We start from the raw sequence: 44,424 nt of genomic DNA, 5'->3' as shown, positions 1-44,424 counted from the left end.
GCCGTGGTGCCGGCAGCTCAGAGGACTCGGCCCGGCGTTCGAGGCGGCGAGCGGTTCTGACGGAGAGGCCGGCCTTGGCGGCGGCGACCTCCTGGGTCTGGCCTTGTTGGCGTTGCGACATATAGAGCGTGACCTGTTGGCTGGTGACCGCCATACCGGCTCCCTGGTGGGTCGGGACAAGCGGTCAAGCTTAGGGCAACCGGCCACAATAGTTGTCGTCGGCCGGCCAGAGTAATTGTCGCTCTATACTCTAGCCGTCTCGGCCCTACCTGCATGGCGCTGTGCATCTCGGCGTAGGGTAATCGGGTTGATGCCTGTCGTCGCCAACTCACTCGCATGCCCTAAAAGCCAATGCTCGAAGCGCGCGCTCAGAATTTCCGCATGAAACTGAAGCCCGAGCATGTTCGGTCCACGCGAGAAGGCCTGATTTCGATATAGTGCCGTCGACGCGAGAAGGCGACAGCCGTCCGGCAGGTCGAACGTATCGCCGTGCCAGTGCAGCACGGAAATGCCGCGCAAGGCAGCAAGAGGGTTGAGTTCATCAGAGTTTGCAAGCTTCAGTGCCGACCAGCCGATCTCCTTGGCCGGTCCTGGATAGACACGGGCGCCGAGGGCGGCTGCCATTAGTTGCGCGCCAAGGCAAATACCGAGCGTCGGCAAGCCGGCCTCGAGACGTGTCCGCAGAAGCCGGGTCTCTTCTAAGATGAACGGATAGGCCTCGTGCTCGTAGACACCTATCGGGCCGCCCAAAACTACGAGAAGATCCGGGCCGAGCGGATCTTGGTCCTCAAGGTTGCACTCCGCCACATCGACATACTCGATCTCGTAGCCGGCCTCCCGCAAAGGGGCTTCAAAGCTGCCGAGATCCTCGAAACCGATATGGCGAAGGGCCTTTACCGTGCGCTGGGTCATGATGCTTTCTCGGGAGGTGTCGGCCTGCCGCAGCGAGCCATGAGAATATGCTCGAAATCCTTTAGCGCGGCGGCGGCGGTGGCGAGCGGCTCCCTGCCGGCCCCGATAGCAACAGTCTCGCCCATCGCATCGGTGGTGATGCGTATCGCCTTGTCCTTTCCGCGCACATTCGCCAGCGGGTCGGCGAGGGGGTAGGTCCGGATGCCGACACTTGCGCGAATTTCACCATTCGAGTTCGTGAGATGGCCGACGAGTTTGGGGACAAGGCCTTGAACATGCCACGCCTCGATGCGCTCGCGGGTGACGGACTGGATGCCTTCCACGGCAAGGTCGTCCATCGTCAGCTCGGCTCCGAGGCCGAAATTGGCGATGATAAGCAGCTTGCTGGCTGTGTCCCAGCCCTCGGTGTCGTTGCGCGGGTCGGCCTCCGCGAAACCGCCCGTCTGCGCCTGACGCAGCGCCTCGTCGAAACCGAGCCCTTGCGCTGTCATGGCGTCGAGCAGGAAATTGGTGGTGGCGTTGAGGATGCCCTCGATCTCGAGTACCTCGCTGCCCTTCAGGCTGTGCTCAAGAAGATCGACCGTCGGCAAAGCGGCTGCCGCCGCGCCGCTGATCTTCAGCATCGCCCCCGAAGCCTGCGCGAGCGCCTGTAACTCTCTACCGCTGTGGACCAACGCACCCTTGGATATGACGATCGTGTCGCGCCCGGCCGACAGCGCCGAGCGAATGTAGGCAAGGCCTGGACCGCCGGTGCGAAAATCACTCGGCCCTGCTTCGACCAATATGTCGGCGTCGCTCGCTTCGATGAAATCCGGCCCCGACAGGCCAGGTTCTAGTGAATCGAACCGGTCAGCTTCAATTCCCCCCACATCCATCATGCCGGACCGCGAACCGCAGATCGCCACCAGTCGTACATCCGCCCGATAGACCTGCCGATAGGCTTCGCGACGGGAAAGGAGCAGATTGGCCGTAGCGCGGCCGACGCCGCCGAAACCTGCAATCGCAATCCTGATGACATTCATGCGTTGATCCTTTCACATCGAGCGAGGAGGGTAGTTTGCCAGTAACGCGATGCAATGGTGTTCGATGCTACCGCGGCTTTGGCATACTGCCGTGAACGGCGGGTCGCCACGACAGTATGCCTGTCTCGTCAGGCGCGAACGAACGCCAGCAGATCGGCGTTCACAACCTCGGGATGGGTAGCGAACAGACCGTGCGAAAGGCCCGGGTAGGTCTTCAGCGTTCCGTCACGCACCAGCTTGACCGCCTTGTGTGCCGAGTTCTCGATCGGGACGATCTGATCGTCTTCGCCGTGAAGGAAAAGGACCGGAACGGTGATCGCTTCCAGATCCGCGGTAAAGTCGGTCTCGGAAAATGCCTTGATGCAGTCGTAATGCGCCTTTGCGCCACCGGCCATGCCCTGCCGCCACCAGTTGTCGATCAGGCCCTGGCTTACCTCTGCACCCTCGCGGTTGAAGCCGTAGAACGGACCACTCGGGATACCTTTGTAGAATTGCGCACGGTTCTGGGCCAGTGCCTCGCGAAATCCGTCGAAAACCTCCATCGGGATGCCGTCCGGGTTTTTGTCGGACCTGACCATCACGGGAGGAACCGCGCCGATCAGCACGGCCTTGGCGACGCGGCCGGGCTTAGCCTGGGCGGCATAACGGGCGACCTCGCCACCGCCGGTCGAATGGCCGATATGAATGACATCACGGAGGTCCAGCGCCTTCACGATGGCCGCAACATCCGCGGCGTACGTGTTCATTTCGTTACCTGTATCGGTCTGGTCTGAACGGCCATGGCCGCGCCTGTCATGTGCAATGACCCGGTAGCCTTGAGACAAAAAGAACAGCATTTGTGTGTCCCAGTCGTCGCCGCTCAGCGGCCAGCCGTGGTGAAACATCACTGGCTGCGCGTCTTTCAGGCCCCAGTCCTTGTAAAAGATGTTGGTACCATCGGATGTAGTGATCATAGCCATGACAGTTCTCCTTCAGGTTGAGCTTAAGCAATTCCTGGAAGCGGATGGCACCATGGTGAGTGGCATCGACGCTTGCGCCGTGCCGTTCTGATAGGTTCCATTTCGAACGGAAGTGCTCGGTGGTTCCAGTCTGATGACTCTAGCAAGCGCTTTCACGCAGCGTGGTGCGATACCTGCGATGTAGTTGCCGATCTTGCTGTCAATCGCGATGCGATCCGTCCTGCGGTTTTTCGCCTATGAAGTTGCCGAGCAGACCGACCGAACCGATGCTGGGCGTGGGCACGGCGCATGTTGTTGACGTCGAGGGCTCCGAAACGCTCGGTCATAGTGGTCTGTAGTGCGCCTTCGTCGATCAGGGCGGCAACGCGCTCCAGCAGGTCGTGCTGGCGGATCATGTCGGTGGTCTGGAAAATGGCGCTGGTGAACATCAGCTCCCAGTGCAATGCCAGGCTCTTGCGCTTCAAGGGTAGAGCGTCGAGCCGCTTCGGTGAATGCACGTCTGAACTGCTCAATATGCTCATTGCGAACGGGTAGTAGCGCGATTTCATAAACTTTGGTGGCAGCCCCTCGTGTCGAGTCCAACGGTTAAAAATTCACACTGACGAGATGAGCTTGTGGCTCGACGGCAATCGCAATTTTTCCCTGGAGACCATTTTTTCGCCTCTCCAGCAGAGCATGGGCGACTGGAATGTCGGCTAGGGAGTACACCGCGCCTACATGTGGCCGCAGCTGACCGCGTGCTACCAAGGCACTCAATTCATCCAGTTTGCCGCGGTTCTGTCGGGTGAAAACGAAGTGAAAACTAGCATTCTTGCCCCAGGCCTCAATGACATTTTGCGGCTGTGCAATGTCCACAATCGAGACCACTCGGCCAAGTTGTGCGAGCACGTCGGAGCTACGCGACAAGGTGTTGCCGCCAATAGTATCGAACACTACATCGACGCCGTGCCCATTGGTTTCCCGCAGGATGACGTCGACGTAATCCTCCTCTTCGTAGTCGATGACCACGTCGGCACCTATATTTCGTACGAAATCAACGTTTGTGTCGCGCACGGTGGTGAACACCATGGCGCCCATGGCTTTTGCCACCTGGATCGCCACATGGCCGACGCCGCCAGCACCACCGTGCACCAGGATGCTCTCTCCCACCCTAAGCGCCGCACGCACGACCAGGGCTTCCCACACCGTCCCGCCAACCAGGGTCAAGCTGGCCGCCTCGAGATGACTCAGCGAAGGCGGCTTCTTGCCGATGATGTTTTCGGCTGCAACATGGTACTCGGCATAACTTCCAGGGCCGTCAAAAATCTGCGGGGTGTACCAGACTTCGTCGCCTGGCACGAAGCTCGTCACCCCCGGCCCGACGGCTTCGACAACGCCGGACACGTCATGCCCGGTAATGGCCGGTAGCGGCACCAGGTCGGAATAATCCCCACGTCGCACCTGGTAATCCAGCGGATTGATGGAGGTTGCGTGTACCCGCACCAGCACTTGTCCCGCGTGCGGCACTGGCTTGGGTACCTCACTAAGCTCGAACGATTCCGGGCCGCCAAATGCGTTAAGTATCAGCGCTTTCATAATAAATCCTCGTTATGGCAAAGAAGGGATATCGAAAAGTTCAGCAATCAGGACACTCTTCATTCGCGCATCATTGCGATGCGCTCCTTAGCGCCTGTATAGCAGCGGAATGGCCGGACGGAGGCGGTGCTTATAGCCATGTCAGTTCTCCTTCGGGGGCAAGCATGGACAATTCCTGGAAACGGCAGGGGCAAGAGGGCGTCATGGCTGCTGTGGCGAGCGGTGTCGACGGAAGGGCCATGCCCCCTTCAAGATGGGGGACAATCCGAACGAAAGTGCTCAGTGGTGCCAGTTTGTTGACCCTAGCAAGCGTTTAGATGAAGCGCGGTGCGTTATCTGCGTTGTGGTTGCCAATCTTGCGGTCAATTGCGGTACGGTAGCGTCCTTAGCCCTCAAGGACATATAGCTGCTCGTTAAGCGACCGCTTGCTCAATGGCAAAACTCCTGGGGCAGCTATGAAAACGCTAACGTCTACTTGAAGTGAGGTTAGGTGCTATGCCATGTGGACTTGACTTGGAACGGTAGCTTCGCTGCGATTGATCGCAAGATTGGCAACTAAACCGCAGTTTTTGCGCCGTAACTTGTCGAAGTGGTTGCTAAGGTAGTTCAGACCCCCTGTTGATCGCTTGCCACGCCCAGCAGACCGATTTCGTTCACGTTCTCTTTTTTAGTTAGCGGCGATGCACTCTTTCCTTGATATGGATCCATTCTTCAGGCTCCAGGAGAATTCCATCATGACCAAAGCATCCGATCTATTCATCCAGTGCCTTGAGGAAGAAGGGGTAGAGTATATTTTCGGGGTTCCTGGCGAGGAGAATCTCGATATGCTCGACAGTCTCAGCCGCTCGACCTCGATTCAGCTGATCCTTACCCGGCACGAACAGGGGGCAGGCTTCATGGCTGCCACCTATGGCCGACATACCGGCAAGACCGGGGTGTGCATGGCGACGCTAGGGCCGGGCGCGACGAATCTAGTCACCGCCGCCGCCTATGCGCAGCTTGGTGGTATGCCGATCCTGATGGTCACCGGTCAAAAACCAATCAAAAAGTCGAAGCAAGGCCGCTTCCAGATCCTCGATGTGGTTGACATGATGAAGCCGCTGACCAAGTTCACCCATCAGCTCGCCAGTGCCGACAACATCCCCAGCCGGGTGCGTGAGGCGTTCCGGCTCGCCGAAGAGGAGAAACCCGGCGCGACGCATATCGAGTTTCCCGAGGACATCGCCGACGAGAAGACCGAGTCGATGCCGCTCAAACGCAGCCACACGCGACGGCCCAGTGCCGACGGGAAGTCGATCCGCGCTGCGGTGCATGCCCTTGAAAACGCCAAATCGCCGATTCTGGTGATCGGCGCAGGTGCCAACCGCACTATGACCTGCCGGATGCTGAACCAATTCATTGAGAAGACTGGCATTCCGTTCATTACCACTCAGCTCGGCAAGGGCGTGATCGACGAACGTCACCCCAAGTTTGTCGGCTGTGCGGCTCTGTCATCGGGCGACTTTGTCCACCGCGCGGTCGAGGCCGCCGACCTGATCGTTAATATCGGTCATGACGTGATCGAGAAACCGCCATTCTTCATGCTGCCGGGCGGTACGCAGGTGATCCATATTTCGTCCAAGACAGCTGAGGTGGATCCGGTCTATTTTCCGCAGATCGAGGTTGTTGGCGACATCGCCAATGCTATCTGGCAGATCAAGCAGGACATCGTTCCCAATGGCGGCTGGACGTTCGACGCGATACTGGAGGCGCGCAAGCGCCAGGTCGTGCACACCGCGTCGATCTCGGGCGATGCACGCTTCCCTATCTTCCCTCCACATCTGGTCGAACAGGTCCGCGCGGCGATGCCCGAAAACGGCATCATCTGCCTCGACAACGGGGTGTATAAAATCTGGTTTGCACGCGACTATCCGGCTTACCGTCCCAATACCGTGTTGCTCGACAACGCGCTCGCCACGATGGGTGCGGGCCTGCCCTCGGCCATGGCCTCGGCGATGGTCTATCCCGAGCGCAAGGTGATGGCGATCTGCGGAGATGGCGGCTTCATGATGAACAGCCAGGAAATGGAGACCGCCATTCGCTTGAAGCTCAACCTCACCGTGCTGATCCTCAACGACAACAGCTATGGCATGATCCGCTGGAAGCAGTCGAACATGGGCCTCAAGGACTGGGGGCTGACTTATGGCAATCCCGATTTCGTTAAGTACGCAGAAAGCTATGGCGCGTTCGGGCATCGCGTGGAAAGTGCTGAGCACCTCCAGCAATTGCTCGCACATACCCGCGACACACCGGGCGTTCATCTGATCGACTGCCCGGTCGACTATTCAGAGAATGACCAGATCCTCAACATCGACATCAAGATGCTGTCGAAAGAATTGCACTCCTTTTCCTCAGCTTCGGTGGAAAGCGGGATGCGCCCCGGGAGTTTCGAATGACTAATCTCAAGTCCATCTATCCGCTCTATCTCAACAACGTGGCGCAACAGCCGAACACCGATCTTGCCGTGACCGACAAGTTCACCGGCGCGGTTGCGTTCCACGTTGCCCAGGCCGATGCCGCGACGATCGATGCGGCGATTGCCGGCGCAGTCGAGGCAGCAGACCCAATGGCGCGGATGGCGAGCTACGAGCGTCAGGCGGTGCTCACCCATTGCGTAACCCGCTTCACCGAACGGTTCGATGAACTCGCGTACGCGCTGTGCGTCGAGGCGGGCAAGCCGATCAAGGACAGCGAGGGGGAGGTCGGTCGACTGATCGATACCTTTCGTATCGCCGCCGAGGAGTCGGTGCGGATGACCGGAGAGGTCCAGCCGCTCGATATTTCGGCGCGAGCCAAGGGCTATCAGGGCATCTGGAAGCGCGTGCCCATCGGGCCCTGTTCGTTCATCTCACCGTTCAACTTCCCGCTCAACCTGGCCGCTCACAAGATAGCCCCGGCACTAGCGGTGGGCTGCCCGTTCGTGATGAAACCGGCTAGCCGCACCCCCTTGGGCGCGATCATCATCGGCGAAGTGCTGGCCGAGACCGACCTGCCCAAAGGCGCATTCTCGATCCTGCCCGCCAGCCGCGACGGTGCCGACCTGTTCACCACCGATGAACGACTCAAGCTACTTTCGTTCACTGGATCTCCCGATGTCGGTTGGGATCTCAAGGCGCGCTGCGGCAAGAAAAAAGTGGTGCTCGAGCTCGGCGGTAATGCCGCAGTGATCGTCGATGCGGATGCCGATCTCGATGATGCGCTGGAGCGTGTCATTTTCGGGGCTTTCTACCAGTCGGGGCAGAGCTGTATCGGGGTGCAGCGCATCATCATCCATGCCGATATCTACGACCGTTTCCGCGACATGCTGGTCGCCAGGACAAAGACGCTGGTGGCGGGCGACCCCAAACAGCACGACACCTTCATCGGCCCGATGATTCATGTCAAGGAAGCGACGCGGCTCGAAACCTGGATCAACGAGGCAGTCGCCGCTGGTGGTACTCTGCTCTGCGGCGGCAACCGCGAGGGTGCGATGCTCGCTGCCACCCTACTCGAAGCCGTGTCTGCCGACACCAGCATCGTCACTGAAGAGGCATTCGGCCCGGTCGCTGTGCTGTCACGCTTCACTGATTTCAATGCTGCTCTCACCGAGGTCAACGCCTCTAAATTCGGGCTGCAGGCGGGCATCTTTACCCGCGACTTGTTCAAGATGTTCGATGCCTGGGATCACCTCGATGTCGGTGGCGTGGTGATCAACGATGTGCCCAGCTATCGCGTCGACAACATGCCCTATGGCGGGGTCAAGGACTCGGGCCTGGGCCGCGAAGGCGTACGTTTCGCGATGGAGGACATGACCGAAATCCGTAACTTGGTAATTCGCCGATCCTAAGACGCGTCTTTAGGGGACGAAGCCGAAGACGTTAGGAAGAAATTCCTCCTACGCAAGAAACTTCTATAGATATATTCAGCCCTTCAGTGATTGCTTTATATTTTCAGATATAGAGGCAAGAATTTCTATATGGTGGCGCTGTAAATTTGAGTGTTGGAATAGAGGAATGTAGCTCATGATTGGTGTCGCCATTGGGTAAAAATAATAGAGTCGAAAGAGATTTTCCATTTAAGGCATGGCCTATTGTTTGTTGTGTGGTTGTGGTCATCCACAACTTTTTCACCAAACCGCAAGATCGGCACCGTCTCAGCAGGATCGGCGACGTAGGGGCCGACAGGGGTTACTAAAATTCTCTTCAGTACATGACGAAGTACCGCAACCGCTGCCAATCAGCGGGATCATAGGCCAGCATGAATCCAAGGTGAGAGAGTTACTCATGTTCAAGCATCCTGAGGATTTTGAATAAATGCGGGTGAATGCAGCCACCTTGTCTTTAAACGTGGAGTAGTAAGAGATAGCGGCAATCCTTGCGTTATTACGCTACCTGTCGCTGATTATGTACCAAGCAGTCGTAATGCACTCCCCATCCTTCGAAGGAGAAAGATAATGTCAAAAGAATTACTCGAAGTTTTGACCCCCCAGAACAGCCAGATCATCTTCATCGATCAACAGCCGCAAATGGCATTCGGTGTGCAGTCCATAGATCGGCAAGCCTTGAAAAATAATGTTGTAGGCTTGGCCAAGGCAGCGAAGGTCTTTGACATCCCAACGACCATTACGACCGTTGAAACTGAAAGTTTCTCGGGGCACACGTATCCAGAGTTACTGGCTGTCTTTCCTGACCATGAGATTCTTGAGCGTACCTCGATGAACTCCTGGGATGATCAGAACGTGCGCGACTCTCTGGCCTCAAACAGCCGTAAGAAGGTAATTGTCTCGGGGTTATGGACCGAAGTGTGCAACACTACTTTCGCACTTTCCGCCATGCACGATGCTGGATACGAAATCTATATGGTCGCGGACGCTTCCGGCGGTACCTCGCAAGATGCTCACGACTATGCCATGCAGCGCATGATCCAGGCCGGCGTGGTACCAGTGACCTGGCAGCAGGTACTGTTGGAGTGGCAACGCGACTGGGCCCACCGGGATACCTACGATGCCGTGATGGCTATCGCAAAGGAGCATTCCGGCGCCTACGGTATGGGCATCGACTATGCTTACACCATGGTTCACAAGGCGCCTGAGCGTGTGAAGCATGGTGACCGTAAAGGGCCTAACCCCGCTAAAAAATAAGCACGGAGCAAGTCTGGGAGAACGATACAGGGATGCCTGTTCTCCCAGGCTAAAGTTGGGAAAGAGGCGCTCAAGCCCACGAGAGAACGGTTTCGGGTAAAGTGAAACGCGCGTATGTCAACCATCGAGGTGGACTATGAAAATCTATGTCTTGTCATTGGGAGCTGGCCTGCTAGTTGGCGTCATCTATAGCCTCCTGAGCGTGCGTTCACCGGCACCCCCCTTGGTAGCGCTAGTCGGCTTGCTCGGTATTCTGCTCGGTGAGCAGGTCGTTCCAGTTGGTAAACATTTATTGACTGGCTCCGCCTTCAGTACTGCGTGTACTAAGTCGCAAACGCTTGACCATGTGCTTGGACAATTACCTGGTCGACATGTGTCGAAACAGGCGCGGGAAGATAAACCGTCTTAAGCAGCGTATTGGGAAGCTGCTACACCCCTTGTGAAGGACGTACTCTCATGTCTGACTCTACTCCCGACATTATCTTCCATAATGGCCAGATAACAACGCTCGATCGCGCCAACCCCACTGCTACTGCGGTTGCGATCAAGGATGGCAAGTTCTTGGCCGTTGGCTCAGATCAGGATGTCATGCCCCTGGCTGGCGCCAGCACCCGGGTCGTAGACCTCAAGCGCCGCAACGCATTGCCTGGTCTATACGATAACCATACCCACGTGGTGCGCGGCGGCTTGAACTACAACCTCGAGCTACGTTGGGACGGTGTACGCTCGCTGGCTGACGCGATGGATATGCTCAGACGTCAGGTCGCTGTTACCCCGGCGCCACAATGGGTACGTGTGGTAGGCGGCTTCACCGAGCACCAGTTCGTTGAGAAAAGATTACCAACAGTCGATGAAATAAATGCGATTGCGCCGGACACACCGGTTTTTCTGCTACATCTTTATGATCGTGCGCTACTTAATGGTGCTGCCTTACGGGCCGTGGGCTATACAAAGACCACGCCCGAACCTCCTGGCGGCCAGATCACCCGCGATGCCAACGGCAACCCCACCGGCCTGCTGCTGGCCAAACCCAACGCGATGATTCTTTATTCCACTTTAGCTAAGGGCCCCACGCTGCCGTTCGACTACCAAGTCAACTCGACGCGCCACTTCATGCGCGAGCTTAATCGCCTTGGGGTTACTGGTGTCATAGATGCGGGTGGTGGTTTTCAGAATTATCCCGATGATTATGCAGTGATTCAAAAGCTGGCTGATAAAGGACAAATGACCATACGTTTGGCCTACAATTTGTTTACTCAGAAGCCTCAGGAGGAGAAAGATGACTTCCTCAACTGGACTTCAAGTGTTACTTACAAGCAGGGTGGCGACTATTTTCGCCACAATGGCGCTGGCGAAATGTTGGTTTTTTCGGCAGCGGACTTTGAAGATTTCCGCCAGCCGCGTCCAGATATGCCACCTGAGATGGAGGGCGAACTGGAAGAAGTTGTGCGCATCTTGGCACAAAATAAGTGGCCGTGGCGTCTTCATGCCACCTATGACGAGACCATATCCCGAGCCCTAGATGTATTCGAAAAAGTGAATCAGGATATTCCGCTGGAGGGTATCAACTGGTTCTTCGACCACGCGGAGACTATCACTGAGCGTTCTATTGATCGCATCGCCGAGCTAGGCGGTGGTATCGCAGTACAGCATCGAATGGCTTACCAGGGCGAGTATTTCGTGGAACGCTATGGCTCCCGCGCTGCAGAAGCTACACCGCCTGTCAAACGTATACTTGAAAAGGGAGTCAAGGTTTCGGCAGGTACTGATGCGACTCGCGTAGCTTCCTACAATCCTTGGGTCTCGCTGTCATGGATGATCACCGGAAAAACAGTCGGCGGTCTCGGTTTATATCCGCGAAAGAATCTGCTCGATCGTGAAACAGCATTACGAATGTGGACCGAGAACGTGGCCTGGTTCTCCAACGAGGAGGGCAAGCGGGGCCGCATCGAGGCCGGCCAGTTGGCTGACTTTATCGTGCCGAGCAGGGATTTCTTCAGCGTACCTGAAGACGAAATATCCTTCCTGACTTCCGACTTGACAGTAGTGGGGGGGCGCATTGTCTATGGAGACAATGATTTTGCGCCACTGGACGACAACCCACTACCACCTGCTATGCCTGACTGGTCGCCGACACGCACCTTTAAGGGCTATGGAGCCTGGGGCGAGCCAGAGGGCGCAGGCAAGAACTCCCTGGCACCGTTGCACGCTCAGGCGGTGGCCACCTGCGGCTGTGCTAGCGCCTGTAGTCTACATGGCCATGATCATGCTCAAGCGTGGGGCTCCCCAGTGCCAACATCGGATCTTAAAGGCTTCTTTGGGGCTCTCGGCTGCTCCTGCTGGGCCGTGTAAAGGTGAACACCTAATGCTTACGTACGTTTCGTTGGAGCTAAGACCCCTTGGGTTGCGGGAACTAGAGACATGAATAAGACCCCGTCCACTCCTCTTCCCGTGTCGTCCGACAATGCGTTTGCTCCGTTGCGGCAGAGGCTTTTTGCCGTACTCTGGGCGGCCACCATCATCGGCAGCATTGGTAGTTTCGTGCGTGATGTTACCAGTGCCTGGCTGGTGACTGATTTATCCTCCTCGCCAGCGGCCGTCGCTATGGTGCAGGCTGCCGCGGCTCTGCCGGTTTTTCTCTTGGCGATCCCGGCAGGTGTGCTTTCCGATATGCTCGACCGACGTAAGTTACTGATCTGCATTCAGCTTCTGCTTGCCGGTGTCAGCGTTTGCCTCGTCATTCTATCGCTTGCGGACCAGCATTCTGTGGCATCACTGATCATGCTCACTTTTATAGGGGGCATCGGCGTTGCTCTGATGGGGCCAACTTGGCAGGCTATCGTTCCCGAGCTGGTAGACAAGAAAGACTTCAAGAACGCAGTGGGACTCAACTCGCTGGGGATCAACATTGCCCGTGCCGTAGGTCCTGCGCTGGGCGGCCTGCTGCTGGCCAGTATGGGGGCAGCGTTCACCTATGGAGTAGACGTCCTAAGCTATGTATTCGTCATCGCTGCGCTGATTTGGTGGAAACGGCCAGCAACGCAACGGGATGCCCTATCCGAACGCTTTCCAGGTGCTTTCCGGGCCGGGCTACGCTATGCCCGCGCCAGTCGTGAGCTGCATGTGGTTCTGTTGCGCGCCTTTCTCTTTTTTGCGATGGCCAGCTCAGTCTGGGCACTGCTGCCTCTGGTCGCGCGTCAGTTACTGGAAGGTGGCCCAAGCTTCTATGGCATATTGCTTGGCGCTGTTGGTCTGGGAGCAATCGGAGGGGCTACTGTGATGCCTCGCCTGCGTATGTATCTTAGCGCCGATGGTCTACTTCTCACCTCCGCATTAGTCACTTCGGCCGTCATGACTTTGCTATCCTTGGCGCCACCTAAATGGCTTGCAGTGTCCTCTCTGTTGATCCTTGGGGCCGCTTGGATTACTGCACTGACGACGCTCAATGGTGTAGCCCAGGCAATTCTTCCTAATTGGGTACGTGGCCGCTCTCTTGCGGTATATCTGACGGTGTTCAATGGTGCCCTGGCCGCAGGCAGTGTGGCATGGGGGGTAATCGCTCAAGAGATTGGCGTGCCGTTGGCGCTACTATCTGGCGCGGTCGGGCTAGCAGCGATCGGATGTATTGCACATCGTATCAAATTGCCCAAAGGCGAATCCGGCTTAGCACCGTCCAATCACTGGCCCGAGCCGCTAACGGCCACTCCAGTGGAGTATGACCGCGGCCCGGTACTTATCCAGATAGAGTATCGAGTTGCCCCGGAAGATCGTTCAGCTTTTCTGAAAACATTGGCTAGGCTCTCGGCTGAAAGACGGCGCGATGGCGCCTATGCGTGGGGCATTACTGAGGATTCCGCTGACCCCACCTTGATGCTGGAGTGGTTCCAAGTCGAATCCTGGGCCGAGCATCTGCGTCAGCATAAGCGTGTTTCTAAATCAGCCGCCGATATCCAAGAAGAAGTCTTACGTTTCCATCAAGGGAAGGAAGGTCCGGTCGTGCGCCATTTCCTGACTTTCAATCATCCACATGAAGGCCGAGCATGAGATTTAGTTAAAGGTGCTAAACACTAAGAATTAGTAATGCTTTAAATGCTATGGGAAGAGCAGGCTACTAATGGTTATTGGTTTATAGAGGTACATATTGAATTGTTTTTCGGTTAATATGATGAGGAGAAAGCAATGTCTGGTAAGCCTGAAAACTCTTATGCCATTGAACATGAGGTCAGCGATACCAAAGGCCGCTATGTGGTCGAGCTCAATGGTGCCAAAGCAGAGATGACCTATTCGAAAGCAGGTGAGTCGATGATCATCATTGATAGTACCGAAGTGCCTGATGCCATGCGCGGACAGAAAGTGGGTGTAGCGCTAGTGTCTCAAGCGGTGGAGGATGCCCGCTCTTCGGGTAAGAAAATCATGCCGCTATGCCCATTTGCCAAGTCACAGTTTGCACGCCACTCAGAGTGGCGCGATGTGTTGTTGTAAGGTGTCTGCCACATTTACCTACCTCTTATTTCTGGAGAAACCTCATGAGCTGGATGCCTGATTTAGAGCCAAAGTGCCCATCCGTCGGCAGTCTGGATGACATAGAGACATTGATTGTTCCTCGCGCACGAGACCTAGGCGGTTTCGAGGTACGTCGTGCACTGCCTGCCCCGAAACGGCAGATGGTGGGGCCGTTCATCTTTTTCGATCAGATGGGGCCAGTTGAATTTCTCAAGGATGAAGGCATTGATGTTCGCCCACATCCCCATATTGGGCTTGCCACAGTGACTTATCTATATCAGGGAGAGTTTCAGCACCGTGATAGCCTGGGCACTAATAAGATAATCCGTCCTGGCGCGGTTAATTGGATGGTGGCGGGTAATGGGGTCACCCATTCCGAGCGTACCAGTGCTACCACTCGCCAGAACAAGCACTCGGTATTAGGGATACAGACTTGGGTTGCGCTTCCCGAAGCTTACGAAGACCAGCCTGCCAGCTTTGAGCATCATGGCGAGGAGTCTTTGCCAATGCTGGAAGGTGAGGGTAAAGAAGTGCGCTTGATTCTAGGCACTGCTTGGGGAGAGCGGGCACCGGTACAGACCTTCTCTGAAATGTTCTATGCGGATGCGAGACTGCAGCCAGGTGCAAGGCTCCCATTGCCGGATGGCCATGAGGATCGTGGTATTTATGTCATATCCGGTAGTGTTGTTATTGCAGGGGAAACCTTCGCCGCTGGCCGTATGATGGTGTTCCGGCCAGGCGACCCTATAACGATTGGTGCCGGTGAGGCTGGAGCTCGATTAATGTTACTTGGAGGTGAGACGTTAAACGGTCCTCGTTATATCTCCTGGAATTTTGTCGCCTCTTCCCGGGAAAAACTTGAGGCCGCCAAGCAAGCATGGATAGAGGGCGATTTTGAGCATGGCCGCTTTCGCCTCCCGCCGGGCGACGACGCTGAATTCATCCCTTTTCCTGAACAGCACGGAAAATGAAACCGAATGGGCGATGGCGCTGCTGTTTGTCTGGCAGTTCACCAGCGTGGCGGCGCGGGTGCTGTTCGAGGATTCCGCCTTCGACGACTTTATGTGGACGTGGCACCGCGATGTCGGGGTGCTGCTGTTCACGCTACTGCTGATGCGCGGCGCCTGGAGGCTGCTCAATGTTTCGCGGCGCCCGACATCGGTGAGCGTGATGGCCAAACTCGGCCACCTGTTGCTGTATGCGCTGATGCTGGTGGTGCCGCTGGTGGCGTTGCTGCGCCAGTACGGTTCGGGGCGTTCGCTGTCGGCCTTTGGTATCCCGCTGATGCCGGGCTTCGAGGGCCCTGAGATCGAATGGATGGTGGCGCTGGGCAGCATCTTCCACGGGCTGCTGGGGTGGCCGCTGCTGGTGCTGATCCTCGGTCATGTGGCGATGGTGGCGATCCACCGCCGTTACGCGCATCACGATGTGCTGACGCGTATGGCGGGGAGTCCGTCGCGCTGAACGGTTGCGGTAAAACCCCGCTGGCCGGCACGGGCGGCGAGATGGATGCCAAGCGCGGCGTGCTGGCGTAGTCTTGGGCTATCGCCATCCTGAGGGAGCCATGCATGCCACGCAGCAAGAGCAAACGCCATAAGCCCACACCGTCCAAACCATCCTCCCGGCCTGCCCCGCGCAAGCGCCCCTTCAGCCCCAAGCGGCTGGTGCGCGGCGTGCTGGTGGCGGTGGCAATCCTCGCCGTGCCGGCGGCGTGGTTCGCGATGGAGGCGCGCCAGGCGCGGGAAGTCAGCGACCTCAGCGTCATCGGCGAGGGGGCGCCGGTGGTCGTGCAGGTGCACGAGCCGGGCTGCACCAGCTGCGAGCAGCTGCTCGAGCAGACTCAGGAGGCGCGCAGCCGGCTGGACGAGGAGCTGACCCTGCGGCGTGCCAACATCGCCAGCACCGGCGGTCGCCGCTTCGCCAATGAGTACGGCGTGTCGCGGAGCACCCTGGTGCTGTTCGACGCCCGTGGCGAGGTGGTGGATATCAAGCGCGGCGTGGTGGCGGCCGACGAGCTGGAGGCCGACTTTATCACGCTGCAGGGTCTGCCCCGGCCGCGGCGGCGCTGAAGAAACACTGCACAAATGCCTGCGCGGGCAAATCGCTACGTTACGCGGTGCTCAGAATCCTCACCTATACCGCATAGGCTGCGGTTCTTGCGCTCCGGGCGCCTTGCGCTTTGCTCCGCTCGCCGATTTGTTCAGCGCTTCCCTAAGCGTTGCAAGGGCTGTCAAAGCCTTCGCGAAAGTCTTATAGTGAATTGATCCACAGTCCTTCGCCCTTTCGGGGGTGAAGGGCTGTTTTCGTTGTCAGGCCGTATCTACGTTGTTATAGCGTTTGCGGATAGGAGAGACCCATGTCATCACGCCCCAAGATCATCATCAATCGGCTGGATGCCGAGCGGCTGCAGCGGCTGATCGACGCCGCCAGCGACAAGGACCTGGCGGTGGCCGAGTCGCTGGAGGCCGAGCTGGAGCGTGGCGAGGTGGTCGATCCCGAGCAGATTCCCGCCGACGTGGTCAGCATGAACAGCCAGGTGCAGTTCACCGATCTGGGACGTAGCCGCCAACTGGTGCGTACCCTGGTCTATCCGCGCTCGCTGGCTGAGAGTGCCGACGGCCTGTCGGTGATGGCGCCGATCGGTGCGGCGCTGCTGGGACTCAGGGTCGGCGACGTGATCGACTGGCCGCTGCCCGATGGCAGCGAGACCCGGCTGCGCATCGATGCTATCCTCTGGCAGCCCGAGCGCGAGGGCCAGTTCCACCGCTAGGTTGGTCCGCCCAACAGCCTGATCGAGGAAATCGGATGCCATTGTCGCTGTGGTTGTCGCTGGTAGCGATCTGCGCGGTGGGTGCCATGTCGCCGGGGCCGAGCCTGGCGCTGGTGCTGCGCCATACCCTCGGCGGCGGGCGTCTGCCAGGGGTGGTCGCGGCGCTCTCTCATGCGCTTGGCGTGGGGCTCTATGCACTGTTGACGGTGTGGGGGCTGGGGGCGCTGATCGCCCGCCAGCCGCTGCTGTTCCAGTTCATCACCTGGGCGGGGGCAGCCTACCTGGCCTGGCTGGGCATCAAGGCACTGCGCGCCGGGCGGGTGGCAGCCCTGGAGCCGAATGCGGTGCTCACCACCGGCCCCCAGGCAGCCCGCGAGGGCATGCTGGTGGCGCTGGGCAATCCCAAGCTGATCCTGTTCTTCGTGGCGCTGCTCAGCCAGTTCGTCAGCCCCGAGATGAGTGTGGCGGCCAAGGCACTGATCGTACTCACCGCCATGATCATCGACGGCGGCTGGTACGTGATCGTGGCGGTGACGCTGTCGCACTCGCGGGTGCTGCCCTGGCTGCAGGCCAGGGCGCACTGGATCAACCGCATCACCGGCGTGCTGCTGATCGCCATCGCGCTGCGGGTGGTGGTCGGCTAGTCCTCAGTGGTCGTGGTGATGGTGGCCGTCGGCGGCCTCGCTACCCTCGCCGGCCTCCTGAATCCACACCTCGACCTCGATCTCGCCCTGCTCGGCAAACTCCAGGGTCAGCGGGAAGCTCTCACCCTCGACGAGGGTCTCTGCCAGGCCCAGCAGCATCAGGTGATGGCCTCCACCGGGACGCATGGTCAGCGTTTCGCCGGCTTCGACCTCGATGGCGTCGAGCTTGCGCATCTGCATGTTACCGTCGTCCATGCGCATATCGTGAAGCTCCACCGCTTCGCTGGCCGGGCTGCTGACGCCGACCAGGGTGGCGGGCGCGTCGCCGGCGGTGATGTCCAGGTAGGCGGCGCCGTTGGGCGCGCCGGGCGGCGTCGGGGTGGCGAAGGGGTGGGCGATGCGAATGTCGTCGAGGGTGAAGTCATGGGCACTGGCCAGTGATGGCAGCAGCGTGCAGCCGAGCAGCAGGGCGGAGGCGAGCGAGGCGGTGCGGGCGATCATCGGTAATCCTTGTCGTCGTGTGTGAGCGATAACCCTTGGGTCACCCAAAGCTTACGACAGCCTGGCCGGCTGCCAAGCGGCGTTTTGTCGCAACCGCAGCATAGGGCTGTCAACTGCCCGGTGCCACCCGTGCCAGGATCTCCGCTAGCGGTGCATCGGCCGGTAGCACGCCGTAGGCGGGGCTGACCTCGCCCAGCCGCGCCCGGCAAAAGGTCGCTGCTACCGGAGTGGGGGCATGGCGCAGCAGCAGCGCTGCCTGCAGGCACTGGGCGAGGCGCTGGGCCAGCCAACGTGCCCGGGGCATCAATGCCTCGCTGGCCATGCCCAGGGTGCGCTCGAGCTCGCCCAGCGCGTGGTCGAAGTGGGCATTCTGGCCGCGGGCGGCGGCCAGTTCGTCGCGCAGCGCAGCCACCGCCTCGGGGTGCTTGCCCAGCACGCGCAGCACGTCGAGGCAGATCACGTTACCCGACCCTTCCCAGATCGAGTTGACCGGCGCCTCACGATAGAGCCGCGCCAGCGGCGTCTCCTCGACGTAGCCGATGCCTCCCAGGCACTCCATGGCCTCGGCCATGAAGCCGGGGGCGCGCTTGTTGTGCCAGTACTTGGCCAGCGCCGGGGTAATGCGTGCCAGGCCTTGCTCGTGCTCCGAGTGGGGGCTGTCGAAGGCGCGTGCAATGCGTAGCGACAGCGCCACGCCGGCCTCGACCTCGAGGGCAAGGTCGGCGATCACCGCGCGCATCAGCGGCTGCTCGGCCAGCGGTTGGCCGAAGGCGTAACGAGCCTGGACGTGCTGCCAGGCCAGCAGCAGCGCCTGGCGCATCATGCCTACAGGCGCAGTGGCGGCATCGAGGCGGGTCTGCTGGACCATCTCGAGAATGGTAGCGATGCCGCGCCCCGGCTCGCCGATCGGCTGTGCCCAGGCGTGGCGATACTCGATCTCGGCGGAGGCGTTGGCGCGGTTGCCGCACTTCTCCTTGAGGCGCTGCAGCTCGATGGCGTTGCGCTCGCCGTCGGGGGTGAAGCGCGGCACCAGAAAACAACCCAGGCCGTCATCGGTCTGGGCCAGGGTCAGGAAGGCGTCCGACATCGGCGCGCTACAGAACCACTTGTGGCCGACCAGGCGCACGCCGTCTTCGCTGGCCTCGGCGCGGGTGGTGTTGGCGCGCACGTCGCTGCCGCCCTGTTTCTCGGTCATCGCCATGCCCAAGGTCACCGCCGGCTTGTCGGACATCGGCACGGCGCTGGGATCATAGTCCCAGGCCAGCAGCCGCGGCGCCCACTGGGCCAGCACGGCGGGGGCGTGACGCAGCGCCGGCATCGCGGCGTGGGTCATGGTGACCGGGCAGCAGACGCCCGGCTCGGCCTGGGTCAGCAGGTAGAGCGCGGCGACGTGGGCCTGGTGGCCGCCGCGGGCCTCTTCCTGCCAGGCCACGGCGTGCCAGCCCTGGTCGCAGGCCAGGTGCATCAGCGCGTGGTAGGCGGGATGGTAGCTGACCTCGTCGAGGCGCCGGCCGTGGCGGTCGAACAGCCGCAGCTCCGGCGGATGGCGATTGGCCTGCTCGCCGAGTGCCTGGACGCGGCGGCTGCCGACCTGCTCGCCGAGCGGTGCCAGGCGCCGCGCCACCCACTCCGGGGCCTCGCGGGCCAGTGCCTGCTGCAGCGGCTGGTCGAGGGCGAACAGGTCGAGGTCACTATCCACCGGTGGCTGGTTGAGCACCTCGTGGGTGGCGAGCCGCTGGCGGGGGGCATGGTCGTGCATGGCGTGGCTCCTGGTGTGCTGCCTTGAATCGAGCATGGCCAGCGCCCAGCGTGGGGTCAATGTCGAGGCGCGTGCTGGCCGCGGCCGGCGCGACTGGTTACGCTGAGCGCTGTTCTGCCCATGGGAGTGTGTGATGAGCGCCGAGGTTTCCGCGGCGGTGCCGTTACCGGCACCGTTGATCGCCGATGAGCGCATCCAGCTGGTGGATGCCCGCAACCGCCCGTGCGGCAGCGCACGGCGGGCAATGATGCGGCGCTTCCAGTTCTGGCATCGCGCCACCTATGTGGTGGTGCTCAACGCCGCCGGTGAGCTGTGTGTGCAGCGCCGCACCCTGACCAAGGAGGTGTTTCCCGGCGGCCTCGATCTGGCCGCGGGGGGCGTGGTCGGCGCCGGCGAGTCGGTGCACGTGGCGGCGCGTCGCGAGCTGGCCGAGGAGCTCGGCATTCGCGGCGTGGCGCTGCGCGACGGTCTGGCCTTCCGCTACGCCGCCGACGGCCACCATATCTTTGGCAGCGTCTATCTTGTGCAGCACGACGGCGCCTTGGCGCTGCAGGCCGAGGAGGTCGCCGAGGCCTTCTGGCTGCCGCTGGAAGAGGCCCTGGCGCTCGACGGGGTAACGCCGGACACCCGCGCGGCCGTGGAGCACCTACGCCGTGCCGGTCAGTTGGCGATGGCTCGATGAATCGCCGCAGGCCGCGGCGTGGATGACTACCCGAGGCTGGCGCCGCGGCGTCGGGCGTGGCATCGTGGGGTGGACGGTTTTGCGTTTCTCACCCAGCGCTAGCGGCGGCCATGGCATCTCGACCCACACTCCCTCTACATGAACTGGACTGTCGTACCCATCGCGGCGAGCCCTTCAACCTGCGTGCACTGCGCGGCCAGGTGCTGCTGGTGGTCAACGTCGCCAGCCGCTGCGGCTATACCCCGCAGCTCAAGGAGCTGGAGGCGCTGTATCGGCACTATCACCGCCAGGGCTTCACCGTGCTGGCGTTTCCCTGCAACCAGTTTGCCCGCCAGTCGCCGGAGTCGGCCAAGGCCTTCTGCAACTTCAGCGAGCGCGAGTACGCGGTGACCTTTCCGGTGATGGAGAAGGTGCGCGTCAACGGCCCGCGCGCCCACCCGCTGTTCGTCGCACTGCGCCGCCAGGCGCCCGGAGTGCTGGGCAGCACCCTGATCAAGTGGAACTTCACCAAGTTTCTGGTCGCTCGCGATGGCCGGGTGCTGCGGCGCTTCGGGCCGCGCGCCGGCGAGCGGCAAATGCGCGTGGCGTTGGAAGAGGCCCTCGACGAGCCCTACGAGGTGTGAGGTCAGGGCGCTTCGCCACGGGCGATCAGTACCCGCGTCATCAGCTCGTTCCAGCGGTGGCGGGTCATCATGGTGATCAGCCCGGAGAACAGCGCCCAGCTCTTGCGGCGCCAGCCGTGCAGGCGCAGGTTATGCGCCACCAGGCGCTTCATCAGCTGGTAATCGTCGAAGCGGCGCCATTCGCTGGCCACCGACATCTGGGTGCGTGACAGCACCGGGGCCAGCTCGATGCGAAAGATCCACTCGAGTTCGGTGAGGGTCAGGTCGTGGCGCTGGATGACCTCGACCATGCGCGCGTAGTCGCGCTCGCGGGGCTCGCGATCTAGCCACAGCGGGGCCAATGCCAGCCACAGCTCGCCGCGTTCGTCGACCAGAGTCTGGGCGTCCATTTCTCTCTCCTGCCGTGTTCGTCGCGCATCAGCCGGCAATCTTGTCCCACCCGGCGGTGTACCTCAAGGGCGGACAGCGTCGGCGTTGTGTGGGTAGAATGGCGCCAACTGTCCACTGTTGTATCGAGGTCTGACGTGATCATCAAACCCAAGGTTCGCGGTTTCATCTGTACCACCACCCACCCGGTCGGCTGCGAGAAGAACGTGCTCGAGCAGATCGAGGCGACCCGCGCCCGCGGTCTGGACAAGGCCAGCGGCCCCAAGAAGGTGCTGGTGATCGGCGCCTCCAGTGGCTATGGGTTGGCAGCACGCATCACCGCCGCTTTCGGCTACGGCGCCGACACCCTGGGGGTGTTCTTCGAGAAGCCGGGCAGCGAGAAGCGTACCGGTACCGCCGGCTGGTACAACAGCGCGGCGTTCGACAAGTTCGCCAAGGCCGAGGGACTCTACAGCAAGTCGATCAACGGCGACGCCTTTTCCCACGAGGCGCGGGATAAAGCCATCGAGATGATCAAGGCCGACCTCGGCCAGATCGACCTGGTGGTCTACTCGCTGGCCTCGCCGGTGCGCAAGCTGCCTGACAGCGGCGAGCTCAAGCGCTCGGCGCTCAAGCCGATCGGTGAGACCTACCGCGCCACCGCCATCGACACCAACAAGGATGCCATCATCGAGGCCGAGGTGGAGCCCGCCACCCAGCAGGAGATCGACGACACCATCACGGTGATGGGCGGCGAGGACTGGGAGCTGTGGATGAGCGCCCTCGACCAGGCCGGGGTGCTGGCGCCGGGCGCACGCAGCGTGGCGTTCAGCTACATCGGCACCGAGATCACCTGGCCGATCTACTGGCACGGCGCGCTGGGCAAGGCCAAGGAGGACCTCGACCGCGCTGCCGGTGAGATCGACGCCAAGCTCAAGGCCAGCGGCGGCGGCGCCAATGTGGCGGTGCTCAAGTCGGTGGTGACTCAGGCCAGCGCGGCGATTCCGGTGATGCCGCTGTATATCGCCATGGTCTATCGGGTGATGAAGGAGCAGGGCATCCACGAGGGCACCATCGATCAGCTCAACCGGCTGTTCGGCGAGTACCTCTACTCTTCCCAAGGGCAAGCGGGGCAATTCTCCACCGACGAGGCCGGTCGCCTGCGCCTCGACGACTGGGAGCTGCGCGACGATGTCCAGCAGGCCTGCAAGGAGCTGTGGCCCCAGGTCACCAGCGACAACCTATTCGAGATCACCGACTACGCCGGCTATAAGCACGAGTTCCTCAAGCTGTTCGGCTTCGAGCGCGACGACGTGGACTATGACGCCGACGCCGATCCGGTCGCCGACTTCGACGTGGTCGAACTGTAAGCCGAACGCTGAGTCGGGCGCTGAGCCAGTGGTGAACGCCTGCGCCGCGGGCTAGTCTAAGGGATAGCGCAGTATTCCCCTGGGTAGCGAGGAGGTCCCTATGGACACCAAGGAAAGCAAGACCCCGGAAGAAGAGAAAGAGCACGTAATGGGCCAACGGATTCCCGAGGACTACGACGAAGCCGAGCCCCAGCGCCAGCCTGAAGCCAAGAAACCACCCACGGGTATGCACAGGCTGCTGCCGGTGGCAGTGATTCTGGTACTGGTCGCTGGCTTGGCGTTCCACTTCCTGGGACGCTGACAGCTCCCAACCCAGCTCAACGCCGGGCCCCTTGGGCCCGGCGTTTGCGTATCTGCGACCGGCGCTTGCGACGAGGGTCGCCGGTAGTGCCGGATGGCGCTGCCGGCGAGGCGGCAATTGGGTAAGATGTGACTCCCAGCTCACCACGGCGATAGCGATGCCTGCACTCCGACCCGCCAGCGCCCAGCCCATCACCAGCCGCCAGATCGCCTTCCTGCTGCTGCCGGGATTCTCGCTGCTGGCCCAGGCCTGTGCCCTGGAGCCACTGCAGGTGGCCAATCAGCTTGCCGGCGCGCGCCTCTACGTGCCGCTCACCTACGGTCTCGAGGCGCATGAGACCCGCAGCGCCAGTGAGCTGTCGCTGACGCCGCGCCACGCCGTGGGCGAGGACGATGCCGGCCTCGACATGCTGCTGGTGTGCGCGCCGAGCCCGCTGCCGCTGAGCCTGCCGCCGAGCCTCTGCGATTGGCTCAGGCGCCTCGCCGGGCGCGGCGTGGTGCTGGGTGGCGTGGCTGGCGGTACCGAGGTGCTGGCTCGCGCCGGTGTCCTCGACGGCTACCGTGCGACCCTGCCGTGGCAGCGCTTCGACGCCTTCGCCCGCGATTATCCGCGGGTCAATCTCTCCCAGCAGCTGTTCGAGATCGACCGCGACCGGCTGACCTGCGGCGGCGGCACCGCGGCGATGGACATGATGATGACGCTGATCGGCCAGCACCACGGCCAGCGTCTCGCCGAGGCGGTCTCGGAGCACTTCGTGTGCGAGCGCATTCGCCCCGGCGACGAGCCCCAGCACGTGCCGCTGCGCTCGCGGCTGGGCCACGCCCCGCAGAGCCTGGTCGAGGCGGTCACCCTGATGGAAGCTAATATCGAGGAGCCGCTAACCACCCACGAGCTGGCCGAGCACCTGGGTATCTCGCGGCGCCAGCTCGAGCGGCTGTTCAAGAAGTATCTGCAGGCGGTGCCCAGCCGCTACTATCTCGACCTGCGCCTGCAGGAGGCGCGCAAACTGCTGCGCGAGTGCGACCGCGCGGTGGGCGATATCGCGCTGCTGACCGGCTTCTCGTCGGGGGCACACTTCTCCACCGCCTACCGCAACCACTTCGGCATGACCCCGCGCGAAGAGCGCCTGGTCTGAGCGAGCGCAGGTAGTATAGCTAAGCTTTTTCTGAAAAGTCGTCGAGCGAAGATCAGACAAGGCAAAAATTGGCGAGAAGACGGAGTTTGCGCGGTGTAAATGAGTACTTTGAGCCGATTTTTAACGCTGTATGATCGAGCACAGACAGTTTTCAGGGAAAGCTCAAGGAGGCGCCTATTCGCGCGCTTAAACCCCATTTATTTCTGCTGCTGGTGGCGGCGATCTTCGCCGGCAATATCCTGGTCGGCAAGGCACTGGCGGGGCTGCCGCCGTTCACCATCTCGCTGGGCCGGGTCTTCATCGCGCTGTTGATCATGCTGCCGCTGGGCTGGCATCAGGCGCGCCGCGGCTGGCCGCTGTTTCGCGAGCACTGGCGGCCGCTGGTGGGGCTGGCGCTGACCGGGGTGGCGTTCTTCAATGCGCTGATCTACGCCGCGCTCAACTACACCTCGGCGACCAACGTGGCGATCCTCGAGAGCATGATCCCGGTGGTGACCCTGCTGTTCAGCGTGGCACTGCTCGGCGAGCGCTTCCGCGTCGTGCAGTGGCTGGGGGTGGCGCTGTCGCTGGGCGGCGCGGTGACGGTGATCAGCGCCGGCCAGCAGGGCCCGGCGCTTGCCGGCGGGGTCAACCCGGGCGATGCGATCATGCTGCTGGCGGTGCTGGTGTGGGTGGGCTACTCGCTGCTGGTCAAGACGCATATGGCGCGCTTTCCACGCTACGGCGGCCTGCTGGTGATGCTGGTGATCGCCAACCTGGCGCTGGCGCCGATCGCGCTGTTCGAGGGCGCCATCCAGCAGCTGCCGCAGATCAGCGGCGGGCAGCTGCTGGGGCTGGCCTACCTGGGTATCTTCCCCTCGGTGGTGGCGCTGCTGCTCTACAACAGCGCCCTGGCCGATATCGGCCCAACCCGCGCGGCGATCTACCTCAACCTGCTGCCGGTGTTCACCATGCTCGGCGCCTGGCTGTGGCTCGACGAGCGCATCGTGGCGCTGCAGGTGCTGGCCAGCGCGGTGGTGATCGTCGGCGTGTGGTTGACCATCGCGCCGCAGAGAGCTTCCTGAATCGGGCAGCGAGGCGCCTCGGTCAGGCTTTGCTGGCCAGCAGGGCGCGAAACAGCTCGCCCATCATCACCGGCGTGTCGTGCTCGATGACGAAGCCGGCGTTCTCCAGCAGCGGCCGGGCCTGGCGGGTGATATCGGTGGCCAGCGCCGTGGTCACCAGGTTCAGCGCGCGGCGGCCGATCCCGGCGGGATGGGCGTCGGGCTGGAACTTGTCCATCACACACAGCTGGCCGTCGCTGGCCAGTACGCGGTGGGCCTCGGCCAGGCCGCGTGCCGGGTCCGGCATCACCGCCACGATCAGGTGCATCACCACCGCGTCGAAGTGGCCGTCGGGGTAGTCGAGGTCGGCGGCGTCCATGCTGTACGCGGCGACGTCGAGGTGTAGGTCCTCGGCGCGCCGCACGATGCGCTTGACCATTGCTGGAGCCAGATCTGTGGCGTGGATCTCGACGTTGCGCGGCAGGAAGGGCAGGTCGAGCCCGGTACCGGCGCCCACCAGCAGCACCCGCATGCCGGGCGTCCAGGTCACCTGTTCCAGCGACTGGCGCCGGGCACGGCGAAAGGCCCGCCCGGCGACCAGATCGTAGATCGGCGCATAGAGGCTGTAGCGCAGCCGGTTCCAGGCGGTGGTGTTGAACATGGTGGCGCCCTCACGCAAGCGAACTCATACCGCTAGTCTAACCGCTTTTCATAATTCGCCGTCCCATTGCTGAAAGCCTGGCGTGACGACGGCGCCGTATACTCGTTGAATCAATCGATCCCCGTGGATGGAGACCCTCATGAGCCAGACCCCGACCCGCAGCGACTTCGACCGTTACATGACGCCCAACTATGCGCCGCAGCAGGTGATTCCGGTGCGCGGCGAGGGCAGCCGCCTGTGGGACCAGCAGGGCCGTGAGTACATCGACTTCGCCGGCGGCATCGCGGTGAACTCGCTGGGGCACTGCCACCCGGTGCTGGTCAACGCCCTCAAGGCCCAGGCCGACAAGCTCTGGCACCTCTCCAACGTCTACACCAACGAGCCGGCGCTGAAACTTGCCCGCGCCCTGGTCGAGCGCACCTTCGCCGACAAGGTGTTCATGTGCTCCTCCGGCGGCGAGGCCAACGAGGCGGCGCTCAAGCTGGCGCGGCGCTGGGCGGTGGACCACCACGGCGAGCACAAGGATAAGATCATCTCCTTCTCGCACTCCTTCCATGGACGCACCTTCTTCACCGTCAGCGTCGGCGGCCAGCCCAAGTACTCCCAAGGCTTCGGCCCGGTGCCCGGCGGCATCCTGCACGCCACCTACAACGACCTCGACAGCGTGCGCGCGCTGGTCGGCGATGACACCTGCGCGATCATGGTCGAGCCGATGCAGGGCGAGGGCGGTATCGTCCCCGCGACGCAGGAATTCCTGCAGGGCCTGCGCGATCTCTGCAACGCCCATAATGCCCTGCTGGTGTTCGATGAAGTGCAGACCGGCGCCGGGCGCTGCGGTGAGCTCTACGCCTACAAGAACTATGGCGTGATCCCCGACATCCTGACCAGCGCCAAGTCGCTGGGCGGCGGCATTCCGGTGGGCGCCATGCTGACCAGCGATGCGATTGCCACCTCGCTGGCCGTCGGCACCCACGGCTCCACCTACGGCGGCAACCCGCTGGCCTCGGCGGTGGCGCTGGCGGCCATCGAGTATATCGACACCCCGGAGGTGCTGGAGGGCGTCAAGAAGCGCCACGAACTGTTCCGCGAGCATCTCGAGACCATCAACCGCAAGCACGGCGTGTTCCAGGAGATCCGTGGCATGGGCCTGTTGATCGGCGCGCAGATGGCGCCTGAGTACGAGGGCCAGGCCAAGGATATCCTGCCACTGGCCATCGACGAGGGCCTGATGGCGCTGATCGCCGGCCCCAACGTGCTGCGCATGGCGCCGTCGCTGGTGATCCCCGAAGCCGATATCGAAGAGGGCATGGCGCGCCTCGAACGCGCCATCGCCACGCTGGTGGCCAAGGCGTGAGCCAAGTGCCCGCCCCATCGTCTCGCTCAGGAGGACACGCCATGCTGGTCGTTCGTCCCGCCCGTGCGGCTGACCTGCCGGCCCTGGAGCGTCTCGCCGGCAGCGCCACGCCGCGCCTGACCAACCTGCCGGCGCACCGCGACCGCCTCGAGGAGCGCATCACCCGCTCCCAGCGCGCCTTCAGTCGCGAGGTGGAGTTCCCCGGCGACGAGCACTACACCTTCGTGCTCGAGGACCGCGAGCGCGGCGAGGTGGTGGGCACCGCCACCATCCGCGCCCAGGCCGGCGCCAACGAGGCCTACTACACCTACCGCCAGGAGACCCTGATCCACGCCTCGCAGCAGCTCAACGTGCGCCGCGAGGTGCAGACCCTGTCGCTGTCCCACGAGGTCTCCGAGGCGACTCTGCTGTGCGCACTGTCGCTGGACTCGCGTTACCAGGGCACCAGCGCGATGAGCCTGCTGCGCCGCGCGCGGCTGATGTTCATCGCCCAGTATCCGGAGCGTTTCGCCGAGATCCTCGCCGTGGCCTTCCCGGGCTACCTGGACGGCGACGGCGAGTCGCCGTTCTGGAACAGCGTCGGGCGCCACTTCTTCGTGCGCGGCTACCAGGAGATGAATCATATCGCCGGGGTGCGCTCGAAGAGCTTCATCGCCGAGGTGATGCCGCAGTTTCCGCTCTACCTGCCGCTGCTCACGCCCCAGGCGCGGGCCGCCATTGGCCGCGAGCATCCGGACCACGAGCCGGCCCTGGAGGAGATGCTGGCCGAGGGCTTCGTGCGCTCGCGCCACGTCGATATCTTCGACGCCGGACCGGTGGTCAAGGCCGAGCGCACGCGCCTCGAGTCGTTCCGGCGCGCCGCCTGGCACCCGGTGCGGGTGCGCCCGGCGCATACCCTGCCCGACGCCGAGCCGGCGATGATCGCCAACCAGCAGCTTGGCGATTTTCGCTGCGTGGTGGCGCGCTATGCGCTGTCGCCCACCGGCCAGTTGATGCTGTCGCCGGAGCATGCCGAGATCCTCGGCGTCGAGGAGGGCCGTGCGGTACTGGCCGCTCCCTTGGCGCTGCCCGCCGCCATCGATGCACTCGACGAGGGAGAACTGTGATGCGCATTCGTCCGATTGCCCGCGGCGACCTCGACGGCCTCCAGGCGCTGGCCCAGCAGACCGGCGTGGGCTTCACCTCGCTGCCCGACAACCGTGACTTTCTGGCCAGCAAGATCGAACTGGCGGTCAGTGCCTTCGAGGAGCGCACGCCGGCGGATGACCGGCTTTACTTCTTCGTGCTCGAGGACGACGTCAGCGGCGAGTTGGCCGGCTGCTGCGCCATCGAGGGCCAGGTCGGCCGCGAGGTGCCGTTCTACAACTACCGGTTGGGTACTCTGGCGCACTCCTCGGTGCAGCTCGACCTGCACCGCACCATCGACACCCTGTTCCTGAGCTCCGACCACACCGGCGATGCCGAGGTGTGCTCGCTCTACCTGCGCCCTGAGTATCGTCGCCACCGCAACGGCGCGCTGCTCTCCAAGGCGCGCTGGCTGTTCATGGCGCAGTTCCGCGACCGCTTCCCGGCCAAGGTGCTGGCGGAGATGCGCGGGGTCTTCAACGAGGCCGGCATCAGCCCGTTCTGGGAGTGTCTGGGCAGCCACTTCTTCCCCATGGACTTCAACGAGGCCGACCGCCTGACGGGGCTCGGGCAGAAGAGCTTTATCGGCGAGCTGATGCCCAAGTTCCCGATCTACACCACCTTCATGAGCGAGGAGGCGCGGGCCTGCATCGGCGAGGTCCACGAGCACACCCGCCCGGCGCTGGAGATGCTCAAGAAGGAGGGCCTGCGCTGGGAGGGCTATATCGACATCTTCGACGGCGGCCCCACCGTGGAGGCCTATATCGACGATGTGCGCGCGGTGCGCGACTCGCGGCTGTGCCAGGTCGAGGTCACGTCCCAGGCCGCCAGCAGCGAGCGCCATACCTGGCTGGCATCGACCACCGGGATGCCCGATTTCCGCGCCGCCTGGGTCGGCCGCGGCCCCGACGCGGACGGGGTGATGGTTCTCACTGAGGAGGAGGCGCAGCGACTCAACGTCGGTGCCGGCGATTCCCTCCGTCTACTCGAAACCTAGGAGATGCACATGCAAGCCAAACAGCAGCTGCTGATCGGCGGCGCCTGGGTCGACGGCGACGCGGAACGGTTCGCCAAGCTCGACCCGGTGTCCCACCAGGAACTCTGGCAGGGTGCCAGTGCTGGCGCCACCCAGGTCGAGGCTGCCGTGGCCGCGGCGCGCCAAGCCTTCCCCGGCTGGACGCGCACGCGCTTTGCCGAGCGCCAGGCGCTGGTCGAGCGCTTCCGCGGCGTGCTCGAGAGTCACCGCGAGGATCTGGCCACCGCGATTGCCGGCGAGACCGGCAAGCCGCTGTGGGAGGCGCGCACCGAGGTCGGCGCCATGATCGGCAAGGTGGCGCTGTCGATCAGCGCCTACCACGAGCGTACCGGCGAGCGCGAACGCGACCTGGGCGGCACCCACGCCGTGCTGCGCCACCGCCCCCACGGCGTGATGGCGGTGTTCGGCCCCTACAACTTCCCTGGCCACCTGCCCAACGGCCACATGGTGCCGGCGCTGCTGGCCGGCAATACGGTGGTCTTCAAGCCCAGCGAGCAGACCCCGCTGACCGCCGACCTGGTGCTGCAGTGCTGGCGTGAGGCCGGCCTGCCCGCGGGCGTCATCAACCTGGTGCAGGGCGCTGCGCCAGTGGGCCAGGCGCTAGCCGCCTGCCGCGACATCGATGGCCTGCTGTTCACCGGCAGCGCCAAGGTCGGCGGCCTGCTGCAGCAGCAGTTCGCCGGCCAGTTGGACAAGATCCTGGCCTTGGAGCTGGGTGGCAATAACCCGCTGGTGGTCAGGGACGTGCCCGACCAGGACGCCGCAGTGCTGACCATCCTGCAGTCGGCGTTTCTCTCCGGCGGCCAGCGCTGCACCTGTGCGCGGCGGCTGATGGTGCCTCAGGGCGATGTCGGCGACCGGTTGCTCGAGGCGCTGGTATCGGCCATCGACAAACTCCGGGTGGGTGGCCAGTTCAGCGAACCGGCGCCGTTCTACGGCGGGCTGGTCAGCGTCGCCGCCGCCGACGGCCTGCTCAAGGCCCAGGATGACCTGGAGGCGCTGGGTGGCACGGTGCTGTCGCGCATGCAGCGCCTGGAGGAGCACACTAGCCTGCTGAGCCCGGCGTTGATCGACGTGACCGGCCTCGCGCTGCCCGACGAAGAGCACTTTGGGCCGCTGCTCAAGGTGCACCGCTACCGCGACTGGGACGAGGCGATCGCGCTGGCCAACGATACCCGCTACGGTCTTTCCGCCGGGCTGATCGGCGGCAGCCGCGACGACTGGGACGATTTCCTGCTGCGTATCCGTGCCGGTATCGTCAACTGGAACCGCCAGACCACCGGCGCCTCCGGGGATGCGCCGTTCGGCGGCGTCGGCGATAGCGGCAACCATCGGCCCAGCGCCTACTATGCCGCGGATTATTGCGCCTACCCGGTGGCCTCGATGGAGAGCGAGGATCTGCAGCTGCCAGACCAACTGCCGCCGGGGGTGGTGTTATGAGTGACGCTTCGAGCCTGGACGTTCGCGAGGTCAACTTCGACGGCCTGGTAGGGCCCACCCACAACTACTCCGGCCTGGCGCTGGGCAACGTGGCCTCGATGAGCCATGGCGGGCTGGTCTCCAACCCCCGCGAGGGGGCGCTGCAGGGGCTGGCCAAGATGAAGTCGCTGCTCGATGACGGCTACGCCCAGGGCGTGCTGCCCCCTCAGCAGCGCCCCGACCTGGGCGCGCTGCGCGCACTGGGCTTCAGCGGCACGCCCCACGAGGTGCTGACCCGCGCCGCCCGCGAGGCGCCGCAGCTGCTGCGCGCGGTGTGTTCGGCATCGAGCATGTGGACCGCCAATGCCGGCACCGTAACGCCCAGCGTCGATGCCGCGGACGGGCGGGTGCACTTCACCCCGGCCAACCTGCAGTCGAGCTTCCACCGCTACCTGGAGCCGGAGACCACCGGCCGCGTGCTGGCGGCGATCTTCAACGACCCGCGCCACTTCGCCCACCACCCGGTGCTGCCGGCGACCCCGGCGTTCTCCGACGAGGGCGCGGCCAACCACACCCGCCTGAGCGCCTCTCACGGCGAGCCCGGGGTGCACCTGTACGTCTACGGCCGCCAGGCCTTCGGCGGCGACCCCGCCCACGAGCCCCGGCACTTCCCGGCACGCCAGACGCTGGAGGCCAGCCAGGCGGTGGCCCGCCAGCACGGCCTCGGCGAGGCCCAGACGGTATTCGCCCAGCAGCACCCCGCGGCCATCGACGCCGGCGTCTTCCACAATGACGTGATCGCAGTGGGTAATGGCCCGGTATTGCTCTATCACGAGATGGCGTTCCGCGACGAACAGGCGACCCTCGACGCGCTGCGCGCCAAAATGGCCACGCCGCTGATTCCGGTGCGCGTGCCGGTCGAGGCGGTCAGCATGGACGATGCGGTGTCCTCCTACCTGTTCAACTCCCAGCTGCTCTCCAATCCCGACGGCTCGATGACCCTGGTGGTGCCCGGCGAGTGTCAGGAGAACGAGGCGGTGTGGCGCACCATCCAGGACCTGCTGCTGGCGGGCCACAACCCCATCGGCGAGGTGCTGGTCAAGGACGTCAAGCAGAGCATGCGCAACGGCGGCGGCCCCGCCTGCCTGCGCCTGCGGGTGGCGCTCAGCGCCGCCGAGCGCCAGGCCCTGTGCGGCCGGGTGCTGCTCGATGAGGCGCTCTATACCGAGCTCACCGCCTGGGTCGAGCGCCACTACCGCGACCGCCTGGCACCGGACGACCTCGCCGACCCGCAGCTCGCCGAGGAGACCCTCAGCACCTTGGACGAGCTGACGCGGATCCTGCAGATCGGCTCGGTGTATCCGTTTCAGCTGGGGTAGGGGGAGCTGCCTGACGGAATAGCCGCCATGACAGGTCACTGGCGCTATTCCGTTAGCTCTTTGCCGATACATCGGCCAAAGAGTTTTACCATCGGTTGGTAGTCGCAGTGGTAGGCGGAGATATTGGCGTCCAGCCACTCGTCGCGCTCTAGCCCCTGCCATGAAATCTCGTAGCCGCAGTTGATGATAATATGCTCGAACAGTAGCCGCTGTGCTCTGCCGTTTCCTTCGCGGAAGGGGTGGACCACATTCAGGTCGCCATAAAACTCGGCAACGGCCTCTATCAGCGCTTCACGGGCCAGGCCCACGAAATAGCACCGCCGGGTGAGAGAGTCGAAGAGCTTAAGAGATCGCCGAATAATTGATGGTGCAGGCTCTGGAGGTAGGCGAGATCATAGGGAGGTGGCGAGAACTGAATCGCGTCGGTGGCTAGCAATGTCAGCTCCCGCTCGACGCTGATCAGTTCGTCTTCATTGATGATGCCGAGGTGATTACGCAGAGTAGTACTTTGCGGGTAACAATAGGGGGCTTGTTCAGTGCCGTACTTGTCCATCAGGAGCGGGAACGAGAGTACTTGGCCAGAATGGCTTCCTTAGTTAGCTTGGCGCGGGCCGTTGAAGGCGTGAAGCCTTCCAGATGCATGCTGGCCTGGTAATTGGCTCTCTTGACCTTGGCAAAATACGCTTGCTTGGTTTTCAGTGAGATGTCCGGCATGTAAGGAGGATCCGCTGAGGTTTCCATTATTCTAACGCATCGCCTAGCCCAGGCAATGATACTTCCCGCGTCGCTGTCGAGTCGTCCGCTGGCAGGCCGGGGCCTTTGTGGTTACCGTAAGGCACTTATGCAATGGAAGCCCTGAGGAGCGCCGAGATGGCGGAAGCATTGACGATCGAACGGCTGAGCGCCGAGTCCCCATATCTCGCCACGCTGGCGGGGTGGACCCATGCCGCCTGGGGGCATCTCAACCCCGGCATGACCCTCAATGATGCCATCGAGCGCCTGCGCGGAGAGTGCGGTGCCGGCGGCGTGCCCTCGGTATTCGTTGCCATGTGTAATGGCGTGCCGGTGGGCACGGCCAGCCTGGTAGTCGACGATATGAGCGACCGCCCCGATCTCTCCCCCTGGCTGGCCTCGGTATTCGTGCTGCCCGAGTGGCGCGGCCGAGGCATCGCATCGTCGCTGGTGCGGCGGGTCGAGGCCGAGGCGCGAGACACGGGTATCGCGGTTTTTCATCTCTACACGCCGGATCAGCAGGCGCTCTATGCTCGGCTGGGCTGGCAGGCGGTGGAGGAGCGTGACTATCGCGGCGAAGCGGTGACGATCATGCGCCGCCGCTTCGACGCAGACACTCCCTGATCGGGCGCGATGATGCACTGGCGAGCGCTACGCTACTTCGACACCGTGGCCCGCTGCCGTTCACTGAGGCAGGCGGCGGCGCAGTTGCATATCGCCCCCACCGCCATCAGCCGGCAGATTGATCTGCTCGAACATCAGCTCGGTGCCCCGCTGATCGAGCGTGGCCCCAATGGCATCAGCCTTACCGCCGCGGGGGAGCTGCTGGCGGCCCAGGCCCAGCGCACGCTGCGCGACCTCGAACGGGTCCAGGAGCACATCCACGACCTCAAAGGGTTGCGCACCGGACGCGTCAGCCTGCAGGTGGCAGAAGGCGTGGTCGCCGGCCTGCTGACACCGGCTCTGGCGCAGCTGAGCCGCCAGCATCCGCGGCTCGACTTCGATATCCACATCGCCAGCGCCGGCCAGATCGTCGAGGCGTTGCGGTGTGGTGACGCCGATATCGGCCTGGCCTTCTTCATGCCGCGGCACGACGATATCCTGACCCTCGCCAGCGGTACCCTAGAGCACCACGTGGTGATGGCGCCGGACCACCCCCTGGCGGCGGCGCGCACGCTGCGCCTGGCCGATCTTGCCGAGCAACCGCTGGCACTGCCTGATACGCGCTATGGGGTGCGCCAGGCCCTCGACGCGGCGGCCCGCCAGCAGGGCGTGAGGTTGACGCCGACCTTCCATGCCGCCTCCCTCGAGACCCAGAAGGCCCTCGCCATGGCCGGCGTGGCAGTGCTGGTTTTGCCGCCCATGGCAGTGGCCCGTGAGTGCCGTGCCGGGCAACTGGTCGGGGTGCCCCTCCAGCATGGCGAGCTGCCGGGGGCGCGGGTCGACCTGTGCCTCTATCGCCACCGCCAGCGCAGTTTTGCCACCGAGGCGTGCCTGTCGCTACTGGCGGAGACGCTCAATGGGCTAGGTGCGGGCTGACCCTGGTGACCACAAAATGTGGACACGCCGGCATCATAATTGTAATGGCGGTAGACACTGGCGCGGCTCATGCTGAAGGCATCGTTCATCATGCCGAGAGAGACTGCATGCACGAGCCCCATCGGATGACCGCTACCCAACTGCTTGCCGCCTATCGTGACAAGTCGCTGTCGCCACTCGACTACGCCGAGTCGTTGATCGCCCATATCGAGCGCTGGGAGCCGCATCTCAATGCCCTCTACGCCTTCCGTCCCGAGGCTTTTCTCGCGGCGGCGCGCGCCTCCAGCGAGCGCTGGGCGCGGAATGCCCCCCGCGGCACCTTGGATGGCGTACCGGTGACCCTCAAGGAGCTGATTGCCACTCGGGGCCTGCCGGTGCCACTGGGCACGGGGCTTGGCGAACAGGCCGAGGCCAGCGAGGATGCGCCCCCCGCGGCGCGTCTGGCCGAAGACGCTGCGCTGCCGTTGGCCAAGACCACCTGCCCGGATTTCGGCATGCTCTCTTCGGGGCTCTCCTCCTTCCACGGCCTGACCCGTAACCCCTGGAACCTAGCGTGCAATACCGGTGGCTCGAGCTCCGGGGCAGGGGCCGCGGCAGCAGCCGGCTATGGCCCGCTGCATGTGGGTACCGACATCGGCGGTTCGGTACGCCTGCCGGCGGCTTGGTGTGGGGTGGTGGGCTTCAAGCCGACCCTGGGGCGGATTCCCATCGACCCCTACTACGTGGGGCGCTGCGCCGGCCCCATGACGCGCAGCGTCGACGACGCGGCACTGATGATGACCAGCCTGGCGCGTACCGACCGTCGCGATGCGATGCGTCTGCCGCCGGAGACCATCGACTGGACGGACCTGCGCCTGGAACTCAAGGGGTTGCGGCTAGGGGTGATGCTGGAGGCGGGCTGCGGCTTGCCGCTGGAGGAGCCGATACGCGATGCCGTGGAGTCCGCAGCGCAGCGCCTGGAGGCGGCCGGGGCGACCCTGGTGCCGCTGGCCCCAGTACTGACCCGGGAGATGCTCGATGGCCTGGATCGCTTCTGGCGGGCGCGTCAGTACAGCGAGCTGGAGGCGCTGACGGCGGCACAGCGTGAGCGGGTACTGCCGGCGATCGTCGATTGGGCCGAGGAGGGCGCGCGACTGAGCGGCGTCGAGGCGGTGCGCGGCTTCCAGCAGACCCTCAACATGCGACGCGCCACCGAAGCGGCGTTCGAGCAGGTCGATGCGGTGATCTCGCCGACCACCCCCAACGTGGCGTTCCCGGCCGACTGGGCCTCGCCCACCAACGACCCTCAGCGGCCCTTCGAGCATATCGCCTACACGCTGCCGTGGAACATGGGCGAGCAGCCGGCGATATCCCTCAATGCCGGTTTCAGCGGCGAGGGCATGCCGCTGGGTGTGCAGCTGATCGGGCCGCGTTTCGCCGATCACCTGGTGCTCAAGCTGGCCAAGTCGCTCGAGGAGCGGCTGGACGTGGCACCGCGCTGGCCATCGCTCCCGGGTGGGGGCTGACGGCATTCGTAGCGCATCTGTTACAACAATATAGGGAGAAAGCTATGCAGCGTCTTGTCGTACTGCCCACCAGCCGTACCGGTTGGGCCTTGATGATCGCCTTCGTGGCGGTCGTGGTGGCGGGGATCTGGCCGGCGATCGGCTTGGTCAATCGCGCCGTGCTATTCCTCGGCCTGCCGCTGCTGGTGGTGTGGAGCTATGTGCTGATCTTCGCCTGCTTCGCCGTGATGTTGATCGCCAATCGTGTCATCGAGTGGCGGGAGGGCGAGGATGACTAGTCCCTGGCCGCTGCTGATCACCCTGACCTACGTGGCCATTGCCATGGTCATCGGGCTGCGCGCGCGCGGCGGGCGGCGCATGAATAGCCTCGAGGAGTGGGGCGTGGCCGGGCGCAGCATGGGGCCGGTGACACTCTACCTGCTGATCGCTGCCGGCAGCGTCAGCGCCTATACCTTCATGGGCGCGCCGGGGTGGGCCTACGCCAAGGGCGTGGCGGTGTTCTACGTGGCGGTCTACCTCGCCTATCTGGCACTGGTGGCCTGGTACTTCGGCCCCAAGGTTTGGCAGTTCGGCGAACAGTTCGGCCACGTCACCCAGGCCAGCGCCATTGCCGACCGCTACCAGAGCCCGGCGCTGGGCGCCCTGGCGGCACTGGTGATGTCGATCGGTTCGATCGCCTACGCGGTGCTGCAGACCGTCGGCTCCGCCTACATTCTGTTCGTGATGAGCGGTGGGACGATTCCGGTGTGGCTGGGGGTGCCGCTGGTGCTGGCGTGTATCGCGGTCTATCTGTTCGTCAGCGGCCAGCGCGCCATTGGGCGTACCAATGCCTTCCAGGGCGTGCTGATGCTGATCGTGGCCTGGGCGGTGGGGCTCTGGGCGCTGCACAGTGCCACCGGTGGCCTGAGCTTCGCCCCGCTCTTCGAGCGACTGCTGGCCGAGCACGGCGAGTTCCTCACGCTGCCGGGGGCCGGTGGCGACATGACGTTTAGCTTCTGGACCACCTCGATCATCGTCTCGATGTTCTCCTTCATGCCGCCGGTGTGGACCCAGTGGATGAGCGCCTCCTCGGCGCGCACCATCCGCCGCAGCGCTACCTGGTTGCCGACCTACTATGTGGTGATCCTGCCGATGGTGGTAGTGGGCTTCATCGGCATCTTCTCGCTGCCTGAGCTGGCGCGGGCCGATACCGTGGTGCTGGAGTATGCCATGCAGCATCTGCCGGTGGTGCTGGTAGGGCTGTTGGGGGCCGGCACCCTGGCGGCCTCGATGTCCTCCAGCGAGCCGTTCATCCACTCGGTGGCGCTGTCCTGGAGTCGCGACGTTGTGCAGCCTCTGTTGGGGCTTTCGGATGCGCTGACCGGCAGGCTGGCGCGCTGGATGATCGTGCCGCTGATGGCGCTGGTGATCGCCCCGCTGGCGATCGCCGAGCCGGGCAGCCTGGTGATGATCCTGCTGGTGGGGCTGGGCTTTGCCACCCAGGTATTGCCGGCCTTCATCGGCATGTTCTTCTGGCCGCGGGCCTCGCGGTTGGGGGTGATGGCGGGTATCGTCGCCGGCTTCCTGGTTACCGTGGCCTTTACCACCCTGTGGCCGCATCCGCTGGGGGTTCATGCCGGTTTCTGGGGATTGATGCTCAACCTGCCGGTGTTCGTGGCGGTCTCGCTGGTTACGGCGCCGACTTCATCCGAGGTGGTGGAGCGGTTCTTCCGCATCGCCGCGCCGCGCGGGCTTACCCGCCTTGGCAGTGGCGGTAAGACGGTCGCCGCGGACACCGCCGTACATGGCGGTTGAGAGCGCTAGATACAGCGCGGCCGGGCAATTGGCCCGGCCGCGTTGTCTAGAGGGTGTCTACAAACTACTGCGCTCGGTCATGCTGCGTTGAAATCACCTTCAAAATGCTCATTTACACACTCGTAAACTCCGCTTTTGGATTTGCGACATCCATGTCGCTCGCTCTTCGAGCAGCAGAGCTGCCCAAATCGTCAATCCTGACTATTTGTCAGCTGATTTCGCCTTGCGACCCACATGGATGTGGGAAGTGCGTTGGCCCGTTGGGAACGGGCCTAGCCCTGACCTTCGCTCGTGACTTTTGTAAACACCCTCTTAACTTGCGGGCCGGAATCAGCTGCCGCTGGCGGCACCGCCGACCACGCCGCCGCGTAGCCCGTCCGTCTTGCCGCTGCTGCGCAGGTGCTTGCCCACCGCGTCTTCCGGGGAGCCGGCCAGGTCGCGGAACATGCCCATCGAGCCGAGCAGGGCGCTGGACTCGTAGGGCACGAAGACCCGCTCGCCGTCCTTGGCCATGGTCGGCAGCGCCTTGATATAGCTCTGGCCGAGCAGATAGCCGACCACGGTCTGCTTGTTCTCCTCGCTGTCGCCGATGGCGTTGAGCACCAGCTTGATCGACTCCTGCTCGCCCTGGGCGCGCAGGATGGCCGACTCCTTGTCGCCCTCGGCGTTGAGGATCGACGATTCGCGCTGGCCCTGGGCCTTGGCGATGGCTGCCGACTTTTCGCCTTCGGCTTCGGTCACCGTGGCACGACGCTTGCGCTCGGCGGCCATCTGCAGGCGCATGGCGGTCTCGACTTCCTCGGGCATGGCGATGTCCTGCACCTCGACCCGCGACAGCTTGACGCCCCACTTGGAGGCCGGCTCCTCCATGGCGCTCTGGATCTCGTTGTTGACCTCGGCGCGGGACTCGAACAGCTTGTCGAGCTCCATCTTGCCGACTACCGAGCGCAGCGTGGTCTTGGCCAGCACTTCCACCGCCTGGCTCATATTCTCGACCTCATAGACGGCGCGCTTGGGGTCGATGATCTGGTAGTAGAGGGCGCCGTTGATGCGCACCGTGACGTTGTCGGTGGTCACCACCGGCTGGCCGGGAAAGTCCATGACCGTTTCACGACGATCGATGCGAATCTCGTCAGTGGTGATGGCGTGGTAGTCATCGCCCATCTTGCGGTAGCGGATCATGGTGATCGCGCGGGGCTGGTCGATGAACGGGATGATGATATTGATACCGCTCTCCAGCACGCGGTGAAACGAGCCGAGGCGCTCGATCACCATGACCTCGGACTGGCGCACGATCACTAGCCCCTTGACGACGATCAGGATGCCGATAAAGACGACGATCAGGGCCAGTATCAGGCCGGGGCTCACGGGTAAGTCCATGTTCAGTGCTCCTTGGGTGATGCAATGGTGACGATGGCGGTAGTGCCATCGAATTCCTTGAAGACCACGGCGGTGCCCAGCGGCAGCTCGGTGGCGGCGCTTTCCTGCACGCGCAGGCGGTAGAAGTCGCCGTTGACCTTGATGCCAGTGGCGCCGTCGTAATCACGGATCAGGGTGCGGTAGACGCGGCCTTTCTCGACCCCGGTACCGGTGGTGCCGTAGGCCACGCCGCGGGGGGAGAACCATGGGCGGATAAACTTGATGGCTACCGGGACCATGACGCCGGCGGCCAACGCCAGGCCGATCAGCTGCCAGGCCAGCGGCAGGCCGAGCCAGGCCAGTAAGGCGGCAAATAGCGCCGCGATGCCCAGGGCCAGCAGCACCATGGCGCCGGAGGTGAGTTCGGCGAGTGCCAGCAGCAGGCTGAGCGCCAACCATAGCAGAGCCGGGTTCCAGTCCATGGGGTTCCTCCTTGTGGCCAGAAGCGGCCCCCATGGTACTGCATCGCGGCACGCCGGGGGCATTTGTCTGGCTCGGGACGACATGGCATGGTCAGCTCTCAGTGCCAGGAGCCCCTCGAATGACTCAACGCCTCTCGCCCCGCCAAGCCTACGACGATGCCCTGGTGCGCCTGGACTTCGCCGCCGACGCCGCCCAGGCGCACGCCGCGGATGTCCTCGAGGCTTGCTACCGGGCGCTGCATGACGACGGCTCACGGCCCCAGGGCGTCTACCTGTGGGGGCCGGTGGGGCGCGGCAAGACCTGGCTGATGGATCGCTTTCACGACGCGCTGGCGGTGCCTGCCCGCCGTCAGCACTTCCACCACTTCATGCGCTGGGTACATCGCCGTCAGTTCCAGCTCAGTGGTACACCGGACCCGCTCACGGTGATGGCCCATGAGCTGAGCGATGAGGTCGCGGTGCTGTGCCTGGATGAACTGTTCGTCAGCGATATCGCCGATGCCATGCTGCTCGGCCGGCTGATGCAGGCGCTGTTCGACGCCGGGGTAGTGCTGGTCACCACCTCCAACCAGCCGCCGAATCAGCTGTATGCCGAGGGCTACAATCGCGAGCGCTTCCTGCCGGCGATCGCCGCCATCGAGCGGCACCTGCAGGTGGTGGCGATGGACGGCGGCTGCGATCACCGCGAGCATCCGGGCCGCGCCGAGCCGCGCTACTGGGTCCGCGCGCCGCAGCGGCTGGCGCAAGTGTTTGCCCAACTTAGTGAGGGGCAGGCGGCCTGCCGAGAGCCCCTCGATCTGGATGGGCGCATGATCGAGGTGGAAGGGCGTAGCGAGGCGGCGCTGTGGTGTCGCTATGCGCAACTCTGCGAGCAGCCGCTGGGGGCGTTGGATTTCATCAGCCTGTGCGACCGCTTTCGGCACATTTTGGTCGGCGGGGTGCCGGCCATGGGCGGCGCAGCCGGTACCCCGCTCGAGGAGGCCAAGATCGAAGACCTGGGGCCGGATACCGCCGGCGGTGGCGCGCGGCGCGGCTTTTCATGGCAGGATGACGGCGCGCGGCGCTTCATCGCCCTGGTCGACGAGTGCTACGACCGCGGCGTGCCGCTGTATATCGAGGCGCAGGTGCCCATTGAGGAGTTGTATGCCCAGGGGGAGCTGAGCTTTGCCTTTCGCCGCGTGGCCAGCCGTCTCAAGGAGATGCAGCTGGCCCGCTTCGGTGCTGCACCTCAGCGCTCCGGTGTCAGCGCCTAGCGCTCAGGCACCTCGGTCTGGCCGCGAATCTCGCCGGTTTCGTCGCGGTAGGTGCCGGGACGCTGCTGCTCGCCGGGGCTGTCTTCCTGGGGCACGCCCCACATGGTTTCGCGGCTGCCGTCGGGGAAGGTGTTCACGGTGCAGCCCGCCAGCATGACCAGGGTCAATGTCAGGCCGCACAGCTGCGGTAGAGTAGATGTCAGGCGGCGCATGGTCAGGCTCCAAGGATGGCTGCAATGCCGCTAGCATGCGGCCGCGAGGGCGCGGATTTCAAGTTTCTCCAGGCACTGACCGAGCTCACTCATACTGCTTGACCTGTGGGCTACCCATGGCTTTTACATTGATGGCTTGACACGATGCCTTTCAGGAACCAGGAGTTTTTCATGATGCGATCTACCCAGACCGAACCCCGTGCCGCTGCCTATGATGCCGACACCTCCCGCGGGCCGCTGGCGCTGCTGTTGGGCAGCCTGGGAGTGGCCACGGTGCTGGCGCTGAGCCCGCTGGCCGAGGCCGGCAGCCACGAGCACGATCATGGCCAAGAGCAAACCCAGGGCGACGAGCACGCCCACGGCGATCATCAGATGGATGACCAGGCGCACGCCGACGGTCCCGCAGTGCAGGCCTACCGCGAAGCCAACGATCGCATGCACGAGGGCATGATGGGCGGCTTTACCGGTGACGCCGACGTCGACTTCGCACGTGGCATGATCCCCCACCACCAGGGCGCCATCGACATGGCCAATATCGTCCTCGAACATGGTGAGGACGAGGCGCTGCAGCAGCTGGCCCGTGAGATCATCGACGCCCAGGAGGAGGAGATCGCCTTCCTCGAAGCCTGGCTGGAAGAGCACGGCCACTGACCTCACGGCCACCCCACCACCGCAAATCCCCCAGACGCCCGCGCCCGCCGCGGGCGTCGTGGTTAGGTCCCAAAGGGATTCCAGCGCTGCGACGAGTGGTCGGCCTGGCGGCTCGCTTGGCGTATGCTGATGCCAAACAGCAGGGGAGAGCATGGCGTGACGGGGTGGATCTATTGGCTGGACATGGCCGGGGTGATCGTCTTTGCGCTGTCGGGGGTGATACTCGCCTGCCGTTCGCGGATGGACCCCTTCGGCATGCTGGTGCTGGCGGCGGTGACCGGTATCGGCGGCGGCACCCTGCGCGACTTGGTGCTGGGCGTGCGGCCGGTGTTCTGGGTCAGCGACCCAACCTATCTGTGGGTGATTCTGGCCACGGTGGCGGTGTCGATTCTCGGCTTTCACTATATCCACCGCCTGACGCGCACCTTCCTGCCGGTGACCGACGCCTTCGGCCTGGCGCTATTCACGGTGATCGGCGCCCACAAGGCGCTGCTGCTGGACAGTCCCGGCGTGGTGGCGGTGCTGATGGGGCTGATGACTGGGGTCGCCGGCGGCATGATCCGTGACATGCTGGCGCGCCGCGTGCCGATGGTACTGCGCCAGGAGGTCTACGCCACGGCGTCGATCGCTGGCGGCACGGCGTTCGTGCTGCTCAGCGCCTGGCAGGCGCCCACCGCCGTGGCCATCGGCCTGGGGCTGGCGGTGACCCTCGGCCTGCGCCTGGCGGCGATTCGCTGGCGGTTGGCACTGCCGACCTTCGCTTGGGTGGTCACCGAGCCACCACCCTCCGCCGACCAGCCGTCGCTCACATCAGAGCCTGACACTACGCCGCCGCCCAAGCGGCGCCGGGGCAAGGCGCGGGTCAAGCTGATCCGCCCCGGCCGGAGGCAGGGGCGGCGCTAGGTAGTGGCTATACTGACATTTGGAGGATCGTTACAAATTAAGATCAGACTTGCCGCTGGGTAAGGCTGGGGATCGCTTACTGTTCTAGGGGCGAGTTCTCAACGATCAGCCGCAGCCCAGCATATCTGGCTGAATGCGTGAGCATCCAGTGTGGCACCCCCGATCAGGCCGCCGTCGATGTTCGGCTGGGCCAGCAAGTCTGCGGCATTGTCGGCTTTGACGCTGCCGCCGTAGAGTAGCGGAAGGCTCGCGGCGATCGGTGCGGACTGTCTAGCCAGTAATGTGCGTATAAAAGCGTGCACAGACTGGATCTGTTCGAGAGAGGCGGTTTTGCCGGTGCCGATGGCCCAAATCGGCTCGTAGGCAACCACGCTGTGACTAAAGGCTTCGATACCGAGGGTGTCGATTATCTCCTTTGGCTACCGTGATACGATCGCTTCGGTGTCGCCGCTCTGGCGTTGGGTGAGTGTTTCACCCAAGCAGAGTACTGGCACCAGGCCGGCTGCTTGGGCGGTGGTAAATTCTGCCGTAACGGCGATGTCGGATTCGCCGTAAAGACTGTGACGCTCGGAGTGACCGACCAACACATAGCGGCGGACCAGATCTTTCAACGTGCTAGCGCTGGTTTCACCGGTATGGGGCCGGCTGCGTGTTCATTTGATAACGGACATTACGCAGTCAGACGCTTGGCGATGAGTGTCTCGAGGGTTTGCTGGTCGTCGGCGAAGCGCCTGATGCCCTCGGCCAATTTCTCGGTGGCCATGGCATCTTGGTTATGCTCCCAGCGGAAGGTTGGCTCATCGAGTGGTGCAAGGGGCGCGGTGGCATCCGGGAGCTCGACGGCTTTCTCGACATCGCCTTCCTCGGCCGCCAGCTCTTCCAGTAGTGCCGGTGAAATGGTCAGCCGCGGGCAGCCGGCCAGGGCCAGGACTTGGTCGATGGTGCGGAAGCTGGCCCCCATCACCACAGTGTCGTAGCCGCCGCGTCCGACCCTTGCGCAGACGCCGTGCACGAAGTTAACGCCGGGATCCTCTGTCGGGGCATAGTCGCGTCCGCTCTCCTTCTTGTGCCAGTCGGTGACTCGCCCGACGAAGGGGGATACCAGGAAGACGCCGGCATCGAAGCAGGCCTGGGCCTGAGCGTCACTGAACAGCAGCGTCAGGTTGCACTGAATGCCTTCCTTCTCCAGCACCTCGGCGGCACGAATACCCTCCCAGGTCGAGGCCAGCTTGATCAGCACGCGGTCGCGACCTACACCACGTCGCGCATATAGCTCGACCAACTCGTGTGCCTTGCGAATGCTGGCCTGGGTGTCGAAGGAGAGTCGGGCTGCCACCTCGGTAGAGACCCTGCCTGGCACTACGTCGGCAATTTCGCTGCCCATGGCGACCGCCAGGCGGTCTACGCACTGACTTGTGCGCTCGGCAAGATCGCCTGCCTCGCTCCGTGCCTCGCTCAGCACATCATCGATCAGGTCCTGGTATCCGGGCAGTTCGAATGCCTTGAGGATCAAGGATGGGTTGGTGGTGGCGTCCTGGGGACGATAGCGCTTGATGGCGTCGAGGTCGCCGGTGTCGGCGACGACCAGAGAGTGCCGGCGCAGGGTATCGAGTTTAGATGGCATGAAGACCTCCAATGATTAGGCGAGTAAACATGGATAAGCAAGCGTCACGCGAGAGTGAGAGGGCATCAGGCCA

At 63.4% G+C, this 44,424-nt stretch carries 47 protein-coding genes and 1 pseudogene; 31 read left to right on the top strand and 17 right to left on the bottom strand.

Annotation, left to right across the window (positions count from 1 at the left end):
- Positions 1 to 243: 243 nt before the first annotated feature.
- The 5 genes from CK498_RS07575 to CK498_RS07555 all read right to left on the bottom strand — a co-directional run bounded on the left by CK498_RS07575 (position 244) and on the right by CK498_RS07555 (position 4,468).
- Positions 244 to 912, bottom strand: coding sequence for a glutamine amidotransferase (locus tag CK498_RS07575; protein ID WP_095620219.1), 669 nt, complete (start codon positions 910 to 912; stop codon positions 244 to 246).
- Complete coding sequence (locus CK498_RS07570) at positions 909 to 1,934, bottom strand: homoserine dehydrogenase (RefSeq protein ID WP_095620218.1); 1,026 nt, start codon at positions 1,932 to 1,934, stop codon at positions 909 to 911. Before CK498_RS07570 ends, CK498_RS07575 begins: the two co-directional genes overlap by 4 nt.
- 128 nt (positions 1,935 to 2,062) lie before the next feature.
- Positions 2,063 to 2,893 carry an alpha/beta fold hydrolase gene (locus CK498_RS07565; protein ID WP_095620217.1) on the bottom strand — a complete coding sequence of 277 codons (831 nt, stop codon included), beginning with the start codon at positions 2,891 to 2,893 and terminating at the stop codon, positions 2,063 to 2,065.
- Positions 2,894 to 3,045: 152 nt separating this feature from the next.
- A complete protein-coding gene (locus CK498_RS07560; protein WP_095620216.1) occupies positions 3,046 to 3,441 on the bottom strand; it encodes a zinc-binding dehydrogenase in 396 nt (131 codons plus the stop codon).
- Positions 3,442 to 3,478: 37 nt separating this feature from the next.
- A complete protein-coding gene (locus CK498_RS07555) occupies positions 3,479 to 4,468 on the bottom strand; it encodes a zinc-dependent alcohol dehydrogenase family protein (RefSeq protein ID WP_095620215.1) in 990 nt (329 codons plus the stop codon).
- Positions 4,469 to 5,202: 734 nt separating this feature from the next.
- Between CK498_RS07555 and CK498_RS07550 the strand changes: the two genes are divergently transcribed.
- The 12 genes from CK498_RS07550 (at position 5,203) to CK498_RS07495 (ending at position 17,543) form a co-directional block, all read left to right on the top strand.
- A complete protein-coding gene (locus CK498_RS07550) occupies positions 5,203 to 6,903 on the top strand; it encodes an acetolactate synthase large subunit (RefSeq protein ID WP_095620214.1) in 1,701 nt (566 codons plus the stop codon).
- Positions 6,900 to 8,333: an aldehyde dehydrogenase family protein gene (locus CK498_RS07545; protein WP_095620213.1), complete on the top strand. Its 1,434-nt coding sequence runs from the start codon at positions 6,900 to 6,902 to the stop codon at positions 8,331 to 8,333. The genes CK498_RS07550 and CK498_RS07545 overlap by 4 nt, the downstream gene beginning before the upstream one ends.
- A gap of 606 nt (positions 8,334 to 8,939) precedes the next feature.
- Positions 8,940 to 9,626 (top strand): hydrolase, encoded by a 687-nt coding sequence (locus CK498_RS07540; protein WP_095620212.1) that lies wholly within the window; start codon positions 8,940 to 8,942, stop codon positions 9,624 to 9,626.
- Between the two features lie 136 nt (positions 9,627 to 9,762).
- A complete protein-coding gene (locus tag CK498_RS26855; protein WP_095620211.1) occupies positions 9,763 to 10,035 on the top strand; it encodes a XapX domain-containing protein in 273 nt (90 codons plus the stop codon).
- Between the two features lie 47 nt (positions 10,036 to 10,082).
- The gene (locus tag CK498_RS07530) at positions 10,083 to 11,978 is read left to right on the top strand and encodes an amidohydrolase (protein ID WP_095620210.1); all 1,896 of its coding nucleotides are present in this window, start codon (positions 10,083 to 10,085) and stop codon (positions 11,976 to 11,978) included.
- Between the two features lie 69 nt (positions 11,979 to 12,047).
- A complete protein-coding gene (locus CK498_RS07525) occupies positions 12,048 to 13,670 on the top strand; it encodes an MFS transporter (RefSeq protein WP_095620209.1) in 1,623 nt (540 codons plus the stop codon).
- A gap of 135 nt (positions 13,671 to 13,805) precedes the next feature.
- Positions 13,806 to 14,108 carry a GNAT family N-acetyltransferase gene (locus tag CK498_RS07520; RefSeq protein WP_095620208.1) on the top strand — a complete coding sequence of 101 codons (303 nt, stop codon included), beginning with the start codon at positions 13,806 to 13,808 and terminating at the stop codon, positions 14,106 to 14,108.
- Between the two features lie 44 nt (positions 14,109 to 14,152).
- Positions 14,153 to 15,100, top strand: a complete 948-nt coding sequence (locus CK498_RS07515; RefSeq protein ID WP_095620207.1) for a pirin family protein — start codon at positions 14,153 to 14,155, stop codon at positions 15,098 to 15,100.
- A 13-nt stretch (positions 15,101 to 15,113) separates the two neighbouring features.
- Entirely contained in the window at positions 15,114 to 15,593 is a 480-nt protein-coding gene (locus CK498_RS07510; protein WP_217987717.1) for a cytochrome b, read from the top strand.
- A 104-nt stretch (positions 15,594 to 15,697) separates the two neighbouring features.
- Positions 15,698 to 16,198 carry a thioredoxin domain-containing protein gene (locus tag CK498_RS07505; protein WP_095620205.1) on the top strand — a complete coding sequence of 167 codons (501 nt, stop codon included), beginning with the start codon at positions 15,698 to 15,700 and terminating at the stop codon, positions 16,196 to 16,198.
- 287 nt (positions 16,199 to 16,485) lie between these two features.
- Positions 16,486 to 16,899, top strand: a complete 414-nt coding sequence (gene rnk, locus CK498_RS07500; RefSeq protein ID WP_095620204.1) for a nucleoside diphosphate kinase regulator — start codon at positions 16,486 to 16,488, stop codon at positions 16,897 to 16,899.
- Between the two features lie 35 nt (positions 16,900 to 16,934).
- Positions 16,935 to 17,543 carry a LysE family translocator gene (locus tag CK498_RS07495; protein ID WP_095620203.1) on the top strand — a complete coding sequence of 203 codons (609 nt, stop codon included), beginning with the start codon at positions 16,935 to 16,937 and terminating at the stop codon, positions 17,541 to 17,543.
- A 3-nt stretch (positions 17,544 to 17,546) separates the two neighbouring features.
- Here CK498_RS07495 and CK498_RS07490 read toward each other — a convergent pair whose 3' ends face one another.
- Both CK498_RS07490 and CK498_RS07485 read right to left on the bottom strand, forming a co-directional pair.
- Positions 17,547 to 18,044: a copper chaperone PCu(A)C gene (locus tag CK498_RS07490; RefSeq protein ID WP_095620202.1), complete on the bottom strand. Its 498-nt coding sequence runs from the start codon at positions 18,042 to 18,044 to the stop codon at positions 17,547 to 17,549.
- Positions 18,045 to 18,153: 109 nt separating this feature from the next.
- Complete coding sequence (locus CK498_RS07485) at positions 18,154 to 19,803, bottom strand: acyl-CoA dehydrogenase family protein (protein ID WP_095620201.1); 1,650 nt, start codon at positions 19,801 to 19,803, stop codon at positions 18,154 to 18,156.
- Positions 19,804 to 19,936: 133 nt separating this feature from the next.
- On the opposite strand from CK498_RS07485, the gene CK498_RS07480 reads away from it, so the two are divergent.
- The gene (locus tag CK498_RS07480; RefSeq protein WP_095620200.1) at positions 19,937 to 20,485 is read left to right on the top strand and encodes an NUDIX hydrolase; all 549 of its coding nucleotides are present in this window, start codon (positions 19,937 to 19,939) and stop codon (positions 20,483 to 20,485) included.
- Positions 20,486 to 20,595: 110 nt separating this feature from the next.
- Positions 20,596 to 21,108, top strand: coding sequence for a glutathione peroxidase (locus CK498_RS07475; RefSeq protein WP_095620199.1), 513 nt, complete (start codon positions 20,596 to 20,598; stop codon positions 21,106 to 21,108).
- 2 nt (positions 21,109 to 21,110) lie between these two features.
- On the opposite strand, the gene CK498_RS07470 is transcribed toward CK498_RS07475, so the two are convergent.
- Complete coding sequence (locus CK498_RS07470) at positions 21,111 to 21,497, bottom strand: DUF7079 family protein (protein WP_095620198.1); 387 nt, start codon at positions 21,495 to 21,497, stop codon at positions 21,111 to 21,113.
- A 135-nt stretch (positions 21,498 to 21,632) separates the two neighbouring features.
- Here CK498_RS07470 and fabV point away from each other — a divergent pair, with 135 nt between their 5' ends.
- The 4 genes from fabV (at position 21,633) to CK498_RS07450 (ending at position 25,344) form a co-directional block, all read left to right on the top strand.
- The gene (gene fabV / locus CK498_RS07465) at positions 21,633 to 22,844 is read left to right on the top strand and encodes an enoyl-ACP reductase FabV (protein WP_095620197.1); all 1,212 of its coding nucleotides are present in this window, start codon (positions 21,633 to 21,635) and stop codon (positions 22,842 to 22,844) included.
- Positions 22,845 to 22,944: 100 nt separating this feature from the next.
- Positions 22,945 to 23,145, top strand: coding sequence for a hypothetical protein (locus CK498_RS07460; protein WP_095620196.1), 201 nt, complete (start codon positions 22,945 to 22,947; stop codon positions 23,143 to 23,145).
- A gap of 157 nt (positions 23,146 to 23,302) precedes the next feature.
- A complete protein-coding gene (locus CK498_RS07455; RefSeq protein ID WP_176475743.1) occupies positions 23,303 to 24,280 on the top strand; it encodes a GlxA family transcriptional regulator in 978 nt (325 codons plus the stop codon).
- 176 nt (positions 24,281 to 24,456) lie between these two features.
- On the top strand, positions 24,457 to 25,344 hold the full coding sequence (locus CK498_RS07450; protein WP_141246927.1) for a DMT family transporter: 888 nt from the start codon (positions 24,457 to 24,459) through the stop codon (positions 25,342 to 25,344).
- Positions 25,345 to 25,366: 22 nt separating this feature from the next.
- On the opposite strand, the gene CK498_RS07445 is transcribed toward CK498_RS07450, so the two are convergent.
- Complete coding sequence (locus tag CK498_RS07445; protein WP_095620278.1) at positions 25,367 to 25,984, bottom strand: class I SAM-dependent methyltransferase; 618 nt, start codon at positions 25,982 to 25,984, stop codon at positions 25,367 to 25,369.
- Between the two features lie 139 nt (positions 25,985 to 26,123).
- Here CK498_RS07445 and CK498_RS07440 point away from each other — a divergent pair, with 139 nt between their 5' ends.
- The 5 genes from CK498_RS07440 to astB are packed head-to-tail and all read left to right on the top strand — an operon-like array spanning position 26,124 to position 32,297.
- Positions 26,124 to 27,338, top strand: coding sequence for an aspartate aminotransferase family protein (locus tag CK498_RS07440; protein ID WP_095620194.1), 1,215 nt, complete (start codon positions 26,124 to 26,126; stop codon positions 27,336 to 27,338).
- Positions 27,339 to 27,379: 41 nt separating this feature from the next.
- On the top strand, positions 27,380 to 28,444 hold the full coding sequence (locus CK498_RS07435) for an arginine N-succinyltransferase (RefSeq protein ID WP_095620193.1): 1,065 nt from the start codon (positions 27,380 to 27,382) through the stop codon (positions 28,442 to 28,444).
- The gene (gene astA / locus CK498_RS07430) at positions 28,444 to 29,460 is read left to right on the top strand and encodes an arginine N-succinyltransferase (protein ID WP_095620192.1); all 1,017 of its coding nucleotides are present in this window, start codon (positions 28,444 to 28,446) and stop codon (positions 29,458 to 29,460) included. The genes CK498_RS07435 and astA overlap by 1 nt, the downstream gene beginning before the upstream one ends.
- A gap of 9 nt (positions 29,461 to 29,469) precedes the next feature.
- Positions 29,470 to 30,939, top strand: a complete 1,470-nt coding sequence (astD, locus tag CK498_RS07425; protein WP_095620191.1) for a succinylglutamate-semialdehyde dehydrogenase — start codon at positions 29,470 to 29,472, stop codon at positions 30,937 to 30,939.
- Positions 30,936 to 32,297 (top strand): N-succinylarginine dihydrolase, encoded by a 1,362-nt coding sequence (gene astB / locus CK498_RS07420; RefSeq protein ID WP_095620190.1) that lies wholly within the window; start codon positions 30,936 to 30,938, stop codon positions 32,295 to 32,297. The genes astD and astB overlap by 4 nt, the downstream gene beginning before the upstream one ends.
- 44 nt (positions 32,298 to 32,341) lie before the next feature.
- On the opposite strand, the gene CK498_RS26355 is transcribed toward astB, so the two are convergent.
- Genes CK498_RS26355 through CK498_RS07410 form a run of 3 tightly spaced genes read right to left on the bottom strand, consistent with a single transcriptional unit; the run spans position 32,342 to position 33,011 of the window.
- Complete coding sequence (locus CK498_RS26355) at positions 32,342 to 32,605, bottom strand: Fic/DOC family protein (protein WP_217987716.1); 264 nt, start codon at positions 32,603 to 32,605, stop codon at positions 32,342 to 32,344.
- Positions 32,581 to 32,850, bottom strand: coding sequence for a hypothetical protein (locus tag CK498_RS26350; protein ID WP_217987715.1), 270 nt, complete (start codon positions 32,848 to 32,850; stop codon positions 32,581 to 32,583). The genes CK498_RS26355 and CK498_RS26350 overlap by 25 nt, the downstream gene beginning before the upstream one ends.
- Entirely contained in the window at positions 32,850 to 33,011 is a 162-nt protein-coding gene (locus CK498_RS07410) for a YhfG family protein (protein WP_095620189.1), read from the bottom strand. The genes CK498_RS26350 and CK498_RS07410 overlap by 1 nt, the downstream gene beginning before the upstream one ends.
- 156 nt (positions 33,012 to 33,167) lie before the next feature.
- On the opposite strand from CK498_RS07410, the gene CK498_RS07405 reads away from it, so the two are divergent.
- The 5 genes from CK498_RS07405 to CK498_RS07385 all read left to right on the top strand — a co-directional run bounded on the left by CK498_RS07405 (position 33,168) and on the right by CK498_RS07385 (position 37,867).
- Entirely contained in the window at positions 33,168 to 33,653 is a 486-nt protein-coding gene (locus tag CK498_RS07405; protein WP_095620188.1) for a GNAT family N-acetyltransferase, read from the top strand.
- 9 nt (positions 33,654 to 33,662) lie between these two features.
- The gene (locus CK498_RS07400) at positions 33,663 to 34,568 is read left to right on the top strand and encodes a LysR family transcriptional regulator (RefSeq protein ID WP_229358993.1); all 906 of its coding nucleotides are present in this window, start codon (positions 33,663 to 33,665) and stop codon (positions 34,566 to 34,568) included.
- 107 nt (positions 34,569 to 34,675) lie between these two features.
- Positions 34,676 to 36,073: an amidase gene (locus CK498_RS07395; RefSeq protein WP_095620187.1), complete on the top strand. Its 1,398-nt coding sequence runs from the start codon at positions 34,676 to 34,678 to the stop codon at positions 36,071 to 36,073.
- 44 nt (positions 36,074 to 36,117) lie between these two features.
- Positions 36,118 to 36,351, top strand: coding sequence for a hypothetical protein (locus tag CK498_RS07390; protein WP_095620186.1), 234 nt, complete (start codon positions 36,118 to 36,120; stop codon positions 36,349 to 36,351).
- Positions 36,344 to 37,867 (top strand): sodium:solute symporter family protein, encoded by a 1,524-nt coding sequence (locus CK498_RS07385; protein ID WP_095620185.1) that lies wholly within the window; start codon positions 36,344 to 36,346, stop codon positions 37,865 to 37,867. The genes CK498_RS07390 and CK498_RS07385 overlap by 8 nt, the downstream gene beginning before the upstream one ends.
- Positions 37,868 to 38,197: 330 nt before the next feature.
- Here CK498_RS07385 and CK498_RS07380 read toward each other — a convergent pair whose 3' ends face one another.
- Positions 38,198 to 39,247, bottom strand: a complete 1,050-nt coding sequence (locus CK498_RS07380) for an SPFH domain-containing protein (protein ID WP_095620184.1) — start codon at positions 39,245 to 39,247, stop codon at positions 38,198 to 38,200.
- A gap of 2 nt (positions 39,248 to 39,249) precedes the next feature.
- Positions 39,250 to 39,708, bottom strand: a complete 459-nt coding sequence (locus CK498_RS07375) for a nodulation efficiency, NfeD-like protein (RefSeq protein WP_095620183.1) — start codon at positions 39,706 to 39,708, stop codon at positions 39,250 to 39,252.
- 119 nt (positions 39,709 to 39,827) lie between these two features.
- Between CK498_RS07375 and zapE the strand changes: the two genes are divergently transcribed.
- Positions 39,828 to 40,961, top strand: coding sequence for a cell division protein ZapE (gene zapE, locus CK498_RS07370; RefSeq protein ID WP_095620182.1), 1,134 nt, complete (start codon positions 39,828 to 39,830; stop codon positions 40,959 to 40,961).
- Here zapE and CK498_RS07365 read toward each other — a convergent pair.
- Positions 40,958 to 41,173, bottom strand: coding sequence for a hypothetical protein (locus CK498_RS07365; protein ID WP_095620181.1), 216 nt, complete (start codon positions 41,171 to 41,173; stop codon positions 40,958 to 40,960). The genes zapE and CK498_RS07365 overlap by 4 nt on opposite strands.
- Positions 41,174 to 41,344: 171 nt before the next feature.
- Here CK498_RS07365 and copM point away from each other — a divergent pair, with 171 nt between their 5' ends.
- Both copM and CK498_RS07355 read left to right on the top strand, forming a co-directional pair.
- A complete protein-coding gene (gene copM / locus CK498_RS07360) occupies positions 41,345 to 41,824 on the top strand; it encodes a CopM family metallochaperone (protein WP_229358992.1) in 480 nt (159 codons plus the stop codon).
- Positions 41,825 to 41,980: 156 nt separating this feature from the next.
- Positions 41,981 to 42,727, top strand: coding sequence for a trimeric intracellular cation channel family protein (locus CK498_RS07355; RefSeq protein WP_095620180.1), 747 nt, complete (start codon positions 41,981 to 41,983; stop codon positions 42,725 to 42,727).
- A 98-nt stretch (positions 42,728 to 42,825) separates the two neighbouring features.
- On the opposite strand, the pseudogene CK498_RS07350 reads toward CK498_RS07355, so the two are convergent.
- Positions 42,826 to 43,314 (bottom strand): annotated as a pseudogene (locus CK498_RS07350) (triose-phosphate isomerase family protein).
- Between the two features lie 83 nt (positions 43,315 to 43,397).
- Positions 43,398 to 44,351: a transaldolase gene (gene tal, locus CK498_RS07345; protein WP_095620179.1), complete on the bottom strand. Its 954-nt coding sequence runs from the start codon at positions 44,349 to 44,351 to the stop codon at positions 43,398 to 43,400.
- Positions 44,352 to 44,424 lie beyond the last annotated feature (73 nt).

The organism is Halomonas salipaludis (assembly GCF_002286975.1).
GTDB classification, from domain to species: domain Bacteria; phylum Pseudomonadota; class Gammaproteobacteria; order Pseudomonadales; family Halomonadaceae; genus Franzmannia; species Franzmannia salipaludis.
Note: the sequence above shows the minus strand (reverse complement) of the source record. Positions and strands in the feature narration are given on the sequence as shown.

Bases quoted from the DNA above. Each gene is read 5' to 3' on its own strand.
- tal (WP_095620179.1), bottom strand. From the start codon at position 44,351: ATGCCATCTAAACTCGATACCCTGCGCCGGCACTCTCTGGTCGTCGCC.
- CK498_RS07380 (WP_095620184.1), bottom strand. From the start codon at position 39,247: ATGGACTTACCCGTGAGCCCCGGCCTGATACTGGCCCTGATCGTCGTC.
- CK498_RS07510 (WP_217987717.1), top strand. From the start codon at position 15,114: ATGGCGCTGCTGTTTGTCTGGCAGTTCACCAGCGTGGCGGCGCGGGTG.
- CK498_RS07440 (WP_095620194.1), top strand. From the start codon at position 26,124: ATGAGCCAGACCCCGACCCGCAGCGACTTCGACCGTTACATGACGCCC.
- CK498_RS07435 (WP_095620193.1), top strand. From the start codon at position 27,380: ATGCTGGTCGTTCGTCCCGCCCGTGCGGCTGACCTGCCGGCCCTGGAG.
- CK498_RS07385 (WP_095620185.1), top strand. From the start codon at position 36,344: ATGACTAGTCCCTGGCCGCTGCTGATCACCCTGACCTACGTGGCCATT.
- CK498_RS07515 (WP_095620207.1), top strand. From the start codon at position 14,153: ATGAGCTGGATGCCTGATTTAGAGCCAAAGTGCCCATCCGTCGGCAGT.
- CK498_RS07445 (WP_095620278.1), bottom strand. From the start codon at position 25,984: ATGTTCAACACCACCGCCTGGAACCGGCTGCGCTACAGCCTCTATGCG.
- CK498_RS07555 (WP_095620215.1), bottom strand. From the start codon at position 4,468: ATGAAAGCGCTGATACTTAACGCATTTGGCGGCCCGGAATCGTTCGAG.
- CK498_RS07545 (WP_095620213.1), top strand. From the start codon at position 6,900: ATGACTAATCTCAAGTCCATCTATCCGCTCTATCTCAACAACGTGGCG.
- astA (WP_095620192.1), top strand. From the start codon at position 28,444: ATGCGCATTCGTCCGATTGCCCGCGGCGACCTCGACGGCCTCCAGGCG.
- CK498_RS07525 (WP_095620209.1), top strand. From the start codon at position 12,048: ATGAATAAGACCCCGTCCACTCCTCTTCCCGTGTCGTCCGACAATGCG.
- CK498_RS07405 (WP_095620188.1), top strand. From the start codon at position 33,168: ATGGCGGAAGCATTGACGATCGAACGGCTGAGCGCCGAGTCCCCATAT.
- astB (WP_095620190.1), top strand. From the start codon at position 30,936: ATGAGTGACGCTTCGAGCCTGGACGTTCGCGAGGTCAACTTCGACGGC.
- zapE (WP_095620182.1), top strand. From the start codon at position 39,828: ATGACTCAACGCCTCTCGCCCCGCCAAGCCTACGACGATGCCCTGGTG.
- CK498_RS07475 (WP_095620199.1), top strand. From the start codon at position 20,596: ATGGCATCTCGACCCACACTCCCTCTACATGAACTGGACTGTCGTACC.
- CK498_RS07460 (WP_095620196.1), top strand. From the start codon at position 22,945: ATGGACACCAAGGAAAGCAAGACCCCGGAAGAAGAGAAAGAGCACGTA.
- CK498_RS07455 (WP_176475743.1), top strand. From the start codon at position 23,303: ATGCCTGCACTCCGACCCGCCAGCGCCCAGCCCATCACCAGCCGCCAG.
- CK498_RS07400 (WP_229358993.1), top strand. From the start codon at position 33,663: ATGATGCACTGGCGAGCGCTACGCTACTTCGACACCGTGGCCCGCTGC.
- copM (WP_229358992.1), top strand. From the start codon at position 41,345: ATGATGCGATCTACCCAGACCGAACCCCGTGCCGCTGCCTATGATGCC.
- CK498_RS07470 (WP_095620198.1), bottom strand. From the start codon at position 21,497: ATGGACGCCCAGACTCTGGTCGACGAACGCGGCGAGCTGTGGCTGGCA.
- CK498_RS07530 (WP_095620210.1), top strand. From the start codon at position 10,083: ATGTCTGACTCTACTCCCGACATTATCTTCCATAATGGCCAGATAACA.
- CK498_RS07505 (WP_095620205.1), top strand. From the start codon at position 15,698: ATGCCACGCAGCAAGAGCAAACGCCATAAGCCCACACCGTCCAAACCA.
- CK498_RS07575 (WP_095620219.1), bottom strand. From the start codon at position 912: ATGACCCAGCGCACGGTAAAGGCCCTTCGCCATATCGGTTTCGAGGAT.
- CK498_RS07375 (WP_095620183.1), bottom strand. From the start codon at position 39,708: ATGGACTGGAACCCGGCTCTGCTATGGTTGGCGCTCAGCCTGCTGCTG.
- CK498_RS07485 (WP_095620201.1), bottom strand. From the start codon at position 19,803: ATGCACGACCATGCCCCCCGCCAGCGGCTCGCCACCCACGAGGTGCTC.
- CK498_RS07495 (WP_095620203.1), top strand. From the start codon at position 16,935: ATGCCATTGTCGCTGTGGTTGTCGCTGGTAGCGATCTGCGCGGTGGGT.
- CK498_RS26350 (WP_217987715.1), bottom strand. From the start codon at position 32,850: ATGGACAAGTACGGCACTGAACAAGCCCCCTATTGTTACCCGCAAAGT.
- CK498_RS07410 (WP_095620189.1), bottom strand. From the start codon at position 33,011: ATGCCGGACATCTCACTGAAAACCAAGCAAGCGTATTTTGCCAAGGTC.
- CK498_RS07550 (WP_095620214.1), top strand. From the start codon at position 5,203: ATGACCAAAGCATCCGATCTATTCATCCAGTGCCTTGAGGAAGAAGGG.
- CK498_RS07395 (WP_095620187.1), top strand. From the start codon at position 34,676: ATGCACGAGCCCCATCGGATGACCGCTACCCAACTGCTTGCCGCCTAT.
- CK498_RS07560 (WP_095620216.1), bottom strand. From the start codon at position 3,441: ATGAAATCGCGCTACTACCCGTTCGCAATGAGCATATTGAGCAGTTCA.
- CK498_RS07480 (WP_095620200.1), top strand. From the start codon at position 19,937: ATGAGCGCCGAGGTTTCCGCGGCGGTGCCGTTACCGGCACCGTTGATC.
- CK498_RS07540 (WP_095620212.1), top strand. From the start codon at position 8,940: ATGTCAAAAGAATTACTCGAAGTTTTGACCCCCCAGAACAGCCAGATC.
- CK498_RS07520 (WP_095620208.1), top strand. From the start codon at position 13,806: ATGTCTGGTAAGCCTGAAAACTCTTATGCCATTGAACATGAGGTCAGC.
- CK498_RS07365 (WP_095620181.1), bottom strand. From the start codon at position 41,173: ATGCGCCGCCTGACATCTACTCTACCGCAGCTGTGCGGCCTGACATTG.
- rnk (WP_095620204.1), top strand. From the start codon at position 16,486: ATGTCATCACGCCCCAAGATCATCATCAATCGGCTGGATGCCGAGCGG.
- CK498_RS07565 (WP_095620217.1), bottom strand. From the start codon at position 2,893: ATGGCTATGATCACTACATCCGATGGTACCAACATCTTTTACAAGGAC.
- CK498_RS07490 (WP_095620202.1), bottom strand. From the start codon at position 18,044: ATGATCGCCCGCACCGCCTCGCTCGCCTCCGCCCTGCTGCTCGGCTGC.
- CK498_RS07390 (WP_095620186.1), top strand. From the start codon at position 36,118: ATGCAGCGTCTTGTCGTACTGCCCACCAGCCGTACCGGTTGGGCCTTG.
- CK498_RS07570 (WP_095620218.1), bottom strand. From the start codon at position 1,934: ATGAATGTCATCAGGATTGCGATTGCAGGTTTCGGCGGCGTCGGCCGC.
- CK498_RS26855 (WP_095620211.1), top strand. From the start codon at position 9,763: ATGAAAATCTATGTCTTGTCATTGGGAGCTGGCCTGCTAGTTGGCGTC.
- astD (WP_095620191.1), top strand. From the start codon at position 29,470: ATGCAAGCCAAACAGCAGCTGCTGATCGGCGGCGCCTGGGTCGACGGC.